Annotated in this window: 42 protein-coding genes (1 of these 42 running past the window's edge); 26 read left to right on the top strand and 16 right to left on the bottom strand. The window is 73.5% G+C overall.

The window, feature by feature from the left end:
• The 9 genes from AB0N90_RS20240 to AB0N90_RS20200 all read left to right on the top strand — a co-directional run.
• A protein-coding gene (locus tag AB0N90_RS20240; RefSeq protein ID WP_361676535.1) for a glycerol-3-phosphate dehydrogenase/oxidase crosses the window boundary here: on the top strand, positions 1–189 show its 3' end. Its footprint begins 1,521 nt before the window's first position; the window shows 189 of its 1,710 coding nt (coding positions 1,522–1,710); its start codon lies off the left edge, out of view; the stop codon is at positions 187–189.
• A gap of 218 nt (positions 190–407) precedes the next feature.
• Entirely contained in the window at positions 408–2,387 is a 1,980-nt protein-coding gene (locus AB0N90_RS20235; RefSeq protein ID WP_365198418.1) for a serine/threonine-protein kinase, read from the top strand.
• A gap of 170 nt (positions 2,388–2,557) precedes the next feature.
• Positions 2,558–5,431 carry a protein kinase gene (locus tag AB0N90_RS20230; RefSeq protein ID WP_365198415.1) on the top strand — a complete coding sequence of 958 codons (2,874 nt, stop codon included), beginning with the start codon at positions 2,558–2,560 and terminating at the stop codon, positions 5,429–5,431.
• 164 nt (positions 5,432–5,595) lie between these two features.
• Positions 5,596–7,302, top strand: a complete 1,707-nt coding sequence (locus AB0N90_RS20225) for a serine/threonine-protein kinase (protein WP_361676526.1) — start codon at positions 5,596–5,598, stop codon at positions 7,300–7,302.
• A 121-nt stretch (positions 7,303–7,423) separates the two neighbouring features.
• On the top strand, positions 7,424–9,103 hold the full coding sequence (locus AB0N90_RS20220) for a serine/threonine-protein kinase (protein WP_365198412.1): 1,680 nt from the start codon (positions 7,424–7,426) through the stop codon (positions 9,101–9,103).
• Positions 9,104–9,235: 132 nt separating this feature from the next.
• Positions 9,236–10,876 carry a serine/threonine-protein kinase gene (locus tag AB0N90_RS20215; protein WP_365198410.1) on the top strand — a complete coding sequence of 547 codons (1,641 nt, stop codon included), beginning with the start codon at positions 9,236–9,238 and terminating at the stop codon, positions 10,874–10,876.
• Between the two features lie 106 nt (positions 10,877–10,982).
• The gene (locus tag AB0N90_RS20210; protein ID WP_365198408.1) at positions 10,983–12,107 is read left to right on the top strand and encodes a protein kinase; all 1,125 of its coding nucleotides are present in this window, start codon (positions 10,983–10,985) and stop codon (positions 12,105–12,107) included.
• A 136-nt stretch (positions 12,108–12,243) separates the two neighbouring features.
• A complete protein-coding gene (locus tag AB0N90_RS20205; RefSeq protein WP_365198405.1) occupies positions 12,244–13,872 on the top strand; it encodes a succinic semialdehyde dehydrogenase in 1,629 nt (542 codons plus the stop codon).
• Positions 13,873–13,946: 74 nt separating this feature from the next.
• Complete coding sequence (locus tag AB0N90_RS20200) at positions 13,947–15,728, top strand: GMC family oxidoreductase (RefSeq protein WP_365198402.1); 1,782 nt, start codon at positions 13,947–13,949, stop codon at positions 15,726–15,728.
• Positions 15,729–16,218: 490 nt separating this feature from the next.
• Here AB0N90_RS20200 and AB0N90_RS20195 read toward each other — a convergent pair whose 3' ends face one another.
• Positions 16,219–16,497: a chorismate mutase gene (locus tag AB0N90_RS20195; RefSeq protein WP_365198399.1), complete on the bottom strand. Its 279-nt coding sequence runs from the start codon at positions 16,495–16,497 to the stop codon at positions 16,219–16,221.
• 465 nt (positions 16,498–16,962) lie between these two features.
• On the opposite strand from AB0N90_RS20195, the gene guaA reads away from it, so the two are divergent.
• The gene (gene guaA / locus AB0N90_RS20190) at positions 16,963–18,537 is read left to right on the top strand and encodes a glutamine-hydrolyzing GMP synthase (RefSeq protein ID WP_085566166.1); all 1,575 of its coding nucleotides are present in this window, start codon (positions 16,963–16,965) and stop codon (positions 18,535–18,537) included.
• 23 nt (positions 18,538–18,560) lie between these two features.
• Here guaA and AB0N90_RS20185 read toward each other — a convergent pair whose 3' ends face one another.
• Positions 18,561–19,028 carry a pyridoxamine 5'-phosphate oxidase family protein gene (locus tag AB0N90_RS20185; protein ID WP_365198396.1) on the bottom strand — a complete coding sequence of 156 codons (468 nt, stop codon included), beginning with the start codon at positions 19,026–19,028 and terminating at the stop codon, positions 18,561–18,563.
• 176 nt (positions 19,029–19,204) lie between these two features.
• Here AB0N90_RS20185 and AB0N90_RS20180 point away from each other — a divergent pair, with 176 nt between their 5' ends.
• The 3 genes from AB0N90_RS20180 to AB0N90_RS20170 all read left to right on the top strand — a co-directional run bounded on the left by AB0N90_RS20180 (position 19,205) and on the right by AB0N90_RS20170 (position 22,152).
• Positions 19,205–19,999 carry a class II aldolase/adducin family protein gene (locus AB0N90_RS20180; RefSeq protein WP_361676500.1) on the top strand — a complete coding sequence of 265 codons (795 nt, stop codon included), beginning with the start codon at positions 19,205–19,207 and terminating at the stop codon, positions 19,997–19,999.
• Between the two features lie 194 nt (positions 20,000–20,193).
• The gene (locus AB0N90_RS20175; protein WP_365198393.1) at positions 20,194–21,474 is read left to right on the top strand and encodes a hypothetical protein; all 1,281 of its coding nucleotides are present in this window, start codon (positions 20,194–20,196) and stop codon (positions 21,472–21,474) included.
• Positions 21,475–21,639: 165 nt separating this feature from the next.
• Positions 21,640–22,152, top strand: a complete 513-nt coding sequence (locus tag AB0N90_RS20170; RefSeq protein ID WP_085566169.1) for a DoxX family membrane protein — start codon at positions 21,640–21,642, stop codon at positions 22,150–22,152.
• 434 nt (positions 22,153–22,586) lie between these two features.
• On the opposite strand, the gene AB0N90_RS20165 is transcribed toward AB0N90_RS20170, so the two are convergent.
• Positions 22,587–22,796: a hypothetical protein gene (locus AB0N90_RS20165; RefSeq protein WP_365198390.1), complete on the bottom strand. Its 210-nt coding sequence runs from the start codon at positions 22,794–22,796 to the stop codon at positions 22,587–22,589.
• Positions 22,783–24,342, bottom strand: a complete 1,560-nt coding sequence (locus AB0N90_RS20160) for a PspC domain-containing protein (RefSeq protein WP_365198388.1) — start codon at positions 24,340–24,342, stop codon at positions 22,783–22,785. The genes AB0N90_RS20165 and AB0N90_RS20160 overlap by 14 nt, the downstream gene beginning before the upstream one ends.
• A 222-nt stretch (positions 24,343–24,564) precedes the next feature.
• Here AB0N90_RS20160 and AB0N90_RS20155 point away from each other — a divergent pair, with 222 nt between their 5' ends.
• Complete coding sequence (locus tag AB0N90_RS20155; protein WP_365198385.1) at positions 24,565–25,854, top strand: PspC domain-containing protein; 1,290 nt, start codon at positions 24,565–24,567, stop codon at positions 25,852–25,854.
• Positions 25,851–26,597, top strand: a complete 747-nt coding sequence (locus AB0N90_RS20150; RefSeq protein WP_365198382.1) for a response regulator transcription factor — start codon at positions 25,851–25,853, stop codon at positions 26,595–26,597. Before AB0N90_RS20155 ends, AB0N90_RS20150 begins: the two co-directional genes overlap by 4 nt.
• Positions 26,598–26,661: 64 nt before the next feature.
• Here AB0N90_RS20150 and AB0N90_RS20145 read toward each other — a convergent pair whose 3' ends face one another.
• Positions 26,662–27,732 carry an NlpC/P60 family protein gene (locus AB0N90_RS20145; RefSeq protein WP_365198379.1) on the bottom strand — a complete coding sequence of 357 codons (1,071 nt, stop codon included), beginning with the start codon at positions 27,730–27,732 and terminating at the stop codon, positions 26,662–26,664.
• Positions 27,733–28,091: 359 nt separating this feature from the next.
• Here AB0N90_RS20145 and AB0N90_RS20140 point away from each other — a divergent pair, with 359 nt between their 5' ends.
• On the top strand, positions 28,092–28,445 hold the full coding sequence (locus AB0N90_RS20140) for a hypothetical protein (protein ID WP_037655947.1): 354 nt from the start codon (positions 28,092–28,094) through the stop codon (positions 28,443–28,445).
• On the opposite strand, the gene AB0N90_RS20135 is transcribed toward AB0N90_RS20140, so the two are convergent.
• Entirely contained in the window at positions 28,423–29,412 is a 990-nt protein-coding gene (locus AB0N90_RS20135; protein WP_365198376.1) for a tellurite resistance/C4-dicarboxylate transporter family protein, read from the bottom strand. The genes AB0N90_RS20140 and AB0N90_RS20135 overlap by 23 nt on opposite strands.
• A gap of 267 nt (positions 29,413–29,679) precedes the next feature.
• Between AB0N90_RS20135 and pcrA the strand changes: the two genes are divergently transcribed.
• Positions 29,680–32,184 carry a DNA helicase PcrA gene (pcrA, locus tag AB0N90_RS20130; protein WP_365198373.1) on the top strand — a complete coding sequence of 835 codons (2,505 nt, stop codon included), beginning with the start codon at positions 29,680–29,682 and terminating at the stop codon, positions 32,182–32,184.
• Between the two features lie 71 nt (positions 32,185–32,255).
• Here the strand turns inward: pcrA and AB0N90_RS20125 are convergent, their stop codons facing one another.
• Together AB0N90_RS20125 and AB0N90_RS20120 are read right to left on the bottom strand one after the other, a co-directional pair.
• Complete coding sequence (locus AB0N90_RS20125; protein WP_365198370.1) at positions 32,256–33,770, bottom strand: peptidoglycan DD-metalloendopeptidase family protein; 1,515 nt, start codon at positions 33,768–33,770, stop codon at positions 32,256–32,258.
• Between the two features lie 228 nt (positions 33,771–33,998).
• On the bottom strand, positions 33,999–34,856 hold the full coding sequence (locus AB0N90_RS20120; RefSeq protein ID WP_361676467.1) for an alpha/beta fold hydrolase: 858 nt from the start codon (positions 34,854–34,856) through the stop codon (positions 33,999–34,001).
• A gap of 263 nt (positions 34,857–35,119) precedes the next feature.
• Here AB0N90_RS20120 and AB0N90_RS20115 point away from each other — a divergent pair, with 263 nt between their 5' ends.
• Entirely contained in the window at positions 35,120–35,542 is a 423-nt protein-coding gene (locus tag AB0N90_RS20115; RefSeq protein ID WP_361676464.1) for a cobalamin B12-binding domain-containing protein, read from the top strand.
• Between the two features lie 972 nt (positions 35,543–36,514).
• Here AB0N90_RS20115 and AB0N90_RS20110 read toward each other — a convergent pair.
• Entirely contained in the window at positions 36,515–38,164 is a 1,650-nt protein-coding gene (locus tag AB0N90_RS20110) for a DUF5691 domain-containing protein (protein WP_365198366.1), read from the bottom strand.
• A 61-nt stretch (positions 38,165–38,225) separates the two neighbouring features.
• Positions 38,226–39,560, bottom strand: coding sequence for an SWIM zinc finger family protein (locus AB0N90_RS20105; protein ID WP_365198363.1), 1,335 nt, complete (start codon positions 39,558–39,560; stop codon positions 38,226–38,228).
• Between the two features lie 132 nt (positions 39,561–39,692).
• Between AB0N90_RS20105 and AB0N90_RS20100 the strand changes: the two genes are divergently transcribed.
• The 5 genes from AB0N90_RS20100 to sucD all read left to right on the top strand — a co-directional run bounded on the left by AB0N90_RS20100 (position 39,693) and on the right by sucD (position 47,571).
• Entirely contained in the window at positions 39,693–40,826 is a 1,134-nt protein-coding gene (locus AB0N90_RS20100) for an AAA family ATPase (RefSeq protein WP_361676455.1), read from the top strand.
• A complete protein-coding gene (locus tag AB0N90_RS20095; protein ID WP_365198361.1) occupies positions 40,823–43,813 on the top strand; it encodes a DUF5682 family protein in 2,991 nt (996 codons plus the stop codon). The genes AB0N90_RS20100 and AB0N90_RS20095 overlap by 4 nt, the downstream gene beginning before the upstream one ends.
• The gene (locus tag AB0N90_RS20090; protein ID WP_361676449.1) at positions 43,810–44,967 is read left to right on the top strand and encodes a VWA domain-containing protein; all 1,158 of its coding nucleotides are present in this window, start codon (positions 43,810–43,812) and stop codon (positions 44,965–44,967) included. Before AB0N90_RS20095 ends, AB0N90_RS20090 begins: the two co-directional genes overlap by 4 nt.
• 513 nt (positions 44,968–45,480) lie before the next feature.
• Positions 45,481–46,659 (top strand): ADP-forming succinate--CoA ligase subunit beta, encoded by a 1,179-nt coding sequence (gene sucC, locus AB0N90_RS20085; RefSeq protein WP_086811745.1) that lies wholly within the window; start codon positions 45,481–45,483, stop codon positions 46,657–46,659.
• 27 nt (positions 46,660–46,686) lie between these two features.
• Positions 46,687–47,571 carry a succinate--CoA ligase subunit alpha gene (sucD, locus tag AB0N90_RS20080; protein ID WP_037655968.1) on the top strand — a complete coding sequence of 295 codons (885 nt, stop codon included), beginning with the start codon at positions 46,687–46,689 and terminating at the stop codon, positions 47,569–47,571.
• Between the two features lie 123 nt (positions 47,572–47,694).
• On the opposite strand, the gene AB0N90_RS20075 is transcribed toward sucD, so the two are convergent.
• On the bottom strand, positions 47,695–48,747 hold the full coding sequence (locus AB0N90_RS20075) for a sigma factor-like helix-turn-helix DNA-binding protein (RefSeq protein WP_365198358.1): 1,053 nt from the start codon (positions 48,745–48,747) through the stop codon (positions 47,695–47,697).
• A gap of 113 nt (positions 48,748–48,860) precedes the next feature.
• Between AB0N90_RS20075 and AB0N90_RS20070 the strand changes: the two genes are divergently transcribed.
• The gene (locus AB0N90_RS20070) at positions 48,861–50,522 is read left to right on the top strand and encodes a DUF6350 family protein (protein ID WP_365198598.1); all 1,662 of its coding nucleotides are present in this window, start codon (positions 48,861–48,863) and stop codon (positions 50,520–50,522) included.
• A 13-nt stretch (positions 50,523–50,535) separates the two neighbouring features.
• Here AB0N90_RS20070 and AB0N90_RS20065 read toward each other — a convergent pair whose 3' ends face one another.
• Positions 50,536–51,399, bottom strand: a complete 864-nt coding sequence (locus AB0N90_RS20065; RefSeq protein ID WP_365198355.1) for a hypothetical protein — start codon at positions 51,397–51,399, stop codon at positions 50,536–50,538.
• A gap of 281 nt (positions 51,400–51,680) precedes the next feature.
• On the opposite strand from AB0N90_RS20065, the gene purN reads away from it, so the two are divergent.
• A complete protein-coding gene (gene purN, locus AB0N90_RS20060; RefSeq protein ID WP_365198352.1) occupies positions 51,681–52,310 on the top strand; it encodes a phosphoribosylglycinamide formyltransferase in 630 nt (209 codons plus the stop codon).
• Positions 52,307–53,869, top strand: a complete 1,563-nt coding sequence (purH, locus tag AB0N90_RS20055; protein ID WP_365198349.1) for a bifunctional phosphoribosylaminoimidazolecarboxamide formyltransferase/IMP cyclohydrolase — start codon at positions 52,307–52,309, stop codon at positions 53,867–53,869. Before purN ends, purH begins: the two co-directional genes overlap by 4 nt.
• 117 nt (positions 53,870–53,986) lie before the next feature.
• Here the strand turns inward: purH and AB0N90_RS20050 are convergent, their stop codons facing one another.
• From AB0N90_RS20050 to AB0N90_RS20035, 4 genes are all read right to left on the bottom strand, one after another.
• The gene (locus tag AB0N90_RS20050; RefSeq protein ID WP_365198346.1) at positions 53,987–54,454 is read right to left on the bottom strand and encodes a hypothetical protein; all 468 of its coding nucleotides are present in this window, start codon (positions 54,452–54,454) and stop codon (positions 53,987–53,989) included.
• A 94-nt stretch (positions 54,455–54,548) separates the two neighbouring features.
• Positions 54,549–56,066: a protein kinase gene (locus AB0N90_RS20045; RefSeq protein ID WP_365198344.1), complete on the bottom strand. Its 1,518-nt coding sequence runs from the start codon at positions 56,064–56,066 to the stop codon at positions 54,549–54,551.
• The gene (locus AB0N90_RS20040) at positions 56,063–56,836 is read right to left on the bottom strand and encodes an FHA domain-containing protein (protein ID WP_365198341.1); all 774 of its coding nucleotides are present in this window, start codon (positions 56,834–56,836) and stop codon (positions 56,063–56,065) included. Before AB0N90_RS20040 ends, AB0N90_RS20045 begins: the two co-directional genes overlap by 4 nt.
• 147 nt (positions 56,837–56,983) lie before the next feature.
• Positions 56,984–57,508: a hypothetical protein gene (locus tag AB0N90_RS20035; RefSeq protein WP_361676425.1), complete on the bottom strand. Its 525-nt coding sequence runs from the start codon at positions 57,506–57,508 to the stop codon at positions 56,984–56,986.
• Between the last annotated feature and the right edge of the window lie 163 nt (positions 57,509–57,671).

The following is a 57,671-nucleotide window of genomic DNA, read 5'->3' as shown; positions in this document are numbered from 1 at the left end:
ACCCGCAGCGCCCGCGAGGCCGCCGAGCTGATGGCCCCGGTCCTCGGCTGGGACAAGGACCAGATCGAACGCGAGGTCGAACACTACGAGAAGCGGGTCGAGGCCGAACGCGAGTCCCAACTCCAGCCCGACGACCAGACGGCGGACGCGGCGCGGCTGGGCGCGCCGGACATCGTGCCGCTCAGCTGAAAGGGCGCCGGAAGGGGCCCGGCGCAGGGGGTTTGACCGGGTGTGACCGAAGGGTCGGCACCGCGGGTCGCCGGGGTCTCACGGGCCGTCATGCCGTCATGCGCAAGGCCGCCTTCGGGGAACTCCGCGGTGGCCGGGGGAGGGGCCCCAGGGCGTGGAGCACTTGTCGGGTGAGAGACAATGGAGGCTCTGTCAGGGCGGGTTGCATGAGGGGACGCATGTCGGAGGCGGAGCGGGCGGGGACATCTCGTCAGGAGACTCGGCAGGGCAAGAGCGGACGGCGTCTCCTCGCCGGGCGGTACCGGCTGGGAGACGTGCTGGGCCGCGGCGGCATGGGCACGGTCTGGCGCGCCGAGGACGAGACCCTCGGCCGCACCGTCGCCGTCAAGGAGCTGCGGTTCCCGACGAACATCGACGAGGAGGAGAAGCGGCGCCTGATCACGCGCACCCTGCGTGAGGCCAAGGCGATCGCCCGGATCCGCAACAACAGCGCGGTGACGGTCTTCGACGTGGTCGACGAGGACGACCGGCCCTGGATCGTCATGGAGCTGGTGGAGGGCAAGTCCCTCGCCGAGGTCATCCGCGAGGACGGCGTGCTGGAGCCCAGGCGCGCCGCCGAGGTGGGCCTCGCCGTCCTCGACGTGCTGCGCTCCGCCCACCGCGAGGGCATCCTGCACCGGGACGTGAAGCCGTCCAACGTGCTCATCGCCGACGACGGCCGCGTCGTCCTCACCGACTTCGGTATCGCGCAGGTCGAGGGCGACCCGTCCATCACCTCGACCGGCATGCTCGTCGGTGCCCCCTCCTACATCTCCCCGGAGCGCGCCCGCGGCCACAAGCCGGGCCCCGCGGCCGACCTGTGGTCGCTCGGCGGGCTGCTGTACGCGGCGGTCGAGGGGGTGCCGCCGTACGACAAGGGCTCGGCGATCGCCACCCTCACCGCGGTGATGACCGAGCAGCTGGACGAGCCCAAGAACGCGGGCCCGCTGCGGGACGTCATCTACGGCCTGCTCACCAAGGACCCGGACGAGCGGCTCGACGACGCCGGGGCGCGGGCCCTGCTCGACAAGGTCATCCACACGCGCGAGCCGGAACCGCTGGACGCCACCCGGGTCGTACCGCTGCCCGCGCAGCCGGGCGAGGGCGGGGGCAAGCGCAGCGAGGAGGCCGCGGAGAAGCTGCGCGGCGCGCTGCGTTCGGTGCGCAAGGCGGCGGCGGGGGCCGCGGCCGGTGCCGGTGCCGCGGCGGACGGGGCGCGGCCGAAGAGCGGCGGTTCCGTGCCGGCTTCCGGCGGCGCCCCAGGCCGGGGCGCGGGCGCGGCCCCCGCGTCGAACTCCACCGGGAGCCCCGCCGCGAACCCGGCCGGGAACAAGCCGGGCGACACCGGCTCGGCGAAGCCCCGTTCGGGCTGGCCCGTGATGCCGCCGCCGGATCTGGACCTGCCGTCCAGGCCCGCGCCGAAGGCCTCGCTCACCGATGTGGTGCCCCGGCGCACGCTCGTGGTCGTGGCCGTGGTGGTCGCCCTCGCGGTGATCGGCACCGTGCTGGCCGTCGCCCTCAGCGGCGGCGACGACAAGGACGACAAGGGCGCCGACCGGAGCACGGCCGGCGCGAGCGCGTCCGCCGGGGCGGGGCGGAGCAAGGACCCGGCCACCGGTACCCGTACCGACGGCGGGAGTTCGGCGCCCACCGCCACGGGGACCGGCACCGGCACCGGGACCGGCAAGGACGTCAGCGCGAGCGCGTCCGCTGACGCCGGGAGCGCGCCCGCCGTCTCCACCCGCAAGGGCGGCCAGGGCTACTCGATCGGGCTGCCCAAGGGATGGTCGTACCAGTCGCACGGATCGGCCGGTGACCGCTACACCGGCCCCGACGGGCAGAAGCTGCTCGTGGCCTGGACCGGCACGCCCAAGGACGACCCGGTGGCGGACTGGAAGAGCCAGGAGCACTACATGGTGCGCTCCCAGTACCACCGGATCCGGATCGAGAAGGCGGACTACCGGAGCTGGAACACGGCCGACTGGGAGTTCACCTACGTCGACGGCGGCACCGAGTACCGCACCGTCGACCGCGGCTTCGTGGTGAACGACCACCTCGGGTACGCGCTGATGTACACCGCGAAGGCCGGTGACTGGGACGGCGACCTGCGCACGGACACCTGGAAGACGCTGACGGCGTCCTTCAAGCCCAAGTCCTAGGGCCCGGAAGGCGGTTCATGGCACCGGAATCGGGCAACCGCGCGGTGCGGGTTGCCTCCGGCACGTATCGTGAATGGTTGAGGACCGTACGGAGCCGGATGCGGGTGCGAAACGGGCCACGAGACGAACGGATGTGACCAAACCGGGCGGCCGGGGGAGGGGAAGGCGGAATGGACGACTACGCGGGCCGGGTGCTGGCCGACCGCTACCGTCTGCCGCTGCCGCCGTCCGACGCGTACGAACCGACCGTCACCCGCGCCTTCGACACCTACAGCGGCCAGGAGGTGCTGGTCCGCCAGGTGCCGCTGCCCGAGGTCGTCGAGGCCGAGGTGCTCGACGCGGACGGGCTGCCCGAGGGGTTCACCGCGCGCGGGCGCGGGGCGCGTTCCGTGCCTGCCGCGCGGGCCGCGACACGCCGGCCGGCCGAGCCCGCGGTGCGGCGCGCCGTGGAGGCCGCCCAGGCGGCGGCCCGCATCCCCGACCATCCGCGGCTGGACCAGGTCTTCGACGTCTTCGCCGAGGGCGGCTCACTGTGGATCGTCAGCGAGTGGGTCGCCGCCCGCCCGCTGTCCGCGCTCCTCGCCGAGCGCCCCCTCACGCCCTATCGCGCCGCCGAGGTCGCCTCCGACGTCCTGATGGCCCTGCGGGTCCTGCACGCCCATGGCTGGGTGCACCGCAATGTCACCGCCCGCACGGTCCTCGTCTGCGACGACGGCCGCGTCCTGCTGACCGGCCTCGCCGCCGGTGCCGCGGAGGAGGCGCTGTGCGGGTACGACCCGGTGCCGGGGGCGGAGGAGGACGGCGGTACGGGGGGCGCCGCCGAGGCCCTGCCGGGTGCCGGACGGCCCGTTGACATCGTTGTGCCCGACGCCGTGGACCCCGAGGCCGCGCGGCGCGCCGCCATCCGGGCACGGGCGGCCGGCGCGCCGGGCGTACCGGGGGTGCCGGGCGCGAACGGCGGGTCCGGCAGGCCCGAGGTGCCCGGGGGGTCCCAGGCGTCCGGTACGGCGGGACAGCGGGCGCTGGAGAGCGGCGCCGACATCCGTGCCGCGCGGGCCGGGGCCATCGCCGCGTACCGGGCGGGCGCCCGCGCCGCGGCCCGGGTGCAGGAGGCCCAGCAGGGCGAACGGGCCGCGCTGCCCGGCGCCCGGCGCCCCGGCGAGGGCGACACGGGCGCCGACCGGGCCGCCGAGCGCGGGGGCCCGGTCGAGGGCGGGAACGAGGGTACGACGCGCTCGGCGACGTACCCCCAAGGGTCGCCCTACCCCCAAGGGTCGCCCTACCCCCAAGGGTCGCCGTATCCCCAAGGGTCCGCCTACCCCCAGGCGTCGCCGTACGCCCAGGAGCCGACGCGTCCTGAAGGATCGCCGCACGCCGAGGACTCGCCGCGCCCCCAGCGGTCAGGAGTGCCGCTTCCCCAGGATTCGGGACACCCCCGGAGCACCCCGTACCCCCAGGGCCCGGCGCCCCACCCCGCGGATGCGGCCTCCGCCGCCCCGTCCGCCGAAGGCACCGGCACCGGCACCGGCGCGGCGCAGCCGTCGTACCCGAAGGGGCGGGCACCGTACGGCCCGGCGCCGCACCGGCCGCCGTCGGACTCGCCGTACCCCGCGGCCCCGGCACCCCACCGTCCCTCCGACCCGCCGTACCCCGCCGTACCCGCCCCCCGCCCCGACGTCCCCCCGGCCGGTCGTACCGCCGACCCCTACGGGATGCGCGGCGCGCCGGGGACCGGTCCGCGGGGGCTCGAACCCGCGCGGCACGACACCCCGGCCCCGGTGGCCGCCGTACCGCCGCAGGGGCAGGCCCGTTGGGACGAGGCGGCGGCCGCTTCCGGGGCGCGGGGGCCCGCCGGGGCGCTCGCGGCCGAGCGGGCGCGGCAGGCGCGGATGGCCGTGGTGGGGCCGGTGACCGAGCGGTGGGCGCCGGAGCAGGCCGGGCCCGTGCACGAGAACTGGCAGCTGGCGGCGCCGGTCGGGCCCGCCACCGATCTGTGGGCGCTGGGCGCGCTGTTGTTCCGCGCGGTGCAGGGACACGCGCCCTATCCCGAGGAATCCACCGCCGAACTGGTGCAGTTGGTGTGCGCGGAGCCGCCCGCGTACGCCGAGGAGTGCGGTCCGCTGCGGCCGGTGGTGGAGTCCCTGCTGCGTCAGGACCCCACCGAACGGCCCGACTTCGAGGAACTGGGCGGCTGGCTGCGCTCGCTGGTGCGGTCCGCGCCCGAGCCGGAGGCCGGTACCCGGGTGGTGCCGGTGCCGCCCGATCCCCGGCGGCTGCCGATCGTCCGGCGCCGGGGCGAACTGGTGCGGCGGCGCCGCGCCGGGCTGCCCGACGCGCACGCCCGGCACAAGCGGGACCGGGAGGAGGGGAGTTCACCGAGCCGGCTCGGCCGGACGCTGCTCGTGCTGATCCTCCTGCTGCTGGCCGGTGCGGTCGCGTACGCGGTGCTGTTCATGCCGAAACAGCACGCGTCGCAGGGACGGAGCGGGACCGGCACGACCCCCTCGGCCGGGGAGTCGAGCCCCGCTCCCGCCCGCTCCCAGCACAGCCCCTCCGCCTCTGACACCCAGGCGGGCGGCACCTCCTCCGTGCCCGCCGGTTTCGCGCTGCGCAAGGACCCCGAGGGCTTCGACATCGCCGTCGCCAAGGGCTGGACGCGCACCCCGAAGAACGGCAGCGGCGAAGTCGTCTACGCGCACGGCGACTTCGAGCTGATGGTCGTACCCGGACGGGACGGCTCGGCGACGTACGGCAGTGATCCGATGGCCTATCAGCGGGACAAGGAGCGCGAGCTCCAGCCGTACCGGGACTCCAGCTGGGCCACCGCCACCGGGCTGCGCACCATCGAGGTCGGCGGACGGACCATGGCCGAGGGGCAGTTCACCTGGACCGACGGGCAGGGCCGCGATCTTTACGTACGCAACATGGCGATCCTGCTGAACGGGCGGTACCACATCCTCCAGGTCCGCGGCCCGGACGCCGACCGGGACGAGGTGACCAGGCTGTACGAGGAAGCTACCGCGACGTACCGCTACACCGGTTGAGCACGGCGTATTCAACGGGCCCGGCCCGGCGCGCCGGTTCCCGTTCTCACGCGGAAATGACCATCGTCACAGTGCGGTTTCCTTGGGACCCCGCTTGTTCCCTGCGAACGGGCCGGTCCTTAGTCTGACCCCTGACAAGAGCATTGCGGGGCAACGTGAATCAGATGCAGGGCCTGCTCATAGCGGGCCGCTACCGGCTTGCCGAATCCATCGGCAGCGGCGGCATGGGCCGGGTGTGGCGTGCCCACGATGAGGTGCTGCACCGGGCGGTCGCGGTCAAGGAGTTGACCGCCGCGCTCTATGTCTCCGACAGCGACCAGGCCGTCCTGCTGGCCCGTACCCGGGCCGAGGCGCGGGCCGCGGCGCGCATCAACCACTCCGCGGTCGTCACCGTGCACGACGTCCTCGACCACGACGGCCGGCCCTGGATCGTGATGGAGCTGGTCGAGGGCAACTCGCTGGCCGACGCGGTCAAGGAGCAGGGGCGCATCGAGCCGCGGGAGGCCGCGCGGATCGGGCTGTGGGTGCTGCGGGCGCTGCGCGCCGCGCACGCCGCCGGGGTGCTGCACCGCGATGTGAAGCCCGGCAACGTGCTCCTCGGCCGCGACGGACGGGTGCTGCTCACCGACTTCGGCATCGCCCAGATCGAGGGCGACTCCACCATCACCCGCACCGGAGAGGTCGTCGGCTCGGTCGACTACCTCGCGCCCGAGCGGGTGCGCGGCCATGACCCCGGCCCCGCCTCCGACCTGTGGGCGCTCGGCGCGACGCTGTACACGGCGGTGGAGGGGCGTTCGCCGTTCCGCCGCACCTCGCCGCTGAGCACCATGCAGGCGGTCGTCGAGGAGGAGGCCGAACAGCCGGTGAACGCCGGGCCGCTCGGCCCGGTCATCTCCGCGCTGCTGCGCAAGGAGCCGGAGCGGCGGCCGGGCGCGGAGGAGGCCGAGCAGATGCTCGCCGAGGCCGCGGAGGGCCGCCGCCCGAACGCCGCGCAGGCGTATGTGCCGACCCAGACCTCGGGCCTGCACGGGCCGGGGGAGACCGGCGGCTACGGCACCCCGGGCGCGACGGGCCGGTCCATGACCGGCGTGTCCGCGGCGGGACCGGCCGCGACCGGTACCCGTCCGGGTGGTCCGTCGGCCGTCGGGCCCACCGCCGTGGGTCCGGTGCCGGGCGGGCACGGCGGCGGGCGGCCGGCCCGGCCCCGGCGCAGGCTGCGCACGCTGGCGCTGGTCGTCGCCGCGGCGGCCGTGCTCGGCGGCGGTGCCGCGGTGGGCTTCCAGGAGTGGAACAACGCGCGGCACGACACCGCGGCGCACGACGGCACCAACCCGGGCCCGGCCTCCTCGGCGAGCCCCGGCGGCGACCAGGACCCGGACACCGGCACCGTCCCGGACAGCTGGGAGACCCATCACGACCCGCTGGGCTTCAGCATCTCCCTGCCCAAGGGCTGGAAGCGCCAGGTCTACGGCATCAACGGCCCCCTGAAGCAGATCGACTACACCCCCGACGACGGCAAGCACTTCGTACGGATATCCATCGACACCTCGCCGGACTTCGCCGACGCCTACGAACACCAGAAGGACCTGGAGCAGCAGCTCCAGCGGCTGGTCGGCTATCAGCGGGTGGCCCTCAAGCAGAACGTCTACCGGGACCGCGACGGCTCGCTGTGGGAGTACACCTGGAACGCGCTGAAGAAGGACCCGCCGTACGTGGCGGGACCGCGGCACGCCGTCGAGGAGACGTACTTCTCGCGCGAGGGCACCGAGTACGCCCTCTACATGTCCGGGCCCGCCGCCGACTGGCCGAAGACCGGCAAGCAGTTCAAGTGGGTGCTCCAGAGCTGGCAGCAGCCGGGTCAGACGAGATGACCGGCGCTGAGCCGAACGGGCGCTCTTTGCGACTGAAACGGCTGAAAACGAGTCACTGAACCGTGCGGCTTGGCCGATCGGAGCCCCGGAGCGGATGGGTCCGTTGCGGCATGATGGGCGCATGGGGACCGAGGGCGCCGACTTCCGGGTGATCGCCGGCCGTTACCGCCTCCAGGCGCGTATCGGGCGCGGCGGCATGGGCGTCGTATGGCGGGCGAGCGACGAGCTGCTGGGCCGGCTCGTCGCGGTCAAGGAGATCCTCGCGGACGACTCGCTCCCGGAGGACGACGCGCGCCGCCGCCGCGACCGTACGTTCCGGGAGGCGCGCGCGGTCGCGCAGCTGCGGCACCCGCACATCATCGTCGTGCACGACGTGGTGGAGCAGGACGAACGGCCGTACCTGGTCATGGAGCTGATCGACGGCTGCTCGCTGGCCGACCGGATCGCCCGGCACGGCCCGGTGACCCCGGCCGAGGCCGCGCGGATCGGCATCGCCCTGCTCAGCGCGCTGGACACCGCGCACGAGGCCGGGGTGCTGCACCGGGACATCAAGCCCGCGAACGTGCTGATCGAGTCCGGCACCGAGCGGGTCGTGCTCACCGACTTCGGCATCGCGCAGGTCGCGGGCGCCACCACGCTCACCGAGACCGGTTCCTTCGTCGGCTCGCCCGAGTACACCGCGCCCGAGCGGATGTCCGGGGTGCGCACCGGCCCGGAGTCCGACCTGTGGTCGCTGGGCGCGCTGCTGTGCACGGTGCTCAGCGGCGAGTCGCCGTTCCGGCGCGACTCGCTCGGCGGCATCCTGCACGCCGTGGTCGCGGCCGAGATCCGCCCGCCCGTCGAGGCCGAGCCGCTGGAACCCGTCGTACGGGGGCTGCTGGAGCGCGACCCGGACCGGCGGCTCGGCGCGGCACAGGCCGAGCGGATGCTGCGCGGCTATCTGGCGACCGGGCACACCCCCGAGACACCGGACGCGCCGGGCGCCCCGCGCGGGCACCGGCTCGGGGCGGGACGCCCGCCGCGGACCGTGCCGCAGCCGCCCACCCAGCCGGGCGCGGCCGAACCGCTCTCCGGCGCGCCCGCGGTCACGGCGGAGGCGCCGCCCGCGCGCTCCTCGACCCGCTCGGTGCTGGTGGCGGCCCTGCTGATCGCGGCGCTCGCGGCGGCGGGCGGCTCGGCCGCGACCCTGCTGATCAACCGGGGCGACAGCGGGGGCGGCGGAAATCCGGGGGGTACGGCGACGACACCGGCGCCCGGAGGCACGAGCGGAACGAGCCCCGGCCCCTCGCCCTCGCCCTCGGCCACGACCCCGAGCCCGTCCCGGCCGGGCTCCTCGCCCCCGGGCCCCGGCACCGCGCCCTCCGGCTACCGCACCGCCCGCGACCCGGCCGGGTTCTCGCTCGCCGTGCCCGACGACTTCACCCGCAGCCCGCAGGGGGAGCGGGTGTTCTACCTCTCGCCGGAGGGCACGTACCGGCTCGGCGTCAAGATCTCCGCTCCCCAACCCGGGGGCCCGCAGGCGGTGATGAAGGGGCAGGCGGCCGACGGGTCGGTGTCCAACCCCGGTTACCACGACGGCCGGGTCACCCGCACCACGCACGCCGGACACCCCGCCGCGCTCTGGGAGTTCACCTGGAACGGCTACAGCGCGTCGGAGGGGGCGCGGCACACGTACGACCTGTGCTGGGAGGAGTCCGGGCGGCTGTACGACGTATGGGTGTCGGCGCCGGTCGGGAAGGTGCGCGAGGCACGGGAGTACTTCGACGTCGCGCTGGACACGTTCTCGGCGCCGGCGCCCTGACCGTATCCGGTCGGTGCGATCCCGTCGGTGCGATCCGGTCGGTGCGATCCGGTCGGTGCGCCGCGTCACGGGTTCGTGACCAGTGACGCTTCCGGGTGGATCGGGTGCGCGGTGGCGCGATATGGATGGTGCATGAGCAGTGACGGGGGAACGGGCCGGGCGGCCGACGACACGACGAGCTTCGTCCTTCAGCCGCCGAGGCCGCACACACGACAGGATCCGCCGACGGTCCACGGACCGGCCACCGGCGACGGGTCCCTGATCGCGGGCCGTTACCGGCTGACGGCCAGGCTGGGCCGGGGCGGCATGGGCACGGTGTGGCGGGCCCGGGACGAGACGGTGGACCGCGAGGTCGCCGTCAAGGAGCCCCGGATACCGGACCACCTTCCCGAACGGGAACGCGCCAACGCCTTCGAGCGGATGCGCCGCGAGGCCCGCGCCGCGGCCCGCCTCGACCATCCGGCCGTGGTGAACGTGTACGACGTCGCGGTGGTCGACGGCCGCCCCTGGCTGGTGATGGAGCTGGTGCACGGCCGGACACTGGGCGATGTGCTCGACGAGGGCACCCTGGACGCGCGCGAGGCCGCCCGGATCGGCCTGGAGGTGCTCGGCGCGCTGGAGGCGGCGCACGCGGCGGGCGTCCTGCACCGGGACGTGAAACCCGACAACGTGCTGCTGGGGCGGCACGGCCGGGTCGTCCTCACCGACTTCGGCATCGCGCGGATCGAGGGCGACACCCGGCTCACGGACACCGGCGGGTTCGTCGGCTCGCCCGAGTACGTCGCCCCGGAACGGGTGCTGGGACAGCTTCCCGGCCCCGCGAGCGACCTGTGGTCCCTGGGGGTGCTGCTGTACACCGCGACGGAGGGCGTCTCGCCGTTCCGGCGCAGCAACACCCCGGCGACCCTCCAGTCCGTCCTCAACGCGAGCCCGGCCCCGCCCACGGCGGCCGGGGGCCCGCTGGCGGAGGCCATCGACGGGCTGCTGCACAAGGACCCGGCGCGACGGCCGTCCGCGCAGCGGGTGCGCGAGCTGCTGACGGAGGCGGTCCAGCCACCGGAGCAGCAGCCGCAGCCCACCGGGCCTACGGCCCCGCCGTCGCAGGCAGCCCCGCCTCAGGCCCCGTCGGCGCAGGCCGCCCCGCCGCCCGCGCGCCGGCCCGGTCGTACCGCCTGGCTGGGGGCGGGCGCGGCGGTGGTGGCGCTCGCGGTGGGGGCGTACCTCGTGCTGGCCGATCCCTTCGCGGGCCCGCTGCCCGGCGGATGGGCGATGCGGCCCGAGGGCAGGCTGGGCGCGAGCCTCGCCGTGCCCGCCGGGTACCAGGTGTCCCGGCCGGAATCGGACGACACCGACAAGAACTGGGTGGCGTACACCGACTGGAGCGGCGCCGTCTCGATCACGCTCGACCTGGCCAGGAAGTCGGAGGACGACTCCGGGGAGATCAAGAACTCGGCGCGGTCCCAGATGTACGCGGACGACGAGGAGTTCCGCGCCCAGGGCGAGTACTCCCTCGACATGCCCAAGGGCGCGAAGACGCGTCCGGACGACACCGCGACGTACAAGGGCCGGGAGGCCGCGCGCAACACGGTCGTCTACACCACCGACGACAGCCAGGACCCCCGCCCCCGCGAGGTCCAGTTCTTCTACTACCGCACCCGCTCCGGCGACATGTACGAGCTGTCCGTCGAGTACCCGGGCAAGGGCGACCTCACCGAGCGGGGACGGCAGGTGGCGAAGGCGGCGATCGCCAACCTGGAGGTGCAGAAGCTCTGACGCCCGGCGGCCGCTCCAACGGGCGGCGGACGCGGGCGCGTTGCCGGTCGGCCCGTCCGAACCGCCCGCTTCGACAAGGGTGCGGTGCGCGCGGTACTGATGGGGCATGGCTGACGACGGCGAACACCCGCTCGGCGCACATCCGAACGGCACGCGTCTGATCGGCGGGCGCTACCGGCTGACCGAGCGCCTCGGCACCGGGCCCACCGGAACCGTCTGGCGCGCCGCGGACGAGGGCGGCGAGGGGCGCGGCCGGGTCGCCGTCAAGGAGCCGTCGCTGCCCGGGGATCCGGCCGCGGACGAGGAGAGCCGGCGGCTCGCCCACCGGCTGTACCGGGAGGCGCGCGCCGCGACCCGGGTACGGCATCCGTCCGCCGTCACGGTGTACGACGTCGTCACCGAGGCGGGCGTCCCCTGGATCGTGATGGAGCTGGTGGAGGGCGAGTCCCTGGGCGAGGCGCTGCGCCGCGGGCCGCTGCCGCCCGCCGAGGCCGCGCGCATCGGTCTCGCCGTCCTCGGCGCGCTGCGCGCCGCGCACGCGGTCGGCATCGTCCACCGCGACCTCAAACCGGCCAACGTGCTGCTGGAATCGGGCACGGGGCGGGTCGTCCTCACGGACTTCGGGATCGGGGACGGGCCGGGTGGGGGAGGGGGCGCGGGGGTTGGTAGCGCCGGGTTCGGTGGTGGCGGCTTCGGCGGCGGGACCGGGGCTGGGACTGGTGGTGCCGGTGCCGGTGCCGGTGCTGGGGTTGGTGGTGGCGGGTTCGGTGGGGGCGATCGCTTCGTCGCTCCCGAGCGGGCGGCCGGGCCCGGGGCCGGGCCCGCCTCCGATCTGTGGTCGCTCGGCGCCCTGCTGCGGGCCGCCCTCGGCGACACGGACCCCGGTCCGCTCGGGCCCCTCCTGGAGCGGCTGCGCGCGGAGCGGCCCGAGGCCCGGCCGGGTGCGGAGCGGGTGGCGGCGGAGCTGCGCGCGTACCTGGGCGTGCCGGACGTACCGGAACCGGCCGGCGTACGGGACGGGCACGCGCTCGGCGACGTACCGGACGGGCGCGACCCCGGCGTCGTACCGGACGAGCGCGACCCTGACCTCGTGGTCGTACCGGACGGGCGGCCGCTGCCGGAGGCGCAGCCGCGGCCGGACCCCGAGCCGCAGCCCGGACCCGCACCCCGTCGCCGCACTCCCTTCGCCACCCTCACCCTCTTCCTGGCGAAAAAACCCGCGGGCGATTGATCGGGCGGGTGTTCGAACCGGCAACCCGCTGATCAGGCCGTTCGTTGCCAGTGATCACTGGCGTGGTGTGAGTAGTCCGTGAATCCCCGTTACCGACGGGTACACAAAGCGTTCGCCGCGGCATACCCTGCGCCTCATGACGGACACGCAGGCCCCGGACTCGCAGGCGCCGGACATCGCCGGTACCAACCCCCTCGCGCCCTCCCCCGAGGGCGTCCGCACCGCCGCCGACGTGGTCACCCCGGAGCTGGTGGCCCGGCTGACCAAGGGCGTCACCGGCTCCGGCCGGACCGCCAACCACACGCCGTTCACCGGCGAGAAGCTGGCCGACCTGCCCGAGTCCAGCCCCGAGGACGTGCTCAAGGCCTTCGAGGCGGCCCGTGCCGCGCAGGCCGTCTGGGAGCGCACCCCGGTACGGCAGCGCGCCGCCGTCCTGCTCCGCTTCCACGACCTGATCCTCGAACGCCAGGCCGAGGTCCTCGACCTGGTGCAGCTGGAGACCGGCAAGGCCCGGCTGCACGCGCACGAGGAGGTGCTGGCCGTCGCCATCGCGGCCCGCCACTACGGCCGCAAGGCCCCCGCCTATCTGCGCGCGAAGCGGCACACCGGCGCCGTGCCGACCCTGACGAAGGTCACCGAACTGCGCCACCCGCGCGGGGTGGTGGGCCAGATCGCGCCCTGGAACTACCCCCTGGAGCTGTCCGTCGGCGACGCGCTGCCCGCCTTCGTCGCGGGCAACGCGGTCGTGATGAAGCCGGACACCGAGACCTGCCTGACCGCCCTGTGGGCCCGCGACCTGCTGATCGAGGCCGGGCTGCCCGAGGGCGTCTTCCAGGTCGTCCTCGGCGAAGGCCCGGTCGTGGGGCCCGAGTTGGTCAAGCACGCCGACTACGTCTCCTTCACCGGCTCCACCCGCACCGGCCGCGAGGTCGCCCAGGGCGCCGCCGCCCGGCTGATCGGCGTCTCCCTCGAACTCGGCGGCAAGAACGCCATGCTGGTGCTGGACGACGCCGACATCGAGAAGGCCGCCGCCGGTGCCGTACGCGCCTGCTTCTCCTCCGCCGGCCAACTCTGCATCTCCATCGAACGGTTGTACGTCCATGAGTCGGTCGCCGACGCCTTCCTGGAGCGCTTCGCCGCCCGCACCAGGGCCATGCGGCTCGGCAACTCCCTCGCCTACGGCGCCGAGATGGGCTCCCTGGTCGGCGAACGCCAGCTGAAGACCGTGGAACGGCATGTGCGCGAGGCCGTCGACAAGGGCGCCAGGGTGCTCGCGGGCGGCGCGGCCCGGCCCGACATCGGCCCCTACTTCTTCGAGCCCACCATCCTCGACGGCGTCGAGGGCTCCATGGCGGTCTGCGAGGAGGAGACCTTCGGCCCGGTCGTCTCGGTCTACCGCTTCTCGGACGTGGACGACGCCGTCGAGCGCGCCAACGCGACCCCGTACGGCCTGAACGCCTCGGTCTGGACGACCAGTTCGAGTCGCGGCCGGGACATCGCCGCCCGGCTGCGCACCGGCACGGTCAACGTCAACGAGGGCTACGCCCCCGCCTACGGCAGCGTCCAGTCCCCGATGGGCGGCATGAAGGACTCCGGCCTCGGCCGCCGCCACGGCTCCGAGGGCATCCTCAAGTACACCGAGGCCCAGACGGTCGCCCAGCAGCGGCTGCTGCCGATGGCGCCCTCGCTGGGCATGTCGGAAGAGGGCTACGCCCGCTTCATGACCACGAGCCTGCGCGTGCTGAAGGCGCTCCGGTTCAAGTAAGCCGCTCGGGGGCGCGGGGAACTGCGCGAGAGACCACGGCAGGCCCGCACCCGAAACACAACGAGGAGAGACCCGTGCCCCAGGACTCCTACGACTACGACGTCCTCGTGGTCGGCTCCGGCTTCGGCGGCTCCGTGTCCGCCCTGCGCCTGACCGAGAAGGGCTACCGGGTCGGTGTCCTCGAAGCCGGGCGCCGCTTCACCCGGCAGTCCCTGCCGAAGAACTCCTGGGACCTGAAGAACTATCTCTGGGCCCCCAAGCTCGGCATGTACGGCATCCAGCGCATCCATCTGCTGGGCAATGTGATGGTGCTGGCCGGGGCGGGCGTCGGCGGCGGCTCGCTCAACTACGCCAACACCCTCTACGTACCGCCGAAGGCGTTCTTCGAGGACCCCCAGTGGAAGGACATCACCGACTGGCAGGAGGAGTTGAAGCCGTACTACGACCAGGCCAAGCGCATGCTCGGCGTGCGGCTCAACCCGACGATGACCCCCTCGGACGTCCATCTGAAGGCGGCCGCCGAGCGGATGGGCGTCGGCGACACCTTCCACTTCGCACCGGTCGGCGTCTTCTTCGGCGACGGCAAGGACGCGGACGGCGCGGCCGAGGCGTCCCCCGGACAGCCGGTGCCCGACCCGTACTTCGGCGGGGCCGGCCCCGAGCGCAACGCCTGCACCGAGTGCGGCGAGTGCATGACCGGCTGCCGGCACGGCGCCAAGAACACGCTGAACGAGAACTACCTCCATCTCGCCGAGAAGGCGGGCGCGGTGGTCCATCCGATGACCACGGTGGTCTCCGTCACCGACGACTCGCGCGGCGGCTACGCGGTGGCCACCCTGCCGACGGACCGCAGGAAGAAGGGCGCGGGACGGCTGTTCACCGCGCGCCGGGTCGTGATCGCCGCCGGTACGTACGGCACCCAGACCCTGCTGCACCGCATGAAGGCGAACGACCAACTGCCGTACCTCTCGCCCCGGTTGGGTGTGCTGACCCGCACCAACTCGGAGGCGCTGGTCGGCGCGCAGACCGACAACCACCGCTACCGCAAGGCGCACGGTACCCCGCGGGCCGACTTCACCCGGGGCGTCGCGATCACCTCCTCGATCCACCCGGACGAGAACACCCACATCGAGCCGGTCCGCTACGGCAAGGGCTCCAACGCGATGGGCGGTCTGTCCATCCTCCAGGTGCCGTACACCGAGGGCTCCTCGCGGGCGCTGGCCTGGCTGGCGAACGCGGCCCGGCACCCCACCCTGGTGCTGCGCTCCCTGTCCAACCGCCGCTGGTCCGAGCGGAGCATCATCGGCCTGGTGATGCAGTCCCTGGACAACTCGCTGACGACGTATCTGAAGCCGGACGGCGTCGGCAAGGGCCTGCTCACCGCGCGGCAGGGGCACGGCGCGCCCAACCCCAAGCAGATCAGGGCGGCTTCGGAGGCCGCCGCCGCGCTTGCCGCCGAGATCAACGGCTTCCCGGGCAGCAACGTCGGCGAGCTGATGGGCACCCCGCTGACCGCGCACTTCCTCGGCGGCTGCCCCATCGGCGACTCGGCGGAGACCGGGGTGATCGATCCGTACCACCGGCTGTACGGCCACCCCGGCATCTCGGTCGTGGACGGCGCCGCGGTCTCGGCGAACCTGGGCGTCAACCCCTCGCTGACGATCACCGCGCAGGCCGAGCGGGCCATGTCGTTCTGGCCGAACAAGGGCGAGGCGGATCTGCGGCCGGCGCCGGGGGCGTCGTACGAGCGGCTGAAGCCGGTGGAGCCGCAGTCGCCCGCGGTCCCGGCGGAGGCGTTCGGCGCGCTGCGGCTGCCGTTCCTGGGGATGCCGGCGGTGCCGCCGAAGGCCGAGTAGCCCCGCGCGGCGCTACGACCCGGGTGGTGTGACCCGGATCACTCAAAAATCCCGGATCCCGGCACAACCCTCCTCCGTCGTCGCCGATCAAACCTGCTACCGGATCAAGAAGACGGTGGAGAGGGACCTGCCTTCGGAGGGGGATGCAGGTCCCTCTTCTCATGCCTTGGTCCATGTGGGGACGGGGACCGGTGTTCCGTCGGTCGGCTCCGGGCGTCCCCGGAGCCGACCGTTCTCTTGGTGACCGGGCTGCTGTCCCCTGCCGTCCGGTCACTTCCCTGGAGCGAGGTCCCACGGCGTACGGCACGACCCGTACGCCTCATCGCCCCAGCGAGCCACGCGTGGTTCTGTCGGGCCCGCCCCTGGCTGGCACGGACACCCCGCTAACGAAGGCTTCCGCGCGGCGGTCACGCGCCGTACGGGTGAGACGGGGGCCGAACTCACGTCGGATAATCAGCCGAGTCGGATGCCGATTCAGATGGATGCCGATTCAGATGCGGCCCCGGCACAGCTCCAGCAGGGTCATGGCGAGCGAGGTGCCGGGCTTGCCCAGCGCCTCGCGGTAGTGGCCGAGGACCTCCATCTCGCGGGAGAGGCTGACCCGCCGGCCGCCGGAGGAGATACGGGTCTGCTGGACCACGGCGGAGACGGCCGTCCGCTCCTGGATGAGGCCGATGATCCGGTCGTCGATCGCGTCGATGCGCTCCCGCGCGGTGGCGATGGTCGCCTCCGGCGTCGCGGCGGTCTCTTCGGGGGTGGTGGTGCTCATGGCGGGGGCTCCTGATCGTTCGTACTGACGCGGATGCCCTGGAACGGTGTGACCCGGAGAAACGACAGGCGCCCCGGGCCTTGTCGGCCCGGGGCGCCTGGGATGTCGCTTAAGCGTTTCGGCTAAGCAGCACGACCATGGCAACCGGCGGGCCGGATGCCATAGGTAAAGACGAAGGTCGCGTGCTGAAGCATGGGGCCAGTATGCCACGGTGCCGGTACGGCGGGGCCTTCGTCCGGTACGGCGGCCCGGCCACGGTCGGTACAGCGGTCCCGGTCCTGGTCGCGGTCGGTACGGCGGCCGTGTCCTCGGTCGGCGCGGGGGCCGTCCCGGTCCGGTGCGGCAGGCTGTCCCGGTCCGGTGCGACGGCCCGTCCGTGCGGGCCTCCGGCTCGGCGGAGGGCTTTGCGCCCGCACCGTTAGACTCGTAGTACAGACCCCCGCCCGGACCACCAGAAGGCACCCCGTGTCATCAGCGACTCCCACTGCCCCCGACACCGTCCTGGTCGTCGACTTCGGTGCGCAGTACGCCCAGCTCATCGCCCGACGCGTCCGCGAGGCGCGGGTCTACAGCGAGATCGTGCCGAGCACCATGCCGGTCCAGGAGATGCTCGCCAAGAAGCCCGCGGCGATCATCCTCTCCGGCGGCCCCTCGTCGGTGTACGAGGAGGGCGCGCCCCGCCTCGACCGTGAGCTCTTCGAGGCCGGTGTCCCCGTCTTCGGCATGTGCTACGGCTTCCAGCTGATGGCGCTCACCCTCGGCGGCTCCGTCGACAACAACGGCGCCCGTGAGTACGGCCGCACCGACCTGCATGTCTCCAAGTCCTCCTCCACCCTCTTCGAGGGCACCCCGGACGAGCAGCAGGTCTGGATGTCGCACGGCGACGCCTGCTCCGCCGCCCCCGAGGGCTTCTCGGTCACCGCGTCCACCGACCTGGTCCCGGTCGCCGCGTTCGAGAACGACGAGAAGAAGCTCTACGGCGTCCAGCACCACCCCGAGGTCATGCACTCCACGCACGGCCAGCAGGTGCTTGAGCACTTCCTGTACCGCGGCGCGGGCCTGGAGCCGACCTGGACCACGGGCAATGTGATCGAGGAGCAGGTCGAGGCCATCCGCGAGCTGGTCGGCGACAAGCGCGCGATCTGCGGCCTGTCCGGCGGCGTGGACTCCGCGGTGGCCGCCGCCCTGGTGCAGAAGGCCATCGGCTCCCAGCTGACCTGCGTCTACGTCGACCACGGTCTGATGCGCAAGGGCGAGACGGAGCAGGTCGAGAAGGACTTCGTCGCGGCCACCGGCGTCCAGCTGAAGGTCGTCGACGCCGAGGAGCGCTTCCTGAACGCCCTCGCCGGGGTCAGCGACCCCGAGGAGAAGCGCAAGATCATCGGCCGGGAGTTCATCCGCGTCTTCGAGCAGGCGCAGGCCGAGATCATCGCCGACGCGGGCCCGGCCGTGGAGTTCCTGGTCCAGGGCACCCTCTACCCGGACGTGGTCGAGTCCGGCGGCGGCACCGGCACCGCCAACATCAAGTCGCACCACAACGTCGGCGGCCTGCCCGAGGACCTCGAGTTCAAGCTGATCGAGCCGCTGCGCAAGCTGTTCAAGGACGAGGTCCGGATGGTCGGCCAGGAGCTGGGTCTGCCGGACGAGATCGTCCAGCGCCAGCCGTTCCCGGGTCCGGGCCTCGGCATCCGCATCGTCGGCGAGGTCACCAAGGAGCGCCTGGACCTGCTGCGCGACGCCGACGCCATCGCCCGCGAGGAGCTGACCGCGGCCGGCCTGGACCGCGAGATCTGGCAGTGCCCGGTGGTCCTGCTCGCCGACGTCCGCAGCGTGGGCGTCCAGGGCGACGGCCGCACCTACGGTCACCCGATCGTGCTGCGCCCCGTCTCCTCCGAGGACGCCATGACCGCCGACTGGTCCCGGCTGCCCTACGACGTCCTCGCCCGCATCTCGACCCGCATCACCAACGAGGTCCGCGACGTCAACCGCGTCGTCGTCGACGTCACCTCGAAGCCGCCGGGCACCATCGAGTGGGAGTAGGCCTCCCCGGCCTCCCCTGAGGCTCAGGTCCGCCTGAGAGTCCGCACCGGCTCTCCCGGCTTCCAGACCCGGACGACCAGACAGCGGTCGTCCTCGACACAGGTCCGTACGACCTCCGTCAACTCGGTGCGGAAGAGGTGGAACGGCTCCGGCGGTTCCACCTCTTCCACATATCCGGCCTTCGCCGCCCCTTCTTCGATCTCGTAGGCCCGCCCGCCGATCCGCACATCCCCGCCGGCCATGTCGGCCCCCTCGCCCGGATTGGCCTGGAGCGCGAACCGCGGATCGCGCAGCAGATCGCGGGCCTTCAGTGAGCCCGGCATCATGCCGAGCCACAGCTCGCCGCCGAGGAAGCGCACCTCCAGCCCGGAGGGCCGGGGCGAGCCGTCCCGGCGCAGGGTGACGAGGACATGGTGCCGGAAGGCGCCGAAGCGCCGCTCGACGGCCGCCGCGAAATCCGGCTCGGCCGCCGTGAAGTCTGCCCAGTTCATACCGGCCGAGTGTGCTTCCCCAACCCGACATCTCCTGTCGCCTTTCCCGTCCGGATCTCCGCTCGGTGCCCCGCCCGATCCTCATCTGCGCGCCATCTTTACGGCACATCCCTGCCCTTTTGGGCTGACCGGAGGTAACTTCCGGCCCGTACCGCCCTACCAGCGCTGGAGGACCTATGTCCGGGCCCACCCCGCCGCTGCCGCTGTCCACCGACCAGCTGCAGTTCGCCATGCCGCCGATGCACGACTCGGTCGAGGACGAGCGCCGGCACCGCAAGGAACGGCTCGCCGGAGCCCTGCGGATCTTCGGGCGGAACGGCTTCGAGGACGGCGTCTCCGGCCACATCACCGCCCGGGACCCGGAGTTCAGCGACTGCTTCTGGGTCAACCCCTTCGGCATGCCCTTCCGGCACGTCACCGTCAGCGACCTCGTCCTCGTCAACCAGGACGGACAGGTCATCGAGGGCCGCTACCACGTCAACCAGGCCGCCTTCACCGTGCACGCCCAGGTCCACGCCGCCCGCCCGGACGTCGTCGCCGTCGCCCACTGCCACTCCGTGCACGGCCGCGCCCTCGCCGCCCTCGGTGACCTCATCGACCCCCTCACCCAGGAGAGCTGCGCCTTCTACGAGGACGCCGCCCTCTACGACGCCTACACCGGTGTCACTGTCGACGCCGAGGAGGGCCGCCGCATCGCCGCCGCGCTCGGCTCCCGCAAGGCGCTGGTGCTGCGCAACCACGGGCTGCTCACCGTCGGCGGCTCCGTGGACGCCGCCGCCTGGTGGTTCCTGTCCATGGACCGCTCCTGCCAGGTGCAGCTGCTGGCCCGCGCGGCCGGCCGCCCGGTCCTCATCGAGCACAAACTCGCCGTCGCCACCCGCGAGCAACTCGGCGGCGACCTCGTGGCCTGGATCAACTACCAGCCCCTCTGGCGGGAAGTCACCCACAGCGAACCCGACCTGCTCGGCTGAGCCCCGGGGCGGCGGGAGCGGCCGCGTCAACCCGCTGCTCGACAGTTCACCCTTCAGGATCATGTCGGCGGCCCCCGGCCGGTCCCGGTAGGGCACAATTCGCTGTTGACGTACGGGAGTTGCACGGCGGCGGGACGGCTCACCGAGGGGCCGTCGGCCGTGCCGCGAGGTCGCGGGGAAGGCGGGCGTCGGACGTGGCGGTGCAGGAGGCCAGAGAGGGCGCGGACGCCGAGGGTGTCCATGAGGGCGGCTGCGGCTGCGGGGACTGTCCGCACGGCGCCCGCGAGGGACACCGGCGGGCCGTCGCCACGTTCCTGCGACGCCGCGACGAGTTCGCCGCCGGCCAGGGCCTGCCCGCCGCCGTGGCCTACTCTCCCTCGGCCTCCCGCCAGTGGGTCTCCGAGGAGCTGACCCAGCGCGCGGAGGCCGTCGCCGAACGCGGCCGCGCCGAGGGCGAGATGTGGCTCACCCGCCTGTGGCTGCGCACCCTGTGCACGGTGTGGGGCGCGGTCCTCGCCCTGCTGCTCGGCGAGGCGCTGACCGCGATCGGCGCCGGCTGGACCACCGCCCGCACCGCGGCCCTGCTCGCCGCCCTCGTCGTGGCCGGCACGCTGACCGCCGCCTGCTGGTTCCACCGGGCGCGGGGCGGCGCTCTCGCCCCGGTGATCGGCGAGGACCATCGCATGTCCACCTCCCGTTCCGTCGCCGTCTGCTGGGTCCTGTTCATCGGCTACGCCGTACTGCTGCTCGCCGCCCGCCTGGCCGCCGCCTCCGACCACGCCGAACGCGACGCGCTCATCTCGGGCCTCGACCTCGCCCGCGGCGCCGGCGTGGTGACCGTCCTCGCCGTGGTGTGCGGGATCGCCGTCCTGGTCCGCCGGGTGGTGGGCCTGCGCATCCTCGCCCAGCGGCTGCAGAAGGTCCCCGCCCACCGCCCGCGCGCCGCCGACTTGCTCACCGACGACTCCGGCCGGGGCGCCTTCACCGACATCCAGTACGTCGCCATCAGCGCCGTCGCCCTGGTCTTCGCCGCCGTCCGGCTCGCCCGCCGCCCCGACCAGCTGCCCGACCTGCCCTGGGGGCTCGCGGTCGTCGTCCTGATCTCGGCCGCCACCTATCTGGCGGGCAAGTACGCGGAGGGCGGCCGCGCGGTCATCCTCTCCGTGGTCCGCGCCCGCGAGCCCGGCGATCTGGACGGCCCGATCCGCACCGGCGACGACATCGAGATCCGCGGCACCGGCTTCGTCCCGCCCGGCGCCCGGACCGCCGAACGGCTCTCCCGCATGGTCGTCCGCATCGGCGCCGTCGACGTCCACGTCCCGCTGGTCCCGGTCACCGGCGGCTTCCGCAACCCCACCGACACCGTCCTGACCGTCCCCGTCCCGGCCGACGTCGAGCCCGGCTCGGTGGACGTCCAGGTGGTGACCGCGGCCGGAGTGCCGACCAACCGCTACACGGTCCAGATCACCGAGTGAGCATCCGCCACTCGCGATCCTCCTCTCATACGAACGCCTGAAATCCGGAAAAACCCCCGGGCGATGATTGAGCGTCCCCTCCTTGTCATACATATGGTCGGGAGAGCGGGCAGGTACGGCAGGGACAGCGGGCGAGAGGCGGCAGGCAGGATGACCGGTATTCGGATGGACACGCGCACCCCCCGGCTGAACAGCCGCAACGGCTGGCGGGACACCGCCGCCCACTACGCCCTGCTGCCCCTGCGCGTCTTCCTCGGCGTCACCTTCCTCTACGCGGGTCTGGACAAGCTCACCGACAGCGCCTTCATGAAGGCCGCCGGCGCCGGCTCGATCGGCGACACCATGCACGCGGCCCGCGGCACCGCCGCCCTCCCCGCCCTGATCGACCTCGCCCTGAAGAGCCCGGTCGGCTTCGGCTACGCCATCGCCCTCGGCGAACTGGCCGTCGGCATCGCCACCCTCCTCGGCCTCCTCGGCCGCCTCGCCGCACTGGGCGGCGCGCTGATCTCCCTCAGCCTCTGGCTGACCATGAGCTGGGCGACGACCCCGTACTACTACGGCAACGACCTCGCCTACCTGATGGCCTGGCTCCCCCTGATCCTCGCCGGAGCCCCGTATCTCTCACTGGACGCGGCATGGCGCGCACGAGGGCGGCAGCGGTCGCTCGGCTATCTGTAGGACGGTCGAGGGGGTAGGGCGCCGGGCGCCGAGGTCGCGGCTGGGGGCTGGGGCCGAGACCAGGGCGGGGCTGGGGCTGAGGGCCGAGGCCAGGGCGGGGCTGGGGCGGGGCCGCGGAGCCGGGTTGCGGGGGTGGTCCGGGGATCGGCTGTCTGCGGGATGCCTCCCGGCCTGCGGGAAGCTGCCGGGTACTCGGGTCGGCCGACTCGGTGCCGCCGCGTCGCATCCTCGCGGTGCCGTCGTCCCCGCCGTCCCCTCCCGTGCCGTCGCGCCGGGGTGCCGTCGGAGCCGTCGGGCACGATAGCGGCTCGCCGTCGCGTGATCTCGCATCGCCGTCGAGTGACCTCGCGCGCGCCCTCGGCCGATGCGCGACCCCGACCGATGCGCGACCCCGACCGATGCGCGACCCCGGCCCCGGAGGCCGCAGACAGGCTCTAGCCCTGCTCGGTTCTGCTCCGCCCACGTATCGCCCGGTTGAGCGTCGCCGTGGCACCGGCCAGGCACAGGCCGCCCACCACCAGCGGGACGATCGCGAACCAGGGGGTCTTCCACAGGCCGCCCGCGTCCCCGGCGAACACCACCCCGGTGGCGACGAGGAACAACCCGGCGACCAGCTTCCCCGGCCGGAACTCATGGCGCAGCACGGTTCACCTCCACCTCTCCGGCCCCGACCTCGAGGGTGAGATCCAGGGTGCCGCTGTCCTTGCCGCCCTCGGCCGGTGCCAGGGTCACTGCCCGGTGCCGTTGCGGCAGCACGTCCACGTCCTTTCCGTTCTTCTCTCCCGGCAACTTGATGTCGCCCACGCCCACATCGATGTTCATCCGCACGGTCGCGTCGGCCGGCACGATCACCCTCAGCTGGCCGGCCCCGATGTGCGCGTCCGTGCTGACGGTCTGCCCCTTGGCCGGGCGTACCCGGGTCAGGTCGAGGGTGCCCCGGCCCGTGCCCAGTTCGTACGCCGGCTGGACCTGCGCCGCGGCGCCGGGTATCCAGGACGTCTCCCGCCAGTGCGTGGTGATGTCCCGGGGCATCGCCGCCGCGCCGCCGAGCAGAGCGGCGGTGACGATCGCCAGGAACACCGTCCCGGCGCCGGTGCGACCCAGGAAGGAGCTGACCGCGATGCCCAGGCCGAAGACGGCCAGCGCACAGGCGAGTCCGGTCTGAAGGCTGGCGCCCAGGGTGTGGGTGTGCCATGTCAGCCCGGAGCCCAGGCCGCCCGCCAGCAGTGCCAGCAGGAACACCGGGCCGCCTATCCAGCGAGGTCCACGAGGCTTCGGGGGCGCGGGGCGCGGCGGCTGCTGTGCGGCGCCGGGGTGGGTCCAGGGGGTGGCGAGGCGGACGTCGACGACCGAGAGCAGGTCTCCGTCCCGGATCCGCGCGTCGCCGGGCCCCCACAGATAGCCGGTGCCGCCGACATGGGTGCCGTCCTTGACGATCGGGTCCCGCCACCACGACGGGTAGCTGATGGCGACCGGCGGCGCCTTCGCCTCCGGCGGCGCGTCGGCGGCGGCCTGTGCGGCCAGCGGGTCGGGGTCGGGGGCGCCACGGCGCCGCGACCAGTACCCGGCACCGGCGAGCATCAGTGAGAGCACCGCGGCGAAGGCCAGCGCCGCGCCGTTTCTCAGCATGGTCAGGAAGGTCCCGCAGCCGACCAGGGCGAACAGCACGGCGGCCAGCGCCTGGCCGTCGACCCGGCCGGTCAGCAGCTTGCGCAGTTCGTTCTCGTCCTCGTCCTCGTACGGCACCAGCAGCCACACGAAGCCGTAGAAGATGAGACCGATGCCGCCGGTCGCGGACAGGACGGCCAGGGTGATCCGGAATATCACCGGGTCCATGTCGGCCTGCCGGCCGAGCCCTGTGCACACGCCCGCGATCATCTTGTACCGGCGCCCGCGCCGGAACCGCTCGGGTGCGTCCTCGGCGGGACCAGGCTGCCGCACGGGTCCCTGCGGCTGTCCCTCGGCCTGGGCCTGGCCCGGGCCGGCGCCTGTGCCGTTCGTCCCCTCCGCGTTGTCCGTCTTCTCTGTGCCTTCCGTCTTCCCCGTGCCTTCCGTGCGAGGGGCGGTGCCGCCGGTGGCCGCGCCTGTCCCTTCCGTCGCGGCGGGCGCGGCATCCGTCGGCCCGGTGCCCGGGGCCGGGCGTGGGCCGCCGGGTCCCGGACCCGTCGCGGCGTGCTCGTGATCCGTCATGAGTCCATGGTGACGGCCGGGGCGGCGCGGCGGCAGTCGGGACAACCCTGGGCGAACCCTGAAATCGGCCCTGAGACGGGCCGGGGGAAGCGTTCGAGCTGCGCGGAGCGGCCGGAACCGGGTCGGGAGCGAGGCCCCCGACCCGGCCCCGGGGAAGATCAGGGGCGTCTCGGGGACGGACCCTGATGCCCCGCCCCGGCCGGCCGTGTGACCATCGATGCCATGCCGGAAGCCGCAAGCCTGCCACTCGACGACCCGCGGCCGCCGCGCAAGCTCTACCGCAGCGGCGACGGACGCTGGCTCGGCGGAGTGGCGCGGGGCCTCGCCGGGCATCTCGGGCTGCCCGTCGTCTGGGTCCGGCTCGCGTTCGTCGGCCTGTTCATGGCCAACGGTCTGGGCGCGCTGCTGTACGCGGCCTTCTGGTTCTTCGTCCCGCTCGGTGTCGGTGGCGTCGGCGGACAGAAGACGTCCCCGGTCGCCGCCGAGACCACGCCCGGCGGCCGCAGAAGACTCGTGGCCCGCAAGCCGGACCGCGGCCAGATGGTCGCGCTGCTCCTCATGGTCATCGTGTCCATGGTCTTCGTGGGCAGCGTCAATCCGACCGGCGCGGCCAAGGCGTATCTGGTCCCCGCCGTGCTCGTCGCGGCCGGTGTCGCCCTCGTCTGGCGCCAGGCGGACAACGCCCGCCGGGCCCGCTGGGTCGAGGTCGGCCGGCATCGCCGCACCCTGACCCTGGTCCGCGCGGCCGCCGGTGTCCTGCTGGTCACGGCCGGTGTCTCGGCGATCTTCGTCCTCCAGGGTTCGGCCGCGCACCTCGGGGCCGTCCTCCAGGCCGCGCTCGCCGTCCTCGTCGGGATCACCCTGCTCGCCGGTCCGTATCTGGTCCGGATGACCCAGGACCTCTCCGAGGAGCGGCTGATGCGCATCCGCGCCCAGGAACGAGCGGAGGTCGCCGCCCATGTCCATGACTCCGTGCTGCACACCCTCACCCTGATCCAGCGCAACGCGGACAACGCGGGCGAGGTCCGCCGCCTCGCCCGCGCCCAGGAGCGCGACCTGCGCACCTGGCTCTACAAGCCGGAGGGCACCGGCAAGGAGGAGGCCGACGAGCCGGACACGGTCGCGGAGGCGGTGCGGCGCAATGCGGCCGAGGTCGAGGACAAGCACGGGGTGCCCATAGAGGTGGTCGTCGTCGGCGACTGCCCGTTGGACGAGCGGATCGGTGCGCAGATGCAGGCCGCGCGGGAAGCGATGGTGAACGCCGCCAAGTACGGTGGCGACGGCGGCGCCGTGCAGGTCTACGCCGAGGTCGAGGGCAGAACGGTGTTCGTGTCCGTGCGCGACCGCGGCCCGGGCTTCGATTTCGACTCGATACCCGCCGACCGCATGGGTGTCAGGGAATCGATCATCGGACGCATGGAGCGCAACGGCGGCACGGCCCGGCTACGGGCGGTACCGGGGGGCGGCACGGAGGTCGAGCTGGAGATGGAGAGGGCGGAGAAGACGGCATGAGCGACGGGACCGAGGCGAACGGCACGGCGGAGTCGGCGGAGGCCGCCGCGATCGGCGGACTCGCCGGCGGCGGTGCGGGCGGGCGGCACGTACGGGTGGTGCTGGTGGACGACCACCGGATGTTCCGTACCGGCGTACAGGCGGAGATCGGTCAGACCGCCACGACGGGTGTCGAGGTGGTGGGCGAGGCCGCGGACGTCGACCAGGCGGTCACCGTCATCGGCGCGACCCGGCCCGAGGTGGTCCTCCTCGACGTCCATCTGCCGGGCGGTGGCGGGGTCGAGGTGCTGCGCCGGTGCGCGGCGCTGATGGCGGACGCCGAGCAGCCGGTGCGCTTCCTCGCGCTGTCCGTGTCGGACGCGGCGGAGGACGTCATCGGGGTGATCCGCGGCGGCGCCCGTGGCTATGTCACCAAGACCATCACCGGTACCGACCTGGTGGACTCGATCTTCCGGGTCCAGGAAGGGGACGCCGTCTTCTCCCCGCGGCTGGCCGGCTTCGTCCTGGACGCCTTCGCCTCCACCGACGCCCCGCCCGTGGACGAGGACCTGGACCGCCTCACCCAGCGCGAACGGGAGGTGCTGCGCCTGATCGCCCGGGGCTACGCCTACAAGGAGATCGCCAAGCAGCTCTTCATCTCGGTGAAGACGGTCGAGTCCCATGTCTCGGCGGTCCTGCGCAAGCTCCAGCTGTCCAACCGGCACGAGCTGACCCGGTGGGCGACGGCGCGGCGACTGGTCTGACCCCGGCGGAACGGATCCCCGGCGGGACGGATCCCTGGCGGTCCGGGCCCACTCGCGGGGCCCCTCACACCACCCGCGTCGCCCCCGCGAACGGCATCTGGTCGATCGGGGCCACACGGACCGGGGCCGAGGGGTTGGGGGCGTGGATCATGCGGCCGTTGCCGATGTAGAGGCCGACGTGGCTGACGCCGGAGTAGAAGAACACCAGGTCGCCGGGGCGCAGTTCGGAGCGGGAGACACGGCGGCCGGCGTCGATCTGGGCGTAGGTGGTGCGGGGGAGGGACACCCCGGCGGAGCGGTAGGCGGCCTGGACCAGGCCCGAGCAGTCGAAGGAGTGGGGGCCGGTCGCGCCCCACACATAGGGGCTGCCGAGTTTGGCGAAGGCGTAGGCGACGGCCGCCGCGGCGCGGGAGTCGGGGGCGGCGACGGCCCGTGCCGACGCCTGCCGGGTGCCGTCGGCCGGCCGGGAGGCGACTCCCGGGGCGGTGCCGCCGGTGTCGTCCGCGCCGGTCACCTGGTCGCGTTGCGACGGGGTCAGCTCGGCCAGCAGCCGTCGGGCCTCGGTCAGTTTGCCGGTGACGGACGCCTTCTGCCGCCGCAGTTCGTCCTGGTGGGACTTCAGCGACGTCAGCTCGACGCGGGCGGCGCCGCGCAACCGCTCGATCTCCTGGAGCTGTCGGCGCACCTGGGACACGGCGGCGGCCTGCCGGTCGCCGGCGCGTTCGGCGAGGGCGGCGTCGTCCAGGTAGCGGTTCGGGTCGCTGGACAGGGCGAGTTGCCAGGCGGGGGCGATGTCACCGGAGCGGTACTGCGCGGCGGCGAAGGTGCCGAGCGCGTCCCGGGCGGAGTTGAGCTTCTGCGTCTTGCGGGCGGCCTCGTCGCGCAGTGAGTTCAGCCGGGCTTCGCCCGAGTCCGCCTGTTCCTTGGCGCCGTCGTACTTCTGCGTGGCGGTCTCGGCCTCCCGGTACAGGGTGTCCACCTCGGTCTTCACCTGTGTCGGCGTCAGCCGGGGCTCGGCCTGTCCGGTGCCGTCGAAGCCCGTCGCGGTGGCCGCCCCCGCCATGGCGAGGATGGCCGCCGTCCGGGCCGTACGACCCCGGAACGGGTGCTGCCGTGGCCTGCGATGCGCTGCCACCTGTGCCGTCACGTCCTTTCGTACGACCGATGCCGGTCGATGCGACCGATTCATCTGGTACATCCGTACATCCGATGCGGACCCGGCGGCTGAGGCCGGGTGCCTGGGGGAGGACGCTAAGCCGGACGGTGACGAGTTGGTAACGCGGTGTGCGGAAATGGCTTTGATGGGGCGTTACATGCCCGTATGTGACCGTGTCGAAGGGTTCGGGGTGTCGCCTTCATGTGGCGTGGTGATCGAAGGGCGAGAAGTGATGAAGGGGATGGCGGTGGGGTGCTATGGGGCGCATTGGTGCGGGATGCGCGCATGACCGGGGGCGGTGACGGGCGGTCGCGGGGCGCTGGTTAGGCTCCCGCTCCATGGACGTACTCATCCATCTCTTCGTCGGCCTGCACATCATCGGCATCGCCGCGTTGCTCGGTGGTTTCCTTACCCAGATGAAGGCGATGGGCCAGGGCACGGCGCGGTTCGTGCCCGGGATGCTGCACGGAGCGCTGACCATGCTGGTCACCGGTGTGGCCCTGGTCGGGCTCAATCAGGCGCAGGGTGCCCAGATCAACACCATCAAGATCGGCATCAAGCTGGCGCTGCTGATCGTGATCCTCGGCCTCGTCTACGTCAAGCGGGACGAGGAGCGGATCGACAAGGCACAGTTCGGGCTGGTCGGCGCGCTGACCGCGACGAACATCTTCATCGCGGTGCTCTGGACCTGACCTCACCGCACCCGGCGCGGGCCGTGCGCACCGCGTCGGTGACCGTGCCGGCGGCCACCCAGAGCCACCCCGCCACCGCCACCCAGACCAGCACCTGCCCCGGCCCCCTGAGCCAGGGGGCGCCCACCGCGGTCCCGACGGACAGGGTCGCCGCGGCCGCCATGCCCAGCGGGAAGACCGTCGCCCACCGGCGCTGGTCGTAGCGGAACCGGGGGCGGACCGCCTCCGCGACCAGCAGGGCGACATAGGCCACCAGGCACAGGGCGAGCAGCAGGACCGTCGTGGTGCGCAGGGCGTCGCGGTCGTCGTCGTTCCACAGATACAGCCCGCCCGTGTCCCCAGCGGCGAGCAGGCCCGCCCCGGCCAGTGCCGAGATGGCGAGCGCCCCGCCCGCGACCCAGTGGTCCCCGGGCCCCTCCAGCACCTGCCGGGCATCGAAGCGGGGCAGGGCGAAGGCGTAGAGCACCAGGCCGAGCCAGAACAGCACCAGCGCGGTGTGCGCGAGCCACGCCCTGTGCTCGGCCGCCGCCAGCGCCGCCGCGGACACCACCAGCCCCTGGGTGGCCACACAGCACAGGAACACCGCGCCCGGCATCCGTGACCGCCAGTGCCGTACGACGATCGGCAGCAGCACCGCCCAGAGCACCGCCGCGAGGGCCAGCAGCGCCTCGGCCAGGGGGTGCGGGCCCAGTGTGGCGAGCCGGGAGGCCAGTACGGCGGTCGCGGCGGCGGCCGTCAGTGCCGCGGGGCTCCGTGCCTCGGCCGCCCAGCGTCCCCGGTCAAGGACCAGCCGCCGTGCGAAACCGGCGCCCAGCATCGCCCAGGCGGCGCCCGCCAGTGCCAGCGCCGCCAGGGAGAGTGCCTCGGCGCCGATCAGATGCAGTCCCGTCGACACGATGCCGGTCGCCATCACGGCGGTCCCAGCGGCCGGTGACCGGCCCGTCCACCACGTACGCAGACCGGACATGTGCCCGATGCTAGGCAGCGTCCCGGGCCGAGCGCCACGGGCACGCGCGCGGGGGCGCGAAAACACCCCGACGGGACGGGCCGGGCGGGATGCCAACGAAGGGGGCGCCGACGGGGCGGTGGCCTGTGGACCCCGCCCCCACTTCAAGACTTCAAGGCCCCCGTATGGGATTCCCATAGGCTCCCCCTCCGTGATTCCCCCGGCTTTACCCTCGGGTTTGCGGGAGCGGGACCGGTTGTCGGTGGGGCGCCCTAGACTCGGAAGGCGATGAGCAGCCTCTTTGACGACAGCTTCCTGGCGGATCTCCAGGCCCCGCGTGGGCACGAGGAGGAACATGGGCCGCCCCCCGAGGACGATCATGCTCCGGAGCCGATCCCGGAGGATCTGTTCGGCGGGAAGTTCGACGTGCCGCCGGACCGGGACACCCACTACCGCGACGGCGCCCCGCGCCCCCCGCTCGACGCGGCCGCCCTGCTGGAGGGGCTGAACGAGAATCAGCGTGCCGCGGTCGCGCACGCCGGCTCCCCGCTGCTCATCGTGGCCGGCGCCGGCTCCGGCAAGACCCGGGTGCTCACCCACCGGATCGCCCATCTGCTCGCCGAGCGCCATGTGCACCCGGGGCAGATCCTCGCGATCACCTTCACCAACAAGGCCGCGGGCGAGATGAAGGAGCGCGTCGAGCAGCTCGTCGGTCCGCGCGCCGCCGCGATGTGGGTGATGACCTTCCACAGCGCGTGTGTGCGTATCCTGCGCCGGGAGAGCAAGAAGCTCGGCTTCACCTCGTCGTTCTCGATCTACGACGCCGCCGACAGCAAGCGCCTGATGGCCCTGGTCTGCCGTGACCTGGACCTCGACCCCAAGCGCTTCCCGCCCAAGTCCTTCAGCGCCAAGATCAGCAATCTGAAGAACGAGCTGATCGACGAGGAGGACTTCGCCGCGCAGGCCGCGGACGGCTTCGAGAAGACCCTCGCCCAGGCGTACGCGCTCTACCAGTCGCGGCTGCGCGAGGCCAACGCGCTCGACTTCGACGACCTGATCATGACGACGGTCAATCTGCTGCGCGCCTTCCCGGACGTCGCCGAGCACTACCGCCGCCGCTTCCGGCATGTCCTGGTGGACGAGTACCAGGACACCAACCACGCCCAGTACGCGCTGGTCCGCGAGCTGGTCGGCACCGGCGCGCACGACGCGGACGTACCGCCCGGCGAGTACGACCTCCCGCCCGCCGAGCTGTGCGTCGTGGGTGACGCGGACCAGTCGATCTACGCCTTCCGCGGCGCGACCATCCGCAACATCCTCCAGTTCGAGGAGGACTACCCGAACGCGACGACGATCCTGCTGGAGCAGAACTACCGCTCCACGCAGACCATCCTGTCCGCCGCCAACGCCGTCATCGAGCGCAATGAGTCCCGCCGCCCGAAGAACCTGTGGACCAACGCGGGGCAGGGCGCGCGGATCACCGGCTATGTCGCCGACACCGAGCACGACGAGGCCCAGTTCGTCGCCGAGGAGATAGACCGCCTCACGGACGCGGGCGAGGCGCGCGCCGGTGACGTCGCCGTCTTCTACCGGACCAACGCCCAGTCCCGTGTCTTCGAAGAGATCTTCATCCGCGTCGGCCTGCCCTACAAGGTCGTCGGCGGGGTCCGCTTCTACGAGCGCAAGGAGGTCCGGGACGTCCTCGCCTATCTGCGCGTTCTCGCCAACCCCGAGGACTCGGTGCCGCTGCGCCGCATCCTCAACGTGCCCAAGCGGGGCATCGGCGAGCGCGCCGAGGCGATGATCGACGCCCTCGCCCAGCGCGAGAAGATCAGCTTCCCGCAGGCGCTCAAGCGGGTGGACGAGGCGTACGGCATGGCCGCGCGCTCCACCAACGCGGTCAAGCGCTTCAACACGCTGATGGAGGACTTGCGCACCATCGTGGAGTCCGGCGCCGGACCGGCCACGGTCCTGGAGGCCATACTCGAACGCACCGGCTATCTCGCCGAGTTGCAGAACTCCACCGACCCGCAGGACGAGACCCGTATCGAGAACCTCCAGGAACTCGCCGCCGTCGCCCTGGAGTTCGAACAGGAGCGCGGGGAGGGCGAGGCGGCACCGGATGCCCCCGCCGCGGGCGGCACGCTGGCCGACTTCCTGGAGCAGGTCGCCCTGGTCGCCGACTCCGACCAGATCCCCGACGAGGAGGACGGCGACGGCGTCATCACCTTGATGACCCTGCACACCGCCAAGGGCCTGGAGTTCCCGGTCGTCTTCCTGACCGGTATGGAGGACGGCGTCTTCCCGCACATGCGCGCCCTCGGGCAGGTCAAGGAGCTGGAGGAGGAGCGGCGCCTGGCGTACGTGGGCATCACCCGTGCGCGGGAGCGGCTGTACCTCACGCGGGCCGCGATGCGCAGCGCCTGGGGCCAGCCGTCGTACAACCCGCCCTCCCGCTTCCTGGAGGAGATCCCGGCCACGCATGTGGACTGGAAGCGCACCGGCGCGACGGCGCCGCTGTCCTCCGGGCCCGCGTCCGGGGTGGCGGCCTCGCTGTCCTCGTCGCGTTCGCGTTCCTCGGCCTCGGGCGCGTCCGGCTTCGCCACGCGGCGCACCGCGGAGAAGCCGGTGGTCGGGCTGTCCGTCGGGGACCGGGTCACCCACGACCAGTTCGGGCTCGGCACGGTCGTCGGGGTCAAGGGCACGGGCGCGAACGCGGAGGCGACGATCGACTTCGGCGACACCAAGCCGAAGCGGCTGCTGCTGCGGTACGCGCCGGTGGAGAAGCTGTAGGCGGATACGCGAAAGCAGACACGGAAAGGGGCCCTCGCCGATCGGCGGGGCCCCTTTCGTTCAAGGCTTCGCTACGTGGGGTCGAGACCGTGGCTGCGCAGCCAGGGCAGCGGGTCGACCGCCGCCCCGCCGCCGGGCCGCACCTCGAAGTGCAGATGCGGGCCGGTGGAGTTGCCGGAGTTGCCGGAGTCGGCGATCGGCTGGCCGGCCTTGACGGTCGTACCGGGCGCGACGACGTAGTGGGAGAGGTGGCAGTACCAGGTCTCCGTGCCGTCCTTCGCGGTCAGGATCAGCATGTTGCCGTAGGCGCTGTTCCACTTGGTGGCGACAGTGCCGTCGGTCGCGGCCATCACCGTGGTGCCGTAGGCGACGGGGAAGTCGATGCCGGTGTGCACGGACATCCAGTTGACGCCGGCCTGGCCGAAGTAGGCGCTGAGGCCCTTCTGGAGGACCGGCAGCATGAACTTGGGCCGCAGCCGTTCCTTCAGCGCGGCCTCCGCGGCCGCCTTCTTCTTCTCCTGGTCCTGCTGCTGCTTGAGGTCGATCCGCTCCTGGGTGCGGCTCGCCCGGTCGGCGAAGTCGTCGGCGCCGGCCGAGAGCCCCCTGAGCTGGGTGTCCAGCTTGCTGTTGGCGGCCGACGGCTGGACCGCGTGCGCGTCCGAGGCGGAGGCGGTGGTCTCGGTGGAACCGTCGTCGTGCAGGGCGCCGATGGAGGCCGCGGCGATCCCGGCGACCCCCACCACACAGGCCGAGGGAACGGCGACGGTCAGCAGCGCGGAGCGCTTCGCGGGCGTACGGCGCCGGGAGCGCGCCCCGGCCCGCGCCCCGGCGCGCCCACCCGAGGGGGCCGGAGCCGGTGCGGGCTCCTGCTGCTCCTCCAACAGATGCGGTACGGCGTCGAGTTCACCGGTGCCGTCCAGCTCGGCGAACCCCTCGAAGGTCGCGGTCTCCTGCTGGTCGAACGGCACGGCGTCCGGCTCGTACGACGCGCTCTCCGGCTCGTACGCCACGGTGTCCTGCTGGTACGGCGCCGCCTCCTGCTCGTACGGCGCGGCGTCCTGCTCGGCGCCCGTCGGCACGGCCGGTCCGCCGGAGTTCCACTGCGTGGCGTCGTACGCGCCCGTGTCGAAGGTCTGGGTGCCCCACTCCCACTGCTGGGTGGCGTCGGGGGCACCGGACCGGTCGGGGTGCAGCCAGGCGCCGGTGTCCCACTGGCCGCTCACCTCGTTGCCGGTGGCCTGCGCGGGGACGGTCCAGGCGGTGCTGTCGTAGGCACCGGTGTCGTAACCGCCCTGGTGCTGGGGCGCGTAGGCGCCGTAGGCCGGGCTCTGGACGGTGTCGGAATGCCATGGGCCAGTGGCATATTCACCCGTGGCATGGGTATCGCTGGGGATGTGCCCGAAGAGCGGGTCCGGGTCGAAGCCCGGGGTGGAACCACTGGTGAAACCGGTGGCGTCGTAGCCGCCGTACGTGGTGAAGTCGTCGTAGGGGACTTCCGGAGTTCCGTACGACGCCGGGGGCGCCGCGGAGGCGTCGGAAGCCGGGGCCGGGGTGGTCAGGGTCCCCGACGGGTGACGGTCGTTCACCAACTTCTCTTTCGCCTCGACAACAGGGGCTGCCAGAGCAGTGCGGCGACTGTACCCGGCGGTATGCGGGCGCGACAATCTTCGGCCGGTTTCGCTGAGCCGGAAAAGGGCATTCGGCGCCGTTTCGGGGGGCGCTCGACCCGAGTTTGGCTTTCTGTTCGATGTGTGTTCGATGTCAGGCGGCTGTGCGGCGGCGTCGTACGACCCGCACGGCGTGCTCGGACGGCCTCACGCCACCGTCAGACCGTTCGCGGGCCCCTCCTTGGCGTCGGCGAAGTCCAGCGCCTCGCGTATCCCGGCCGCCACGGCGGGGTGCACCGGCAGGGCGAGATGGCCGATGCCGGTCACCCGGATGTTGCGCGCGTCCAGGTCGGGGTGCTCAAGGCAGGCCGTCTCCAGCGGGTCCATCAGCGGGTCCAGGTCGCTCCAGAAGCTGACGAACCGGGTGCGGCAGCCGGGCGCGGGGCGGCCCAGTTCCTCGATGACCCCCGAACCGGGCCGCATCTGGCGCACGATGGGATGAGCGTCGGCCAGCGGCGCGACCCGAGTGCCGGAGTGCGGGGTGCCGAGGGTGATCAGGGTGCGTACGCGCAGGTCACCGCCCATGCACTGCACGTAGTACCGGGCGATCAGGCCGCCCAGGCTGTGCCCCACGATGTCCACCCGGTCGCTGCCGGTGCGCGCGCAGATCTCCTCCACATGCCGGCCGAACAGCTCGGCGGCGGTGCGGATGTCGCAGGTCAGGGGGGAGTAGTTGAGCGATTCCACGCGCTGCCCGCCGTGCTGGGCCAGGCTGCGGCGCAGCAGTACGAACACCGAGCGGTTGTCGATGAAGCCGTGCAGCAGCACGACCGGGGGGCCGGGGCGGACGGGCAGCCGGGCGGTGCCGTCGGGCACGGCCACGGCGGGGGCGAGTCGCTCCTGGAAGAGGCCGGTCGGATACAGCAGGACGTGTCCGGCCAGGATCGCGGCGTCCAGGGCGGTCGCCTTCAGCAGTGTCACCGACAGCCCGGCCAGTTTGCCGGGCCACAGGCGACGGCAGTACGTGTACGGGGAGAAGAGTGGCACTACTCCGGTGACCTTCATGGCCGACCTCCCGTCGGCACACCCGAGGACGGCTCCATCCCCCGTGTGCCTTCATGTCCCACTCAATGAATTCCCCGTCGTCGCGCACCGTAAAACAGCCGGGCGCGGGATGCTGGAGACAACGCCCGTTCACCCCGCGACGGGTGGCGGGGCGTGCCGAAGGTGCGGTACTTGTCGGAAGGCGGCGGCGAGCGCCTCCGCCGGTCGTGCGCCGCGGTCGCGTGCGGGGCGCTCTGCGAGGTGCTCGTGTGAGGGAGGCAGTGATGGGTGTGGCAGCCGGTCCGATCCGTGTGGTGGTCGCCAAGCCGGGCCTCGACGGCCACGACCGGGGGGCCAAGGTCATCGCGCGCGCCCTGCGGGACGCCGGGATGGAGGTCATCTACACCGGGCTGCACCAGACGCCCGAGCAGATCGTGGACACCGCGCTCCAGGAGGACGCGGACGCGATCGGCCTGTCCATCCTCTCCGGCGCGCACAACACCCTGTTCGCCGCGGTCCTCGACCTGCTCAGGGAGCGTGACGCCGAGGACATCCTCGTCTTCGGCGGCGGCATCATCCCGGAGGAGGACATCCCGCCGCTGAAGGAGAAGGGCGTCGCGGAGATCTTCACCCCGGGCGCGACGACCGCGTCGATCGTGGAGTGGGTCAGGCAGAACGTGCGGCAACCGGCGGCGTCCGGGGGCTGAGGCGGCGCGCCGGGCCGACCTGGGCCGGGCCGGGCCGAGCCGTCAGGCTGCCGGACGGGGCGGACGGGGCGGACGGGGCGGACGGGGCGGCCGGTGCCGCTGGGGGCCCGTGGGGCCGCGTGCCCGTGGGACTACGACGCCCGCCCCGCCCCCGGCCCGCTCCCGCGCGCCGGTCCCGCCTCCGTGTGCCGGTTGCGCCTGGTGCCCCTGGGTTGGCGTGCCAGTGGGTCCGTGGTGCCCAGCCCTCGGTCCGCTCCTGTGTCGGTCGCGCTTCCGCGTGCGAGTCTCCGCCGGGTGCCCGTGGGTGGGTGGGCCGCTCGGCCCATGGTGTCCGGTCTCCGGCCCGCTTCCGCGTGCCGGTCCTGCCGGGTGCCCATGGGCCCATGCTGCTCGGTCTCCGGCCCGCCCCCGCGCGCCGGTCTCCGCCGGGTGGCCATGAGCCCGCGTGCCTGTGGGGTCGTGGTGCCCTGCCCGGCCCGTCCCCCGTGTCGGCCCGCCCCTGTGCCGGTTCCGCTCCGCGTATCCGCGCGCCGGTCCCACCCTGCGCGCGGGTCTCCGCCGGTGGCCCATGAGCCCGTGAGTCCGCGTGCCTGTGGGTCCATGGTGCCCGCCTCTTCCCCCCCCCGTGCAGCCCCCCGTGCCGGTTCCGCTCCGCCCATCCGCGTGCCGGTCCCGGCCTCCGCGTCAGCCCTCCCTTGCCGGTTCCGCTCCGCGTATCCGCGCGCCGGTCCCACCCCGCGCGCCGGTCTCCGCCGGTGGCCCACGAGCCCGGGTGCCCGCGTGCCCGTGCTGCCCGCCTCTTCCCCCCGGTGCAGGTCCGCCCCCGTGCCGGTTCCGCCCCGCGCATCCGCGTGCCGGTCCCGGCCTCCGCGTCGCCCCCGTGCCGCCCCCCCCGCGTGGGCCCCCCGTGCCGCCCCCCGCGTGGCCCCCCCGTGCCGGTCCCCCCGCCCCGGCGGCGCCCGGTCGTCGCTGTCACGCCGTGCCCGCAGCCCCCGCCGGGCTCAGCTCCTCCGTCATCGATGCCCGTAGTCGCAGCGTGGTGACGAGCCGCTGGAAGGCCTCCGCCCAGTAGCCTCCGGCGCCCGGTGCGGCGTCCTCGTGTTCGTCGGGTATCGCCAGCAGGGACTGGAGCCGGGCCACCTCGGCCGGGTCCAGGCAGCGTTCCGCGAGGCCCATCACGCCGCTGAAGCTCCAGGGATAACTCCCCGCGTCCCGCGCGATGTTGAGGGCGTCCACGACGGCCCGGCCCAGCGGCGCGGACCACGGCACCGCGCACACGCCGAGCAGCTGGAACGCCTCCGACAGACCGTGGGTCGCGATGAACCCGGCGACCCACTCGGCCCGTTCCGCCGGATCCAGGGTGGCCAGCAGCTTGGCGCGCTCCGCGAGGGAGACCGCCCCCGGGCCGCCCGCCTCCGGTGCCGACGGGGCGCCGAGCAGCGCCCGCGACCAGCGCGCGTCCCGCTGCCGCACCGCCGCCCGGCACCAGGCCGCGTGCAGCTCGCCCTGCCAGCCGTCCGTCACCGGCAGCGCCACGATCTCCCGCGCGTCGCGCCCGCCGAGCCGGTCCGGCCAGATGCCGAGCGGCGCGGCCTCCACCAACTGCCCCAGCCACCAGGACCGTTCGCCCCGGCCGGCGGGCGGGGTGGCCACCACGCCGTCGCGCTCCATGCCCGAGTCGCATTCGTGCGGCGCCTCCACCACGATCACCGGCCCGTCTCCCGAACGGTCCAGGGCCACACACGCCGTGGCCCGTACGGCCATCCGCGCGGCCAGCGCCGAACCCGGCAGCGCGGACAGCAGTTCCGCCGCCGTGGCCCGGACATTGCGGCTGCGGTCGCCCAGTGTCTTCTCCAGGAACGGCTCGTCCGCCGCGGACAGGCCCGAGCGCAGCGAGTCCAGGAACATCAGCCGGTCCTCCGCCCGCTCCGTCGGCCAGGTACCGGCCAGCAACTCGCGGGCGAGGCCGGGAGCTTTGGCCCGCAGCGCGCCCAGCAGGGCCACCCGTTCGGCGAACAGGCCCTCCTCCCACAGCCGTCGTATCGCCTCCGCGTCCCCGGAATCCGGGAGCGCCGCGCCGCCGCCGGGGGCCGAACGCAGGGCGAACCGCCAGTCCGGGTTGAACCGGGCCAGCCACAGTGCCCGGGGCCCCGCGAAGGCCAGCGCCGCCGGGCGCAGGTCCGTACGGCCCCGGGCCGCGTCCAGCAGCGCGGGGAGCGCCTGCGCGGGGGCCGCGTACCCATGTCCGTTGGCCGCCGCGAGCCACTGCGGGAGCAGCTCCATCAGATCCGGGGAACTGCCCCGCCGCCCACCGCCGGTGCCGCCGGAACGGTCGGCCAGCAGCGCCGCGAGCCGCCCGGCCGCGGCCGTGGGCAGCGCCGGGCGGGGATCCTCGGGCGCCCGCTCCGGCCGCCGCCCGGCCGGTGCGGGCCGCAGCCCGGCCCGTCGTCGTACGGTCGCCTCGGCGGCCGCGTCCAGCAGGGCGACGGGGGCGGGGCGGCCGGGCGCGAGCCGCGCGGGCGGGCGCCGGTCGGTGCCGAGGAGGGCGGTGGTGACCAGGTCCTCCCAGCCGCCCACGGCGTCCGGGCGGGGTGCGCTGCCGTTCATCGCGCTGCCGTTCATCGCGTTGCCTTCCCTTCGGATGGAGCGTTGCCTTCCCTTCGGGTGGACTGGAGCGGGGCGGTCAGCACAGCGGCACCGCCTCGCCGCCGCCCTCGGGCCACGCCGTGAGCGGGGTGAAGCCCCGGTGGCCGCACTCGCCGAAGACCGTGACCGGGGCGCCGCCGGACAGCGCGAGCAGACGCCACAGGCCGGGCCGGGAGCGGGCGGCGCGGGTGAGGGGCAGGGCCGAGTCCGCGCCGGCGTCGGCCAGTTGCCACTGTTCGCCGTCCGGGACCGGGACGACCCGCTCCAGGACCGCCGGGACCGACTCCAGCCAGGGGTCCTCGCGCAGGGCGGTGCCGTACCGGGCCACCGCTTCGCCCGTGGTGACACCCGGAGGGCGCGAACCGGCCGGGGCGGGCGCCGAATACCGCTCGCCCAGCGCCGCCCGGAACTGACCGGCGCCCGGATACGCGGACAACTCGGCGTCCAGGGCGAGACCCACCGGCAGGGACAGCTCCGGGGCCCGGCCGCCCGCGCCGTAGGACAGCAGCAGCCGGATGCGGTGCGACGCGGCGCCGTACAGCCAGGCCCGGCGCGTCGTCAGTTTCGCGTCCGCCGTGTCGTACTGGGCGAGGACGAGCCAGCGGTCGCGCTCGGGCGGTCCGTCCGCCGGGGCGGGCAGGCCGAGCCGGGAGCGGACCGTGGCCGCGAGGGGCTCCGGCAGCCGGTCGCGGCGCAGCCAGCCCTGGTCGAGCAGATGCACCAGCGCGCACTCCTCCAGCAACCGGGCGGGCCAGCCCGCGCCGGACGCCGGTATCGCCCCCAACTCCCGCACCCGCGCGGCCAGTCCGGGTGCCTGGGCGTCGACCATGCGGGCCGCGGTCTCCTCCCACATGCCGTACCCCGCCTGTTCGGCCGCGGCCAGACCGCCGCGCAGCAGGTCGGCCAGGCGCTGCTCCAGCTCGGTCGCGCCCGCGGTGACCCGCTCGGCCCGGCGCTCCGCGCGGCGCCGGGCCGCCTCCGGATCGGCGGCCCCACCACCGCTGTCCGGCCGCTTGTCCTCCGCGCGCCCGCGTCTGCCCGCGAGCCACTGCTCGGCCCAGTCCGGCGGCTCGGTACGGGCCGGCACCGAACTGTCGTCCCCCGCCCACAGCAGAAGCAGCCCGAGCGCGTGCTTGCACGGGAACTTACGGCTCGGACAACTGCACTTGTATGCGGGCCCGATGAGGTCGACCACCGTCTGGTACGGCCTGCTGCCGCTGCCCTTGCACTGCCCCCACACCGACTCCTTCCCGCTCCCCGCCTCGGACCACGGACCGGCCGTGCCGAGCCTGCCGCCGGCCTTGCGTGACGCGGCGTCAGGCGCCAGTGCCAGCACCTGGTCCGCGGTCCAGCGCACCCCCTGCTCAGTCATGTCTCCGACGGTAGATCCCCCCACTGACAATCGGCTCCGAGCGGGCGTTTGTGCTGTTCAGAGCGATTGTCAGTGGGGTGGTCCATCGTTGGTGGCAGATCCGAACCGGCCGAGCTGGAGGGGGCCTCAGCCATGTCAGCCAACCTTGCGTCCACGCCATCGAAGACCGCCGCACCGCACGAGAGCACGACGGCCCTGCGGCCGCACGCCGAGGACGCGTTCGCGGCCGAACTCGCCGCGCTGGCCGCGCAGGACGACCGGCCGCGCCCGGCCCGCTGGAAACTGTCGCCGTGGGCGGTGGCCATGTACCTGCTCGGCGGCACCCTGCCGGACGGCACGGTGATCTCGCCGAAGTACGTGGGCCCGCGCCGGATCGTCGAGGTCGCCGTCACCACGCTCGCCACCGACCGCGCCCTGCTGCTGCTCGGGGTGCCCGGCACCGCCAAGACATGGGTGTCGGAGCATCTGGCCGCCGCCGTCAGCGGCGACTCGACCCTGCTGGTCCAGGGCACCGCCGGCACCCCCGAGGAGGCCATCCGCTACGGCTGGAACTACGCGCGGCTGCTCGCCCACGGCCCCAGCCGCGACGCCCTCGTACCCAGCCCCGTCATGCGGGCCATGGCCGAGGGCATGACCGCCCGGGTCGAGGAGCTGACCCGGATCCCGGCCGATGTGCAGGACACGCTGATCACCATCCTCTCCGAGAAGACCCTGCCCATTCCGGAGCTGGGCGAGGAGGTCCAGGCGGTCCGCGGGTTCAACCTGATCGCCACCGCCAACGACCGCGACCGCGGGGTCAACGACCTCTCCAGCGCGCTGCGCCGCCGCTTCAACACCGTCGTGCTGCCGCTGCCGGAGAGCGCCGAGGCCGAGGTGGACATCGTCAGCCGCCGCGTCGAACAGCTCGGCCGCTCCCTCGACCTGCCGGCCGCGCCCGACGGGACGGCGGAGATCCGCCGGGTCGTGACCGTCTTCCGCGAACTGCGCGACGGCCTGACCGACGACGGCCGTACGAAGGTGAAATCGCCCAGCGGCACCCTGTCCACGGCCGAGGCGATCTCCGTCGTCACGGGCGGCCTCGCGCTCGCCGCCCACTTCGGTGACGGCGTGCTGCGCCCGGCCGATGTCGCGGCCGGCATCCTCGGCGCCGTCGTCCGCGATCCGGCGGCCGACCGGGTCGTCTGGCAGGAGTACCTGGAGACGGTCGTGCGCGAGCGCGAGGGCTGGACGGACTTCTACCGCGCCTGCCGGGAGGTGAGCGCATGACCGCCGCCGGTCCGCTTCTGCTCGGGGTGCGGCACCACGGGCCCGGCTCCGCCCGCGCGGTGCGCGCCGCGCTGGACGCCGCCCGGCCCGCCGCCGTCCTGATCGAGGGGCCGCCCGAGGCCGACGCGCTGATCCCGCTGGCCGCCGACCCCGGCCTGCGGCCGCCGGTCGCCCTGCTCGCCCACGCCGTGGACGAGCCGGGCCGCTCCGCGTTCTGGCCGTTCGCCGCCTTCAGCCCGGAGTGGGTAGCCGTGCGCTGGGCGCTGCAGCAGGGCGTCCCGGCCCGCTTCATCGACCTGCCGGCCGCCCACACCCTCGCCTGGGACGCCGAACTCCCTTCGGCGGAAGGGGAGTCCGAGACCACCGAGGGCGAGCAGGTCCGTGTGGACCCGCTCGCCGCGCTCGCCGGGGCCGCCGGGTACGACGACCCCGAGCGCTGGTGGGAGGACGCCGTGGAACACCGGGGGGCGGGGGAGCGCGACCCCTTCGCCCCGTTCGAGGCGCTGGCCGAGGCCATGGGCGCGCTGCGCGAGCGGTACGGCGCGGGCGGGCGCCCCCGTGACCTGGTGCGCGAGGCGCAGATGCGGCTCCGGCTGCGCGCCGCGCGCAAGGAGTTCGGGGACGCGGTTGCCGTGGTGTGCGGGGCCTGGCACGTGCCCGCGCTGCGGGAGCGGACGACGGTCACCGCCGACCGGGCCCTGCTGAAGGGGCTGCCCAAGGTCAAGACCGAGCTGACCTGGGTGCCCTGGACGCACCGCAGGCTGGCCCGGTCGAGCGGCTACGGCGCGGGCATCGACTCGCCCGGCTGGTACGGCCATCTCTTCCACGCCCCCGACCGGCCGGTGGAGCGGTGGCTGACCAAGGTGGCCGGGCTGCTGCGGGAGGAGGACCGGATCGTGTCCTCCGCGCATGTCATCGAGGCCGTACGGCTCGCCGACACCCTCGCCGCCATGCGCGGACGCCCGCTGCCCGGCCTGGGCGAGACCACCGACGCGGTGCGCGCGGTGCTGTGCGACGGCTCGGACGTGCCGCTCGCGCTGGTGCACGACCGGCTGGTGGTCGGGGACGTTCTCGGGGAGGTGCCGGAGTCCGCTCCCGCGGTGCCGTTGCAGCGCGACCTGGTGCGGCAGCAGCGTTCGCTGCGGCTCAAGCCGGAGGCGCTGGAGCGCGAGCTGGAGCTGGATCTGCGGGGGGACACGGACGCGGGCCGCAGCAGACTGCTGCACCGGCTGCGGCTGCTGGGGATCGGCTGGGGGGAGCCGGGCCCCTCACGGGGGAGCACGGGCACGTTCCGGGAGACCTGGCGGCTGCGCTGGGAGCCGGAGCTGTCGGTGCGGGTCGCGGAGGCGGGGGTGTGGGGGACGACCGTGGCCGCGGCGGCGCGGGCCAGGGCGGAGGCGGACGCGGGGGACGCGGGGACCCTCGCCGATGTCACGGCGCTCGCCGAGCGGTGCCTGCTCGCCGGACTGCCCGACGCCCTGCCCGCGGTCATGCGGGCGCTCGCCGACCGCGCGGCCCTGGACACGGACGTCGGCCACCTCGCCCAGGCCCTGCCCGCCCTGGTCCGCTCCCTGCGCTACGGCGACGTCCGCGGCACCGACACCCACGCCCTGTCCGAGGTCGCCGCCGCCCTCGCCGAACGAATCTTCGTGGGCCTGCCCCCGGCCTGCACCGCCCTCGACAGCGACGCGGCGGAGCAGATGCGGGGGCATGTGGACGCCGTGCACATGGCGGTGGGGCTGCTGGGCGAGGCACGGGGGAGCGCGGCCGGTGCGGATCCCGGGGCGCTGAGTGGCGCGGGCGGGGCTGCCGGGGGCACCGATGCGGATGGCGCGGGCTCGGAGGGCGTAGGTGGGTCGGGTGGCGCGGGTCCGGAAGGCATGAGCGGGCCGGATGGTGTGCGTGGGCCGGATGGCGCGGGCTCGGAAGCCGAGGGCGGGCCGGGTGGCGCGGACTGGCTGGATGGCGGGGGCTCGGACGGCGCCGAGGGGACCGATTCGGGGGCGGCGGCCGGCGTGGGCGCCGCTGCCGACATGGGTACGGCACCCAGCGCGACCGTCGACACCGGCGAGAGCGCCGCGGCCACCCTGGCCCCGGGCGCCGGTGGAGACGTGGCATCGCCCCCGGCGGTCGACGCCGATCCGAGTGCGGCGGCCGTCCCGCCCTCGCACGCCGGTGGGGGCGCCGCGGCCGCGTCGGTACCTGGCGCCGGCGGGAGCCCGGTTTCGGCCCCGGCCCCAGCGGTCGATGGCGGCACGGTGTCGCCCCCGGCCCCAGCCGCCGATGACAGCGCGGCATCGCCCCCGGACCCCGGCGCCGGTGCGAGCGTGACGACGGCCCCGGCCCTCGGCATCGGCGGAAGGGTGCCCTCCGTCCCCGAGGGCCCGGACCCCGGCATCGGCGAAGGCGTGCCCCCCGTTCCCGAGGGTCCGGACCGTGGCCGGAGCCTTCTGGGGCTGCGGCAGCGTTGGCGGGTCGTGTTGCGGGGGCTCGCGGGGCGGGACACCGTTGCCGGGGTGGTCCGGGGGCGGGCGGTGCGGTTGTTGATGGACGAGGGGGAGCTGGGGGCCGGTGAGGCGGCGCGGCTGATGGGGGTCGCGTTGTCGCGGGGGACCCCGCCCGTGGAGGCCGCCGCCTGGATCGAGGGGTTCGTCGGCGGCGGAGGCGGCATGCTGCTGGTGCACGACGAGCGGCTGCTCGGCCTGGTGGACACCTGGCTGACCGGAGTGCCGGCGGAGGCGTTCACGGACGTACTGCCGCTGCTGCGGCGCACCTTCGCGGCGTACGACCCGGGGGTGCGCAGAACCCTCGGCGAACTGGTGCGGCGCGGATCGGGGGGCCGGGGCGGTCCGGTGGTCCGGGGACTCACCGCACCGGGCTTCGCCGCCGAGCCGGATGCCGAGCGCGCCACTGCCGTACTTCCCGTGCTGCGGCTGCTGCTCGGGACCGCGACCGAGGAAAAGAACCTCACGGGGGTGGGCGCATGACGACCGGGACGGCACCGACGGAGCGGCTGCGGCGCTGGCGCCTCGTGCTCGGCGGTGAGCAGGCGGACGGCACCGGCTGCGCGTTGTCCGGGCGGGACGCGGGCATGGACGGGGCGCTGGCCGCGCTCTACGGCAAGGGGGACAGACCGCAGCCGGGCCGGGAGCGCACCGCCGGGCTCGGCGCCTCGGCGCCGTCCGTGGCCCGCTGGCTCGGGGACATCCGCACGTACTTCCCGTCCTCCGTCGTCCAGATCATGCAGCGCGACGCCATCGACCGGCTCGGACTCTCCGCCCTGCTCCTGGAGCCGGAGATGCTGGAGGCGGTGGAGGCCGATGTGCACCTGGTCGGCACGCTGCTCTCGCTCAACAAGGCGATGCCGGAGACCACGAAGGAGACGGCGCGGGCGGTCGTGCGCAAGGTGGTGGACGACCTGGAGAAGCGGCTCGCGACCCGCACCCGGGCCACCCTGACCGGCGCCCTGGACCGCAGCGCGCGCGTCACCCGGCCGCGCCACCACGACATCGACTGGAACCGCACCATCGCGGCCAACCTCAAGCACTACCTGCCCGAGCACCGCACGGTCGTACCGGAGCGGCTCATCGGCTACGGCCGTGCCGCGCGGTCGGTGCAGAAGGAGGTGATCCTCTGCATCGACCAGTCCGGCTCGATGGCGGCGTCCGTGGTCTACGCCTCCGTCTTCGGCGCGGTCCTCGCCTCCATGCGGTCGATCAGCACCCGCCTGGTCGTCTTCGACACGGCGGTGGTCGACCTCACCGACCAGCTGGACGACCCGGTGGACGTCCTCTTCGGCACCCAGCTCGGCGGCGGCACGGACATCAACCGCGCGCTCGCCCACTGCCAGGCGCACCTCACCCGGCCCGCCGAGACCGTCGTCGTGCTGATCAGCGACCTCTACGAGGGCGGTATCCGCGACGAGATGCTCAAGCGGGTGGCCGCCATGAAGGCGTCCGGGGTGCAGTTCGTGACACTGCTCGCGCTGTCGGACGAAGGTGCGCCGGCTTATGACCGGGAGCACGCGGCCGCGCTCGCCGCCCTCGGCGCCCCGGCCTTCGCCTGCACCCCCGACCTGTTCCCGGAGGTGATGGCGGCGGCCCTGGAGAAGCGGCCGCTGCCGATACCGGAGACGGCGTAACGCGGCGGAGAAACCGGGAACCCGTGGGGCGTACGAGGCGTCGGAGGGGGCATCGGGTAGCTGGCACATCCGCTCGTCGCCCGGCCACCTCGCTCCGCGGGGCGGCTGCACCCGGTCGGCCGAATGCCGTCGGACCGACCGTACGGAGCCCCGCGGGTGGGGCGGGTGGTCCCCATTGGGGTGGGGATCAACCGTTCCGGCCCCGGCGCCATCGGGGCCGTCGGGGGCCTCACCGGGTCAACCCCAGCCCGGTGAGGTCTCGTACCCGCCGGTAGGGTGAGGATGGTGCGGCACGGCGTGCCAGAGAACCCGGCATCATGTGACAGGTATCACCGCTCACGTGTGACCCTCGATTTAGGGACCCCCCGCAAGCGGCGATAACCTGCGAGACGGACATGCCGCGCGCTCGGACACCGTGTGCGCCCCCCTAGTGACAAGCGGACGTCACGTTGCCCTTCGCGGCACGCCCACGCATCCAACGAACCGCGAGATCACTGATAGGGACGGAAGCGCGTGGACCTGTTCGAGTACCAGGCGAGGGACCTCTTCGCCAAGCACGATGTACCGGTGCTGGCCGGTGAAGTCATCGACACGCCTGAGGCGGCGCGCGAGATCACCGAGCGTCTGGGCGGCAAGTCCGTCGTCAAGGCGCAGGTGAAGGTCGGTGGTCGTGGCAAGGCCGGCGGCGTCAAGCTGGCCGCCTCCGCGGACGAGGCCGTCGCGCGTGCGACGGACATCCTCGGCATGGACATCAAGGGCCACACGGTCCACAAGGTGATGATCGCCGAGACCGCCCCGGAGATCGTCGAGGAGTACTACGTCTCCTTCCTCCTCGACCGTGCGAACCGCACCTTCCTCTCCATCGCCTCCGTCGAGGGCGGCATGGAGATCGAGGAGGTGGCGGCCACCCGCCCCGAGGCCGTCGCCAAGACGCCGATCGACGCGATCGACGGCGTGACCCCCGAGAAGGCCCGCGAGATCGTCGCGGCCGCCAAGTTCCCGGCCGAGGTCGCCGACCAGGTCGCCAACGTCCTGGTCAAGCTGTGGGACACCTTCATCAAGGAGGACGCCCTCCTGGTCGAGGTCAACCCGCTGGCCAAGGTCGCCTCGGGTGAGGTCATCGCCCTGGACGGCAAGGTCTCCCTGGACGACAACGCCGAGTTCCGTCACCCGGACTTCGAGGCGCTGCACGACAAGGCCGCGGCCAACCCGCTGGAGGCCGCCGCCAAGGAGAAGAACCTCAACTACGTCAAGCTCGACGGTGAGGTCGGCATCATCGGCAACGGCGCGGGTCTCGTCATGAGCACCCTGGACGTCGTCGCGTACGCCGGTGAGAACCACGGTGGCGTGAAGCCCGCCAACTTCCTGGACATCGGTGGCGGCGCCTCCGCCCAGGTGATGGCGAACGGCCTGGAGATCATCCTGGGCGACCCGGACGTCAAGTCCGTCTTCGTGAACGTCTTCGGTGGCATCACCGCCTGCGACGAGGTCGCCAACGGCATCGTGCAGGCCCTGAAGCTTCTGGAGGACCGCGGCGAGAAGGTCGAGAAGCCGCTCGTCGTCCGTCTCGACGGCAACAACGCCGAGCTGGGCCGGAAGATCCTCACGGACGCCAACCACCCGCTGGTGCAGCGCGTCGACACCATGGACGGCGCGGCCGCCAAGGCCGCCGAGCTGGCCGCCGCCAAGTAAGCACGAGGACGAGGACACCGACACACCATGGCTATCTGGCTCAACAAGGACAGCAAGGTCATCGTCCAGGGCATGACCGGCGCCACCGGCATGAAGCACACCAAGCTCATGCTCGGTGACGGCACGAACGTCGTGGGCGGCGTGAACCCGCGCAAGGCGGGTCAGACCGTGGACTTCGACGGCACCGAGGTACCCGTCTTCGGCACCGTCAAGGAGGCCATCGAGAAGACCGGCGCCAACGTCTCCGTCATCTTCGTGCCCGAGAAGTTCACGAAGGACGCCGTCGTCGAGGCCATCGACGCAGAGATCGAGCTGGCCGTCGTGATCACCGAGGGCATCGCCGTGCACGACTCGGCGTCGTTCTGGGCGTACGCCGGCAAGAAGGGCAACAAGACCCGGATCATCGGCCCGAACTGCCCCGGCATCATCACCCCGGGTCAGTCGAACGTCGGCATCATCCCGGGCGACATCACCAAGCCGGGCCGCATCGGCCTGGTCTCGAAGTCCGGCACGCTGACGTACCAGATGATGTACGAGCTGCGTGACATCGGCTTCTCGACCGCCGTCGGCATCGGTGGCGACCCGATCATCGGCACCACGCACATCGACGCGCTCGCGGCGTTCCAGGAGGACCCCGAGACCGAGCTCATCGTGATGATCGGTGAGATCGGTGGTGACGCCGAGGAGCGTGCCGCCGCGTTCATCAAGGAGAACGTGACGAAGCCGGTCGTCGGCTACGTCGCGGGCTTCACCGCGCCGGAGGGCAAGACCATGGGTCACGCCGGTGCGATCGTCTCCGGTTCCTCCGGTACCGCGCAGGCGAAGAAGGAGGCCCTGGAGGCCGCGGGCGTCAAGGTCGGCAAGACCCCGACCGAGACGGCCAAGCTCGCCCGCGAGATCCTGGGCGCGTGATCAATTCGGCAGAGCTGGGCTTTTCGACGAGCTGAGCTTCTGACCTGAACGCCGGTAGGCCTGTCCCGTTCCCCGGGGCGGGCCTACCGGCGTTTTCGCTCACCGCGCGGTGGGTTCCGCAGGTCAACGAGGCGTCGGTTCGATCCGTTCGCTGCCCGACGACGCCTCCCCGTGGAGCTTCGTCCGCAGGGCCAGTTCGTCCCGGGACAGGGGGCCCATCGGGACCGCGCGGGGGACGCCCTGGACGGCCTGGGCGGGGGCGATCGGGGGTTCGTAGTGGGTCGGCGCCGTGCGCAGGGTGAGCGTCGTCGCGCCGATGATCGTCACCGTGAAGGCGATCGCGGCCCGGGTCCAGAAGACGTTGCGGCGCTCGCCGAGGGTGCGGACCGTCGGGGGGCGGGACGCGCGCAGGCGTTCGCGGGAGGACAGTTCCGTCAGCCGGCGGTGCAGCAGCGCGGTGTCCGCCAGCTCCGGGACCCGCGCGGCCATCGCCTCCCGCGCGTGCGTCAGCCGGTTCGCCGCCGCCGGTGTGCTCGCCTCCGTCTCCGCCGCCGTCTCCGGGAGATCGAGGCCGACCCCGTCGTAGAGCACGAGCGTGCGCCGGTACGACGGCGGCAGCTTGAGCAGCGCGCCCAGCAGATCCCGGTCAGCCGGGTCGGCGGGCGGCGGCTCCGGGTGCCGGTAGCAGGGGCGGAACCGGTGCCAGGGCGAGAGCGCGCAGTCGTACGCCACCGCCCTGACCCACCCGGCGGGCTCCCGGTCCTGGGCCACCTCGGGCCAGCGCTGCCAGGCCAGCTGGAAGGCGCGCTCCACCGCCTCCCGGGCCAGTTCGCGGCGCCCGCACAGCAGATAGGTCTGGCGTACGAGGGCCGGGGCGCAGAAGGCGTAGAGCGCGTCGAAGGCCTGAGCGGGCGTCAGCGGCTCGGGCTTTCCCGGTACCGGCTTCGCGGACGGTTCGTCAGGGCCCCCCGGCGGGGCGAACGCGCCGAGGAACTCGGTGTACGCCCGTCCCTCGGCCCCGGCCGGCGCCCGGCGCCCCGACTCCCACGCGCGCACCGTGGTGCGGGCCACGCCGAGGCGTCTGGCCAGCTGAGCCCGGGTCAGGGAGCGGGACTGGCGCAGGCGTCGGCGTTCCTTCGGCGGTGGCAACGGGCTTGGGGAGATCTGCGTGCTCACCGTGCACCCTTTCGTACGATAAGTGACATAAACATATATTGAGCGACACTACGGTGCTTCACCTGTTACGCCGGGAAAGCGCGTGTCGTTGGGACCATGGCCGGGTGACCCAGATGACCGCGCGCCGACCCTCGCTCACCCCTCTGACCACCCGGCTGCGCGACCGCTCGCCCGGCCTGTCCGCGAGCCTGCTGAACGGCGTGGTCGCGGCCGGACTCGGCCTCGGCGCGCTCACCGTGCTGGTCCTCGGCCTGTGGATCAGCTCGCCGTACCCCGACAGCGGGCCGGGCGGCGCGCTGCACATCGCCGCCGCGCTGTGGCTGCTGGCGCACGGCGTCGAACTGGTCCGCACCGACACCCTCTCGGGCGCGCCCCTCCCGGTGGGCGTCACCCCGTTGCTGCTGCTCGCGCTGCCCGCCTGGCTGCTGTACCGGGCGGGCCGGTACGCCACGGACGCCTCCGGCGAACCCGACGGTCCGCCCCCGGTACCCGCGCGCACGGCCTGGCTCGGTGTGGTCCTCGGCTACCTCGCCGTCGGCACCGCCGCCGCGTTGTACTGCTCCGGCGGTGAACTGCGGCCGTCCTGGGGCTGGTTCACGGTGTCCCTGCCCCTGGTCGCGGCGGCCGGTGCGGGGGCCGGGGTCTGGTCGGCGCACGGCTGCCCGCCCGAGCCGCTGCTCATCGTGCTGAAGGCGGTGCCGGGGCCGGTGCGGCGGCTGGTGTTCGGCGCGGACGCGCGGGCCCGGGTGGACACGGCCGTACGGGCCGCCGGGGCGTCGACCGCGGTGCTGGTCGGCGGCGGGGCGCTGCTCGTCGCCGCCTCGACGGTGTGGCACGGGGACGTGGCACGGGCGTCGTTCCTCCAGCTGACGGAGGGGTGGACGGGACGGTTCGCGGTGCTGCTGCTCGGCATGGCGCTGGTCCCCAACGCCTCCGTGTGGGCCGCGTCCTACGCCCTCGGCCCCGGCTTCGTCCTCGGTGCCGGGCACCCGGTGCACCCGCTCGCCTCCGACCCGGCCCCGCTGCTGCCGCCGTTCCCGCTGCTCGCGGCGGTCCCGGACGCGGGCCCCGGCACCCGGCTGAACTGGGCGGCCGCGCTGGTGCCGGTGGCGGCCGGGATGGTGGCGGGGTGGTTCGTGGCCCGCGCGGCGGTACGGCGCCGGGGGCACCGGGAGCCGCCCCGGGTGCGCTGGTCGGCGGCCCGTACCACCGGCGTGACCCTGCTGACGGCCGTGGTCTGCACCCTGCTGCTGGCCCTGCTCGCCACCCTCTCCGGCGGCCCGCTGGGCGTCGGCGCGCTCTCCCGCTTCGGCCCCCTGTGGTGGCAGACCGGCCCGGCGGCGGGCGCCTGGACCGCGCTGCTCGGCCTGCCGACGGCCCTGGTCGTACGGGCCTGGCGGCTGCGGGGCGCGGGGGCCCCGAGGGCGGCGGCGGATTCAGCGAATCCGACGGGCGGGCAGAAGCCCAAGGACCCTGGGAAACCGACGGATTCCGGGAAGCTGAAGGACTTCTGGAAACCGAAGGACTCCGCAAGAACGAAGGACTCCGCAAGGGCGAAGGACGCGGCGAAGGCCGACGGCAAGACCAAGCGCACCGAGGACCAGGCCAAGCGCGCGGACGGCCTCCTCGACGAGGACGCCTACGACATCCTCCCGGCCGAGCCTCCGGCGGAACTCCGTATCGAACTCCCTGCCGAGGCTCCCGCCACGGAAACCGGCAAAGTCACGGAAACCAGCAAAGCCACGGAATCCCCCGAGAGTCCCGGAACCCCCTGACCTCGCCCCCGTGCTACTCGTTCGCCGACCCGAGCACGCCCCTCAACTGCTCCGGCAGCAGCGTCTGGCACGACTGCTTCGCCTCGTGCGTGAGCGCGTCGTCCACGCAGGTGAAGTAGTCGCGGTAGACGAACTGGACCGTGAACGTGGACGCGACCAGCACCAGGGCCAGGGACGCCGTGACCAGGCCGCCGACGGCCGCAGTCGTCTGGGGGCGGCCGGGGGCCGGGGCCGGCTTGTCCGGGTCGGCGGCGCGGGGCTCGGCGCGCAGGGCGCTGATGCCCCAGTACAGCGCCAGCGCGCCCAGCAGCAGCGACACGTACGGCCAGCTGAAGAGCGCGAAGAAGATGGCCCACATCCCGGACAGCAGCGCGTAGCGCGCCCGCCGCTGGACCGGGTCCGTGGGGTCCCAGCGGCGGCCCGCGCCGGGGCCGCCCTGACCGCCGCCCTGCCCGCCGGGCCCCTGGGGACCCGCGCCGGGCCGCTCACCGAAGCCGCCGGGGGAGCGGCCGGGCTGGCGGTCGCTCCACTGGCTGCCCCACGAGCCGCCGCCCTGACCGCCCTGGCCACCACCGGGACCGGAAGGACCGGAGGGGCCGGACGCACCGCCCGGGTGCCGCGGCTGCCACGGCCGGTCCGGGGTGCCCGCCGGCGGCGGTGCGAACGGATTGTCCTGCTGCCGTCCGCCTCCGTCACCGCGGCCGTCCCGCCCGGGGTCGCCGTTCTGCCCCTCGCCGGAGCTTCCGGAGCCGCCGGAGCCGCCCCGCGGGGCGTCGGGCGGCGTCGAAGGCCGCTCGCGCAGCAGCACTCCGTCGCGCTCCCCTCCCTGGGCCGGTGCTGGCGGGAACGTGAGGAGTCGCAGGCTGCGGACGGGCATCAAAAGAGCGTCTTCCCCTAGATCAACACGGCTGGTCGTCGTGAGCTTCCACCCCGTCAACGCGCCGCACGACGACCGCGTTCCCGGGGCTGCTCCTGTCGATTCCCTGCGAACGCTACCTCCCGGCCACGCACCCGTCCCGTGGGGGCCGTCCGCGGTGCCGGTATCGTTGCTGGCGGTCGGCCGCTTCGTAGACTTCCCCGTATCCCGGGGCGCGAAGCATTCGTACGAATGTACAAACCGCCGACGGTACAGACCGTTTCTTGAGAAAGGGCCCCACCGTGGCCGCCAACCCCGTGGCCAAGCGCCTCGTCGTGCTGGTCTCCGGATCCGGCACCAACCTCCAGGCGCTCCTTGACGAGATCGAGAGCGCCGGAGCCGAGGCGTACGGCGCGCGGATCGTCGCCGTCGGGGCCGACCGCGACGGCATCGAGGGGCTCGCCCGCGCCGAGCGCGCCGGGCTGCCGACCTTCGTGTGCCGGGTGAAGGACCACGCGGGCCGCGAGGAGTGGGACGCCGCCCTCGCCGCGGCGGTCGCGGCGTACGAGCCCGACCTGGTGATCTCCGCAGGGTTCATGAAGATCGTGGGCAAGGAGTTCCTCGCCCGCTTCGGCGGGCGGTTCGTCAACACCCACCCGGCCCTGCTGCCCAGTTTTCCCGGCGCCCACGGGGTCCGCGACGCGCTCGCGTACGGCGCCCGGGTCACCGGCTGCACCGTCCACTTCGTCGACGACGGCGTCGACACCGGTCCGATCATCGCGCAGGGCGTGGTGGAGATCCGGGACGAGGACGACGAGAGCGCGCTGCACGAGCGCATCAAGGAAGTCGAGCGAAGGCTGCTCGTCGAGGTCGTGGGGCGGCTCGCCCGCAACGGCTATCGCATTGAGGGACGAAAGGTAGTTATCCAGTGACCGCCGAGAGCAACAAGCGGCCCCTTCGCAGGGCGCTCGTCAGCGTCTACGACAAGACCGGCCTGGAAGAGCTGGCGCGCGGGCTGCACGAGGCCGGTGTCGAGCTGGTGTCGACCGGTTCCACTGCCTCCCGTATCGCCGCCGCCGGGGTCCCGGTCACCAAGGTCGAGGAGCTGACCGGCTTCCCCGAGTGCCTGGACGGCCGGGTCAAGACCCTGCACCCGAAGGTGCACGCGGGCATCCTCGCCGACCTGCGCCTGGACAGCCACCGCGCGCAGCTCGACGAGCTGGGCGTGGCGCCGTTCGACCTGGTCGTGGTGAACCTCTACCCGTTCCGCGAGACCGTCGCCTCCGGCGCCTCGGCCGACGAGTGCGTGGAGCAGATCGACATCGGCGGCCCCTCGATGGTCCGCGCCGCCGCCAAGAACCACCCCTCGGTCGCCGTGGTCACCAGCCCCGACCGGTACGCGGACGTCCTCGCGGCCGTCAAGGACGGCGGCTTCGACCTGGCCGCCCGCAAGCGGCTGGCCGCCGAGGCGTTCAAGCACACCGCTGCCTACGACGTGGCCGTCGCCTCCTGGTTCGCCGCCGACTACGCTCCCGCGGACGACTCGGCCTTCCCGGACTTCACCGGCGCCACCTACGAGCGCAAGAACACCCTGCGCTACGGCGAGAACCCGCACCAGGGCGCCGCGCTGTACATCGACGGCACCGGCGGCCTGGCCGAGGCGGAGCAGCTGCACGGCAAGGAGATGTCGTACAACAACTACACGGACACGGACGCCGCGCGCCGTGCCGCGTACGACCACGCCGAGCCCTGCGTCGCGATCATCAAGCACGCCAACCCCTGCGGCATCGCGGTCGGCGCGGACGTGGCCGAGGCGCACCGCAAGGCGCACGCCTGCGACCCGCTGTCCGCGTTCGGCGGTGTCATCGCCGTGAACCGGCCGGTCAGCAAGGAGATGGCCGAGCAGGTCGCGGAGATCTTCACCGAGGTCATCGTCGCCCCGGACTACGAGGAGGGGGCCCTGGAGGCCCTCACCAAGAAGAAGAACATCCGCGTGCTGAAGGCCCAGGGCGGCCCCGCGAACGCGGTCGAGGCCAAGCCGGTCGACGGCGGTCTGCTGCTCCAGGTCGCCGACCGGCTCCAGGCCGAGGGCGACGACCCCGCCAACTGGACGCTCGCCAGCGGCGAGGCGCTGTCCGCCGAGGAGCTGAAGGACCTCGCGTTCGCCTGGAAGGCGTGCCGCGCGGTGAAGTCCAACGCGATCCTGCTCGCCAAGGACGGCGCCTCGGTCGGCGTCGGCATGGGCCAGGTCAACCGCGTCGACTCCTGCAAGCTCGCGGTCGAGCGGGCCGGTGAGGAGCGCGCCCGGGGTTCCTACGCGGCCTCCGACGCCTTCTTCCCCTTCCCCGACGGCCCCCAGATCCTGATCGACGCCGGTGTCCGCGCCATCGTCCAGCCCGGCGGCTCCGTCCGTGACGAGCTGGCCGTCGAGGCGGCCCAGAAGGCGGGCGTGACCATGTACTTCACGGGCACGCGCCACTTCTTCCACTGAGCCGCGTCTGAGCGACCTCTGAGCCGCGTCCGAGCCGCGTCGCACCGAGCGGGCACGCGTACGGCGGCCTCCGGCCCTCCCCCGAGGGGGCCGGAGGCCGCCGCGCCGTATGCCGGGTCAGCAGGGACGCAGGGAGAAGATCGGGTTCCAGGTGGCGGTGCCGGCCTGGTACGCGGTCGAGGTCCAGCGGACGCTGCCGTCCTGGTTGAAGAACCGGGCGACCGTGCCGGGCGTCTGGTTGTTGGTGAACGGGCCGTCACCGGTCCAGTTGTTCACCGTCCAGGTCTGGCACTTGTAGAAGTCGAACTTGGTGCCCTTGACGACCATGCAGAGATGGCCGTACGCGCAGGCCAGGTCCTGGGCGGCGAGCTTGCCCCGCGGGGCCTTCGTGAGGGTGAGGCCGTCGTAGCGGACCTGGTCCCCCGTCACCTTCAGCGCGGCCGGGTGGCCCGGCAGCACCTGGTCGGCGGTGCGCTCGATGGCGGTGACCCGGGTGCCGTCCGGGGCGGCGGTGGCCGCGGCCGTGGAGCCGGCGAGCAGGGCGGTAGCCGCGACGAGCAGCGCGGCGGGCTTGGCGATATTCACTGTTCCCCCATGTGAACGAGCGAGGTGGTCGCTCCGCCGTGGCGGAGTGGTTCCACCGTCCCAGCCGGGCCCCGGGGCCGGTACCTCGGACGTCTCAGGGTGTGTACCGCGCGAGCCCGCGGGCGACCTTCGCGCAGTACGCGCGGTACGCCGCCGGGATCCCGCCCGCGGCGTCGACCTTCTTGTACGACGTCCGGTACGCGGCCGCGTCCAGCAGCCGCCGGTCACCGGGCAGGTCCGCCCTCACGTGGGCGTCGATGAAGCACAGATACCGGCCCATCGCCGGGATGGACACCGCTGGGGTCAGCGGGGGCGTGGGGGTCGCCGAGGCGGGGATGCCGTCGTCCCGCATCCACCAGCGCAGCACGGCCGGGGTCCAGCGGGCGATGCCGTACTCCTGGGCGCCCGGGTCGGCGAGGTCCGCGTCGAAACCGCTCTCGGCCTCCAGCATGGCCGCGATCAGCGCCGGGCTGACGTCCGGGCGGGGACAGCGGTGGGCGGCGTCCACGATCAGCCGCCGGTAGCGCACCGGAACGCCCCGGTCGGTGCGCAGCTCGGCGGCGCCGTAGCGGGCCAGGGCCTTGCCGTCGTCGCCGGAGTGCCGGTGGTCGAGGCCGTACCCGAGGAGGGCGGCGAGGGCGGCGGCCGCGAGGGCCAGGACGGTCGTACGGCGACGGCGGCGGCCGGGGCGCGCGAGGCGGGGCAGCCGGGGCGCGCGGCCGGTGCCCGCGGCGGCCGTGACCCGGCGCAGCAGCGCCCCGGTGCCGATCCGGTCGGCGTGCGTACGGGCCAGGCAGTCCCGCACGATCTCCCGCCAGGCGTCCGGGAGTTCGGCCGACAGGCGCAGGTCCTCGGTGCCGCGCGCATAGGCGACGGCGGCGTCCCGGCGGGCCGAGGGGGTGCCGCCGGGCAGCGGGAAGGAGCCGGTGAGCAGGAGGTGGGCGAGCACGCCGAAGGCCCAGATGTCGGCCGACGGGCGGATCGGGCGGCCGCGTTCGCCGATCTCCGCCCACAGCAGCTCGGGCGGGGTGTAGTCGGGGGTGGAGAAGGCGGGCGTATAGCCGTGGGTGCCCTCCAGCTCGGCGGCCATGTTGAAGTCGGCGAGCCGCGCCGAACCGTCCGCCATCAGCAGCACGTTGGCCGGTTTGAGGTCGCCGTGCACCCAGCCCGCCCGGTGCAACTGGCCGAGCCCTTCGGCGATTTGGACCAGCAGGGCGGGCCCGGCGGCCGGCCGGGGCGCGGCGGCGAGCAGCGCGGACAGGGAGCCCCCCGCGCGTTCCAGTACGAGGACGGTGGCGCCGTCGAGTCCGGGGCACCCGGGGTCGTCGACGACGAGGGTCTCGTACATCCGGATCAGGCGTGGCTGCCGCAGCCGCCGTAACAACGCGACCTCGCGCTCGACCAGTTCGCGCAGATGGGCGAGTTGGCGGGGGGTGCCGGTGCCGGTGGGCAGGAACTTCAGGGCGGCGGTTCGGGGGAGCCGGTCGCCCGGCCCGCCGGTGCGCCGGGCGGCGTACACGCTCCCGAAGGCGCCGGTCGCGAGCGGTTCGCGGACCTCCCAGTCGCCGACCCGGTAACCCCTGGGCACCGGGACGGCGTACGGCTCGGTCACCGGGCGGTCCGGCGCGCGGACCCGGGCCCGCCGCCGGTCCCCGATCCGGTGCCGGACAGCACGATCAGATCGTCCTCGCGCACCAGGTCGAAGCGGAGCGCCAGCGAGACCAGGGACTCCTTCTTGCCGTTCAGCCGCGGGCCCGGATCCGCCGTGTCCGGGCCGGGTTTGAGCCGCAGCTTCACCGCGAGGTAGTCGATGTTCCACTGCACCGAGGTGCGCGAGGCGGCCGGCCAGCAGGGCGCCAGCCGGGCCACGACCTGGTCGACGGTGGGCGGCGGGGCGTGCGGATCACCGCGCAGCCGGGGCTCGCACAGAGCGGCCAGCACGGCGAAGTAGCGCTTGGTGCGATCGACGGAGAAGGCCGGGGCGGTGGTGTCGCCGTCGGTTCCGCAGCCGTCGCGCAGATAGTCGTGGCGGGGCGCCCACACCTCGACGGCGAGCAGATCGCCGCCCGCGGGCAGCACGATCCGGGAGAACTCGAAGGGCACCGGCGCGTCGAGTCTGCCCGGCCCGACCTTGATGTGCTCGCCCGCGCCCTCCGGGTTCTCCACGACGTACGTCTGGTGCGCGGACAGATTGCTCAGCGTCCAGAAGGCGCCCTGGGCGCCGAGTTCACCGGCCCGGCGCGAGACCCCCTCGTGCGGGATCGGCAGATCGTTCCCGGGCGCCCGCCCGAAGCGGAGGCGCTCGCCGGGGGCGAGGCGGATCTGACCGTGCTGCTGCCGGTCCTCCGTGGTCGGCGGAGGTACGACGATGATGCTGTACAAGGTGCGTCTCCCCGTGCCTGACGGCTGCTCCCAGAGTAGGGCGACGCAGCGGGGCCGTGTCTCCCCTTCAAGGGTGAGACACGGCCCCGGATGCCGAATGGCGCGAAGTGGTCCTTGTCGCGCGGGCGGCTCAGTAATGCGGTCGGCTCAGTAGCGCGGGCGGCCGAACCAGGCCTTGCCGTCGGCACCGCCGACGAAGCAGGCGATCAGGATGCCCAGCACGATGTGGAAGATGCCCACGACGACGAGGAACGGGTAGACGCCGAGCACCGCGGTCAGGATGCCGAACACCAGCGTGGTGACCCGCAGGTTGTTGCCGCCGGAGGAGAACTTCGTGGCCAGCACGACCGCCCACACCAGCCAGGCGAGCGCGAGCACCACGAAGGCCCAGAGCACGCCCACCGGGTAGTCGGCGAGGCCCGGCACGGAGTCGTCGTTCTTGGCCTTGTTGATGGCCACGGCGGAGAAGATGAAGAGGCCCACGCCGATGACCTGGAGGGCGACGATCACCCACAGCATCACACGGGCCGCGTTGACCTTGCCCGGCATGGTGGTCATCGGGGCGGCGCCGTAGGACTGCTGGACCGGCGGCGCGGCCGGGTAGCCGTACCCGGGCTGCTGCGGCTGTCCCTGGGGAGCGCCGTAGGGGTTGTTCGGGTCGCCGTAGCTCATGGTTGGTGTTCCTCCGTTGTTCGAACGAGTGCGGGGACGAGGCGCGGCACTGCACGGAGGAGAGTTTCTACAGATGCGGTCCGTCCCCCCGATGAGCTGCCCGCTGCACTGTGCTGTTCATGGTTCTTGACCGGATACTGACTTGTCCAGCCGTAATCCCCGG

Origin of the sequence: Streptomyces sp. NPDC093018 (genome assembly GCF_040684035.1) — a bacterium.
GTDB lineage: Bacteria > Actinomycetota > Actinomycetes > Streptomycetales > Streptomycetaceae > Streptomyces > Streptomyces murinus.
This window is presented reverse-complemented; position numbering and strand designations above follow the sequence as displayed.

Coding starts and splice junctions, on each gene's coding strand:
- AB0N90_RS20235 (WP_365198418.1), top strand. CDS start 408: ATGTCGGAGGCGGAGCGGGCGGGGACATCTCGTCAGGAGACTCGGCAG.
- AB0N90_RS20230 (WP_365198415.1), top strand. CDS start 2,558: ATGGACGACTACGCGGGCCGGGTGCTGGCCGACCGCTACCGTCTGCCG.
- AB0N90_RS20225 (WP_361676526.1), top strand. CDS start 5,596: ATGCAGGGCCTGCTCATAGCGGGCCGCTACCGGCTTGCCGAATCCATC.
- AB0N90_RS20220 (WP_365198412.1), top strand. CDS start 7,424: ATGGGGACCGAGGGCGCCGACTTCCGGGTGATCGCCGGCCGTTACCGC.
- AB0N90_RS20215 (WP_365198410.1), top strand. CDS start 9,236: ATGAGCAGTGACGGGGGAACGGGCCGGGCGGCCGACGACACGACGAGC.
- AB0N90_RS20210 (WP_365198408.1), top strand. CDS start 10,983: ATGGCTGACGACGGCGAACACCCGCTCGGCGCACATCCGAACGGCACG.
- AB0N90_RS20205 (WP_365198405.1), top strand. CDS start 12,244: ATGACGGACACGCAGGCCCCGGACTCGCAGGCGCCGGACATCGCCGGT.
- AB0N90_RS20195 (WP_365198399.1), bottom strand. CDS start 16,497: ATGAGCACCACCACCCCCGAAGAGACCGCCGCGACGCCGGAGGCGACC.
- AB0N90_RS20185 (WP_365198396.1), bottom strand. CDS start 19,028: ATGAACTGGGCAGACTTCACGGCGGCCGAGCCGGATTTCGCGGCGGCC.
- AB0N90_RS20180 (WP_361676500.1), top strand. CDS start 19,205: ATGTCCGGGCCCACCCCGCCGCTGCCGCTGTCCACCGACCAGCTGCAG.
- AB0N90_RS20170 (WP_085566169.1), top strand. CDS start 21,640: ATGGACACGCGCACCCCCCGGCTGAACAGCCGCAACGGCTGGCGGGAC.
- AB0N90_RS20160 (WP_365198388.1), bottom strand. CDS start 24,342: ATGACGGATCACGAGCACGCCGCGACGGGTCCGGGACCCGGCGGCCCA.
- AB0N90_RS20155 (WP_365198385.1), top strand. CDS start 24,565: ATGCCGGAAGCCGCAAGCCTGCCACTCGACGACCCGCGGCCGCCGCGC.
- AB0N90_RS20150 (WP_365198382.1), top strand. CDS start 25,851: ATGAGCGACGGGACCGAGGCGAACGGCACGGCGGAGTCGGCGGAGGCC.
- AB0N90_RS20140 (WP_037655947.1), top strand. CDS start 28,092: ATGGACGTACTCATCCATCTCTTCGTCGGCCTGCACATCATCGGCATC.
- AB0N90_RS20135 (WP_365198376.1), bottom strand. CDS start 29,412: ATGTCCGGTCTGCGTACGTGGTGGACGGGCCGGTCACCGGCCGCTGGG.
- pcrA (WP_365198373.1), top strand. CDS start 29,680: ATGAGCAGCCTCTTTGACGACAGCTTCCTGGCGGATCTCCAGGCCCCG.
- AB0N90_RS20120 (WP_361676467.1), bottom strand. CDS start 34,856: ATGAAGGTCACCGGAGTAGTGCCACTCTTCTCCCCGTACACGTACTGC.
- AB0N90_RS20115 (WP_361676464.1), top strand. CDS start 35,120: ATGGGTGTGGCAGCCGGTCCGATCCGTGTGGTGGTCGCCAAGCCGGGC.
- AB0N90_RS20110 (WP_365198366.1), bottom strand. CDS start 38,164: ATGAACGGCAGCGCGATGAACGGCAGCGCACCCCGCCCGGACGCCGTG.
- AB0N90_RS20105 (WP_365198363.1), bottom strand. CDS start 39,560: ATGACTGAGCAGGGGGTGCGCTGGACCGCGGACCAGGTGCTGGCACTG.
- AB0N90_RS20100 (WP_361676455.1), top strand. CDS start 39,693: ATGTCAGCCAACCTTGCGTCCACGCCATCGAAGACCGCCGCACCGCAC.
- AB0N90_RS20095 (WP_365198361.1), top strand. CDS start 40,823: ATGACCGCCGCCGGTCCGCTTCTGCTCGGGGTGCGGCACCACGGGCCC.
- AB0N90_RS20090 (WP_361676449.1), top strand. CDS start 43,810: ATGACGACCGGGACGGCACCGACGGAGCGGCTGCGGCGCTGGCGCCTC.
- sucD (WP_037655968.1), top strand. CDS start 46,687: ATGGCTATCTGGCTCAACAAGGACAGCAAGGTCATCGTCCAGGGCATG.
- AB0N90_RS20070 (WP_365198598.1), top strand. CDS start 48,861: ATGACCGCGCGCCGACCCTCGCTCACCCCTCTGACCACCCGGCTGCGC.
- AB0N90_RS20065 (WP_365198355.1), bottom strand. CDS start 51,399: ATGCCCGTCCGCAGCCTGCGACTCCTCACGTTCCCGCCAGCACCGGCC.
- AB0N90_RS20035 (WP_361676425.1), bottom strand. CDS start 57,508: ATGAGCTACGGCGACCCGAACAACCCCTACGGCGCTCCCCAGGGACAG.